At 43.9% G+C, this 57,671-nt stretch carries 47 protein-coding genes (2 of these 47 cut by a window edge); 7 read left to right on the forward strand and 40 right to left on the reverse strand.

Translation table 11 applies throughout. The annotated features are described in order from the left end of the window. Positions 1-569, forward strand: partial view of a response regulator gene (locus tag MHH50_RS17810; protein ID WP_340033211.1) — the 3' end only. Its footprint begins 871 nt before the window's first position; 569 of the gene's 1,440 nt are visible here — the last part of the coding sequence; its start codon lies off the left edge, out of view; it ends in the stop codon at positions 567-569. After that, positions 556-2,334: a histidine kinase gene (locus MHH50_RS17815; RefSeq protein ID WP_036688197.1), complete on the forward strand. Its 1,779-nt coding sequence runs from the start codon at positions 556-558 to the stop codon at positions 2,332-2,334. Before MHH50_RS17810 ends, MHH50_RS17815 begins: the two co-directional genes overlap by 14 nt. Positions 2,335-2,415: 81 nt before the next feature. Here MHH50_RS17815 and MHH50_RS17820 read toward each other — a convergent pair whose 3' ends face one another. The 5 genes from MHH50_RS17820 to MHH50_RS17840 form a co-directional block, all read right to left on the reverse strand. Next, positions 2,416-3,804, reverse strand: a complete 1,389-nt coding sequence (locus tag MHH50_RS17820) for a sulfatase (protein WP_076129730.1) — start codon at positions 3,802-3,804, stop codon at positions 2,416-2,418. A 106-nt stretch (positions 3,805-3,910) separates the two neighbouring features. Beyond that, positions 3,911-4,744: an AraC family transcriptional regulator gene (locus tag MHH50_RS17825; protein WP_076129731.1), complete on the reverse strand. Its 834-nt coding sequence runs from the start codon at positions 4,742-4,744 to the stop codon at positions 3,911-3,913. A 39-nt stretch (positions 4,745-4,783) separates the two neighbouring features. Then, positions 4,784-5,761 carry a formylglycine-generating enzyme family protein gene (locus MHH50_RS17830; protein WP_340033212.1) on the reverse strand — a complete coding sequence of 326 codons (978 nt, stop codon included), beginning with the start codon at positions 5,759-5,761 and terminating at the stop codon, positions 4,784-4,786. A gap of 35 nt (positions 5,762-5,796) precedes the next feature. After that, on the reverse strand, positions 5,797-6,330 hold the full coding sequence (locus MHH50_RS17835; protein WP_076214731.1) for a chromate transporter: 534 nt from the start codon (positions 6,328-6,330) through the stop codon (positions 5,797-5,799). Between the two features lie 11 nt (positions 6,331-6,341). Beyond that, the gene (locus MHH50_RS17840; RefSeq protein ID WP_254857000.1) at positions 6,342-7,004 is read right to left on the reverse strand and encodes a chromate transporter; all 663 of its coding nucleotides are present in this window, start codon (positions 7,002-7,004) and stop codon (positions 6,342-6,344) included. A gap of 186 nt (positions 7,005-7,190) precedes the next feature. On the opposite strand from MHH50_RS17840, the gene MHH50_RS17845 reads away from it, so the two are divergent. Beyond that, entirely contained in the window at positions 7,191-8,390 is a 1,200-nt protein-coding gene (locus tag MHH50_RS17845; protein ID WP_340033213.1) for an ROK family protein, read from the forward strand. Positions 8,391-8,473: 83 nt separating this feature from the next. On the opposite strand, the gene MHH50_RS17850 is transcribed toward MHH50_RS17845, so the two are convergent. The 4 genes from MHH50_RS17850 to tyrS all read right to left on the reverse strand — a co-directional run bounded on the left by MHH50_RS17850 (position 8,474) and on the right by tyrS (position 13,343). Then, positions 8,474-10,032 (reverse strand): IS3 family transposase gene (locus MHH50_RS17850; protein WP_340033214.1). Its coding sequence is split into 2 segments (ribosomal slippage): positions 8,474-9,399 and positions 9,399-10,032, totalling 1,560 coding nucleotides; the frame shifts between segments, so codons are not numbered across the junction. A 94-nt stretch (positions 10,033-10,126) separates the two neighbouring features. Further along, the gene (locus MHH50_RS17855; RefSeq protein WP_340033215.1) at positions 10,127-11,371 is read right to left on the reverse strand and encodes an anaerobic sulfatase maturase; all 1,245 of its coding nucleotides are present in this window, start codon (positions 11,369-11,371) and stop codon (positions 10,127-10,129) included. A gap of 219 nt (positions 11,372-11,590) precedes the next feature. Beyond that, positions 11,591-11,878: a hypothetical protein gene (locus MHH50_RS17860; protein WP_036688213.1), complete on the reverse strand. Its 288-nt coding sequence runs from the start codon at positions 11,876-11,878 to the stop codon at positions 11,591-11,593. Between the two features lie 205 nt (positions 11,879-12,083). After that, positions 12,084-13,343 carry a tyrosine--tRNA ligase gene (gene tyrS, locus MHH50_RS17865; RefSeq protein ID WP_076129736.1) on the reverse strand — a complete coding sequence of 420 codons (1,260 nt, stop codon included), beginning with the start codon at positions 13,341-13,343 and terminating at the stop codon, positions 12,084-12,086. Positions 13,344-13,913: 570 nt separating this feature from the next. On the opposite strand from tyrS, the gene MHH50_RS17870 reads away from it, so the two are divergent. Then, entirely contained in the window at positions 13,914-14,360 is a 447-nt protein-coding gene (locus tag MHH50_RS17870) for an Lrp/AsnC family transcriptional regulator (RefSeq protein ID WP_038571749.1), read from the forward strand. A 77-nt stretch (positions 14,361-14,437) separates the two neighbouring features. Here MHH50_RS17870 and MHH50_RS17875 read toward each other — a convergent pair whose 3' ends face one another. From MHH50_RS17875 to MHH50_RS17900, 6 genes are all read right to left on the reverse strand, one after another. Continuing rightward, positions 14,438-15,988, reverse strand: a complete 1,551-nt coding sequence (locus tag MHH50_RS17875; RefSeq protein ID WP_340033216.1) for an acetamidase/formamidase family protein — start codon at positions 15,986-15,988, stop codon at positions 14,438-14,440. Between the two features lie 240 nt (positions 15,989-16,228). Continuing rightward, positions 16,229-17,041, reverse strand: coding sequence for a DNA alkylation repair protein (locus MHH50_RS17880; protein WP_340033217.1), 813 nt, complete (start codon positions 17,039-17,041; stop codon positions 16,229-16,231). A gap of 108 nt (positions 17,042-17,149) precedes the next feature. Continuing rightward, a complete protein-coding gene (locus MHH50_RS17885) occupies positions 17,150-17,833 on the reverse strand; it encodes a Crp/Fnr family transcriptional regulator (protein WP_248548789.1) in 684 nt (227 codons plus the stop codon). 82 nt (positions 17,834-17,915) lie between these two features. Beyond that, positions 17,916-18,971 carry an LLM class flavin-dependent oxidoreductase gene (locus MHH50_RS17890; RefSeq protein ID WP_038571758.1) on the reverse strand — a complete coding sequence of 352 codons (1,056 nt, stop codon included), beginning with the start codon at positions 18,969-18,971 and terminating at the stop codon, positions 17,916-17,918. Positions 18,972-19,726: 755 nt separating this feature from the next. Next, positions 19,727-20,845, reverse strand: a complete 1,119-nt coding sequence (locus MHH50_RS17895; protein WP_340033218.1) for an acyltransferase family protein — start codon at positions 20,843-20,845, stop codon at positions 19,727-19,729. 27 nt (positions 20,846-20,872) lie between these two features. Further along, a complete protein-coding gene (locus MHH50_RS17900) occupies positions 20,873-21,817 on the reverse strand; it encodes an NAD-dependent epimerase/dehydratase family protein (protein ID WP_340033219.1) in 945 nt (314 codons plus the stop codon). Between the two features lie 101 nt (positions 21,818-21,918). On the opposite strand from MHH50_RS17900, the gene MHH50_RS17905 reads away from it, so the two are divergent. After that, positions 21,919-23,565 carry a glycosyl hydrolase family 28-related protein gene (locus tag MHH50_RS17905; protein ID WP_339187445.1) on the forward strand — a complete coding sequence of 549 codons (1,647 nt, stop codon included), beginning with the start codon at positions 21,919-21,921 and terminating at the stop codon, positions 23,563-23,565. A 6-nt stretch (positions 23,566-23,571) separates the two neighbouring features. Here the strand turns inward: MHH50_RS17905 and MHH50_RS17910 are convergent, their stop codons facing one another. The 13 genes from MHH50_RS17910 to MHH50_RS17970 form a co-directional block, all read right to left on the reverse strand. After that, positions 23,572-24,738: a DegT/DnrJ/EryC1/StrS family aminotransferase gene (locus MHH50_RS17910; protein ID WP_340033220.1), complete on the reverse strand. Its 1,167-nt coding sequence runs from the start codon at positions 24,736-24,738 to the stop codon at positions 23,572-23,574. Then, entirely contained in the window at positions 24,735-25,868 is a 1,134-nt protein-coding gene (locus MHH50_RS17915) for a GNAT family N-acetyltransferase (RefSeq protein WP_340033221.1), read from the reverse strand. Before MHH50_RS17915 ends, MHH50_RS17910 begins: the two co-directional genes overlap by 4 nt. Next, complete coding sequence (locus tag MHH50_RS17920) at positions 25,861-26,658, reverse strand: GNAT family N-acetyltransferase (RefSeq protein ID WP_340033222.1); 798 nt, start codon at positions 26,656-26,658, stop codon at positions 25,861-25,863. Before MHH50_RS17920 ends, MHH50_RS17915 begins: the two co-directional genes overlap by 8 nt. Next, entirely contained in the window at positions 26,655-27,281 is a 627-nt protein-coding gene (locus tag MHH50_RS17925; protein ID WP_076129746.1) for a sugar transferase, read from the reverse strand. Before MHH50_RS17925 ends, MHH50_RS17920 begins: the two co-directional genes overlap by 4 nt. 24 nt (positions 27,282-27,305) lie before the next feature. Next, positions 27,306-28,400: an LCP family protein gene (locus tag MHH50_RS17930; RefSeq protein ID WP_340033223.1), complete on the reverse strand. Its 1,095-nt coding sequence runs from the start codon at positions 28,398-28,400 to the stop codon at positions 27,306-27,308. Between the two features lie 27 nt (positions 28,401-28,427). Beyond that, positions 28,428-30,338 carry a nucleoside-diphosphate sugar epimerase/dehydratase gene (locus tag MHH50_RS17935; protein ID WP_076280229.1) on the reverse strand — a complete coding sequence of 637 codons (1,911 nt, stop codon included), beginning with the start codon at positions 30,336-30,338 and terminating at the stop codon, positions 28,428-28,430. Between the two features lie 82 nt (positions 30,339-30,420). Continuing rightward, positions 30,421-31,731: a glycosyltransferase family 4 protein gene (locus tag MHH50_RS17940; RefSeq protein WP_340033224.1), complete on the reverse strand. Its 1,311-nt coding sequence runs from the start codon at positions 31,729-31,731 to the stop codon at positions 30,421-30,423. Beyond that, positions 31,679-32,905 carry an O-antigen ligase family protein gene (locus MHH50_RS17945; RefSeq protein ID WP_340033225.1) on the reverse strand — a complete coding sequence of 409 codons (1,227 nt, stop codon included), beginning with the start codon at positions 32,903-32,905 and terminating at the stop codon, positions 31,679-31,681. The genes MHH50_RS17940 and MHH50_RS17945 overlap by 53 nt, the downstream gene beginning before the upstream one ends. 84 nt (positions 32,906-32,989) lie before the next feature. Continuing rightward, positions 32,990-34,225: an oligosaccharide flippase family protein gene (locus tag MHH50_RS17950; RefSeq protein ID WP_076281651.1), complete on the reverse strand. Its 1,236-nt coding sequence runs from the start codon at positions 34,223-34,225 to the stop codon at positions 32,990-32,992. Between the two features lie 5 nt (positions 34,226-34,230). Continuing rightward, positions 34,231-34,938, reverse strand: coding sequence for a CpsD/CapB family tyrosine-protein kinase (locus MHH50_RS17955; protein WP_076277771.1), 708 nt, complete (start codon positions 34,936-34,938; stop codon positions 34,231-34,233). After that, positions 34,886-35,644 carry a Wzz/FepE/Etk N-terminal domain-containing protein gene (locus MHH50_RS17960; RefSeq protein ID WP_340033226.1) on the reverse strand — a complete coding sequence of 253 codons (759 nt, stop codon included), beginning with the start codon at positions 35,642-35,644 and terminating at the stop codon, positions 34,886-34,888. The genes MHH50_RS17955 and MHH50_RS17960 overlap by 53 nt, the downstream gene beginning before the upstream one ends. A gap of 251 nt (positions 35,645-35,895) precedes the next feature. Next, the gene (locus tag MHH50_RS17965) at positions 35,896-36,858 is read right to left on the reverse strand and encodes a permease prefix domain 1-containing protein (protein ID WP_340033227.1); all 963 of its coding nucleotides are present in this window, start codon (positions 36,856-36,858) and stop codon (positions 35,896-35,898) included. A 6-nt stretch (positions 36,859-36,864) separates the two neighbouring features. Beyond that, positions 36,865-37,191: a PadR family transcriptional regulator gene (locus MHH50_RS17970; RefSeq protein ID WP_036688249.1), complete on the reverse strand. Its 327-nt coding sequence runs from the start codon at positions 37,189-37,191 to the stop codon at positions 36,865-36,867. Positions 37,192-38,989: 1,798 nt separating this feature from the next. Between MHH50_RS17970 and MHH50_RS17975 the strand changes: the two genes are divergently transcribed. Next, the gene (locus tag MHH50_RS17975) at positions 38,990-39,184 is read left to right on the forward strand and encodes a hypothetical protein (RefSeq protein ID WP_340033229.1); all 195 of its coding nucleotides are present in this window, start codon (positions 38,990-38,992) and stop codon (positions 39,182-39,184) included. A 49-nt stretch (positions 39,185-39,233) separates the two neighbouring features. On the opposite strand, the gene MHH50_RS17980 is transcribed toward MHH50_RS17975, so the two are convergent. Then, positions 39,234-40,019 (reverse strand): SDR family oxidoreductase, encoded by a 786-nt coding sequence (locus tag MHH50_RS17980; RefSeq protein ID WP_340033230.1) that lies wholly within the window; start codon positions 40,017-40,019, stop codon positions 39,234-39,236. A gap of 199 nt (positions 40,020-40,218) precedes the next feature. On the opposite strand from MHH50_RS17980, the gene MHH50_RS17985 reads away from it, so the two are divergent. Continuing rightward, complete coding sequence (locus MHH50_RS17985; protein WP_076129856.1) at positions 40,219-40,872, forward strand: TetR/AcrR family transcriptional regulator; 654 nt, start codon at positions 40,219-40,221, stop codon at positions 40,870-40,872. Between the two features lie 138 nt (positions 40,873-41,010). On the opposite strand, the gene MHH50_RS17990 is transcribed toward MHH50_RS17985, so the two are convergent. The 11 genes from MHH50_RS17990 to MHH50_RS18040 all read right to left on the reverse strand — a co-directional run. Continuing rightward, on the reverse strand, positions 41,011-41,826 hold the full coding sequence (locus MHH50_RS17990) for an ABC transporter permease (protein ID WP_076191054.1): 816 nt from the start codon (positions 41,824-41,826) through the stop codon (positions 41,011-41,013). 2 nt (positions 41,827-41,828) lie between these two features. Then, positions 41,829-42,860: an ATP-binding cassette domain-containing protein gene (locus MHH50_RS17995; RefSeq protein WP_340033231.1), complete on the reverse strand. Its 1,032-nt coding sequence runs from the start codon at positions 42,858-42,860 to the stop codon at positions 41,829-41,831. Between the two features lie 109 nt (positions 42,861-42,969). Next, positions 42,970-43,302 carry a metalloregulator ArsR/SmtB family transcription factor gene (locus MHH50_RS18000; RefSeq protein ID WP_038571799.1) on the reverse strand — a complete coding sequence of 111 codons (333 nt, stop codon included), beginning with the start codon at positions 43,300-43,302 and terminating at the stop codon, positions 42,970-42,972. A 1-nt stretch (position 43,303) separates the two neighbouring features. Beyond that, positions 43,304-43,726, reverse strand: coding sequence for an SRPBCC domain-containing protein (locus MHH50_RS18005; RefSeq protein ID WP_076129854.1), 423 nt, complete (start codon positions 43,724-43,726; stop codon positions 43,304-43,306). 214 nt (positions 43,727-43,940) lie between these two features. Next, positions 43,941-49,460: a discoidin domain-containing protein gene (locus MHH50_RS18010; RefSeq protein WP_340033232.1), complete on the reverse strand. Its 5,520-nt coding sequence runs from the start codon at positions 49,458-49,460 to the stop codon at positions 43,941-43,943. Between the two features lie 31 nt (positions 49,461-49,491). Beyond that, entirely contained in the window at positions 49,492-50,928 is a 1,437-nt protein-coding gene (locus MHH50_RS18015; protein WP_312149779.1) for a glycosyl hydrolase family 28 protein, read from the reverse strand. Positions 50,929-51,032: 104 nt separating this feature from the next. After that, positions 51,033-52,619, reverse strand: coding sequence for an extracellular solute-binding protein (locus MHH50_RS18020; protein WP_340033233.1), 1,587 nt, complete (start codon positions 52,617-52,619; stop codon positions 51,033-51,035). A gap of 88 nt (positions 52,620-52,707) precedes the next feature. Beyond that, on the reverse strand, positions 52,708-53,571 hold the full coding sequence (locus MHH50_RS18025; RefSeq protein WP_076129850.1) for a carbohydrate ABC transporter permease: 864 nt from the start codon (positions 53,569-53,571) through the stop codon (positions 52,708-52,710). 30 nt (positions 53,572-53,601) lie between these two features. Further along, a complete protein-coding gene (locus MHH50_RS18030) occupies positions 53,602-54,576 on the reverse strand; it encodes an ABC transporter permease subunit (RefSeq protein ID WP_076217808.1) in 975 nt (324 codons plus the stop codon). A gap of 195 nt (positions 54,577-54,771) precedes the next feature. Then, positions 54,772-57,003, reverse strand: coding sequence for a helix-turn-helix domain-containing protein (locus MHH50_RS18035; RefSeq protein ID WP_340033234.1), 2,232 nt, complete (start codon positions 57,001-57,003; stop codon positions 54,772-54,774). 224 nt (positions 57,004-57,227) lie between these two features. After that, positions 57,228-57,671 carry the 3' portion of a glycerol-3-phosphate acyltransferase gene (locus MHH50_RS18040; RefSeq protein ID WP_340033235.1) on the reverse strand. Its footprint extends 174 nt past the window's final position, so only the last 444 of its 618 coding nucleotides appear in the window; its start codon lies beyond the right edge, outside the window; it ends in the stop codon at positions 57,228-57,230.

Consider the following 57,671-nt stretch of genomic DNA (forward strand, 5'->3'; position numbering starts at 1 on the left):
TGGAATCGATAAAGAAATTATTCAAAGAGGGAACGTTCACCATTAAAGAAGCCTATTTGCTCTATACATCGATCCTCTACTTATTTCCTCGGGAAGGGACTCGGGTTAGCGGCCGTTTTTTTGAAGGATATGAACAGCTCTATTATCGGTACGGCACGGCTGAAGCTATGATCGATGATCTGATTCTTATGACACTTGATATTTTTATGAACAGAAACGAAACTGATATTTCACGAATCTCAAACCACAAAGTCAAAGAAATCATGTTATACATCCGCAACCATTTCAATCAAGAAATTTCGATCCAGCAATTAGCCAATCAGTTTTTTTTAAGCCCAAATTACTTATGCCAATTATTCAAAAAAGAGGTCGGCGAGACCATCATCGAACATATCAGTCGTTTACGAATTGAATACGCTTGTAAAACGCTGATCGAAACCAACCTTTCCATTTACCAAATCGGTGAGAAATGCGGTTTTCAGGATTATTTCTATTTCACACGAATTTTTAAGCGGCATCTCAAAATGACACCTACACAATATAGGGAACAAAACAATGAAAACATTTAAGAGACTATCCATCCGTACTCAGGTTTTGCTATTCGGGTTATTTATTGTTGCCATTATCCCAATCATCGTTTCACGAGTCTACCAACTATCAAGCGAGACTATCATTAATCAAAATACGCAATACAATACGGAGCTGGTCTCCCTCCTCAAGCAACGGATTTCTGACAACTATGCCAACGTTTCTTCCATGATGATGAATGTGGGTTACGATTCGACCGTCCAAAAGTTCCTAGTCGAGAATGATAAGCTTCGAGTCTACGATCTATCCCAGAAAGTTGAAGGATTGTTGAGCATCGCCCGAAATATGAACACGGATATCTTAGATATTATTGTTATCGGTAGCTCAAACACACGTATTTCCTTAGCAGGAAGAACAAAATATGCTATCGATCTTATGAAAACAGCTGAGGAGGATGGAATCGTTCATTATCGCGGATACAGTCCTCCAGACAAAGTCATCGACAAGAGAAAACTGCTTTTCGGGATGAACATCTTCGCTTCAGGTGACACGTCCCTATATGGTGAAAAAATTGGCTATCTCGCAGTTATTGTAGATATGAAAGCCATTCAAACTGAAATTTCTGAGTATCCCCGATTGGTCGGAACCAGCTTTTTTATGATGGATGATAAAGGCATGATCTACTCTAATAGCAATGAGCCGGAGGATATGCTCCAGCAGTTTCAAACTCGGGCAACTGGAAGGGATGGAGAGTCCATCGTCGAGACGGTTCATGGAAAGAAATATGCAATTCAGTCCTTTAGCTTACCGGAGATCTCTGGAAAAATCATAACTGCTGTTCCTGTCCATAATTTAATGAAAGAACTGGAGAAATTGAAGAAAGTCAGCTACGCTCTTCTAGCCTTAATCTTGCTGGTCGTCTCTATTCCCTATTCTGTACTTATGATGAATCTCTTAAGACCGTTGTCTAGGCTTATGCGCTATATGAATCAATTAAAGGGTGGAAGTCTGGGGATATTGAACAACAAGGTCGATTTAAAGGGCTATGCTGAGATTGAAATCATCTCTCGACAGTTCAACGATATGACCACACGGATCCACGATTTGACGGACCAATTAATCGATGCTTCAACTCAACTTTATCTGACCGATCTGGAAAAGCAGCGGGCGGAATATTCGTATTTACAAAGTCAAATTAATCCGCATTTCTTAAGCAATACTTTAGATACAATCAAGGGCGTTGCGATCGTAAAAGGAAATCGGGATATCTTCGAGATGACTACCGCCTTAAGCACAATGCTCAAGTACAGCATCAAAGGCAAAGAGGAGGTAACTCTTGGAGAAGAGCTGAAAATCGCGGAATCTTGTGTGAGGATTTACCAAGGCCGTTTCCCGGACAAATTTACTTACAAGCTGTTGTGTCCACAGGAATGGTTACACATTCCCGTGCCTAAAATGATCCTTCAACCTATTGTTGAAAATGCGCTTGGTCATGGGCTTGAGGCACAAGGACAAGGAATTCTGCTGATCTCCGTAGAGAAAAACGAAGCGGGGCTGCTTGAAATCGTGGTTGAAGATAATGGTGTAGGTATCGATACAACAAGACTGGAACAACTTACGGAGTTGCTGGCTGGTAAGAATATAGAATCAGGAGATCATATCGGTCTCCTAAATGTCAATAATCGTCTAAATCTTAAGTATGGCGATCCTTGCGGCGTTCTGCTGTACAGTAAGGAGGGTAGCGGGACGAAGACCGTTTTGAGGCTTCCCGGATCTTTAATAGATCCACAAAAAGCGAGAACATAAATAGGGAGGTTGCCCATTCAGGGCAACCTCCCTTTCATATGTCTTTCATTCACCGCATTTATTAGGATATTATTAAGCATCCTATAAGGATGAGCTCAGATACTCTTTGGCATGGTAGGGTCCACCTTCCATAAGTACCGTCCATAATGGATCGATATCACAATCCATGGAGCCCATCATATGATCATGCCATTCATTCAACAGATAGACAGCCTCCATACAAACGTCTTTACGTACTTCGGCAAGATTATGTTGTTCATAAGGATCATGCTTCAAATCAAACAGCATTTCTTGCGGGAATCCATGGTGTCCGTCATGATAGGTACGTATATATAACCAATCCGCAAACCGGACGCTGCGTTGACACACATGCGCGCATTGTGAGATTACGAGATACTCACGCCCTCCCAAATTCCCCTCCAAAATAGCACCTGCATAACTTTCACCATCCCAAGAAGCAGCCGCTTTCAAATTCAAAAGGCTCGCTAATGTAGGTCCTAGATCAAGGTGATAATGTAGCCCCTCCTCCACGATTCCCTTCTTGCCCCCTGGCCAGCGAACAATCATCGGAATACGGCAAGTCGCCTCGTCTGCTGTGCCATGTTCGGAGTAAATTCCTAGTTCACCCAGACTCTCTCCATGATCCGCAGAGATCAAGATAGCCGTATCTTCCATCACGCCAAGTTCTCTCAGCTTAGAAAAAACTTTCCCGAGATGCTCGTCCAGATACTTAACTCCAGCATCATAGTTGTCAAAGATAACACGCAGGTCATCACGGTTCTCTATCTCCTGCTGATGTCTGAAATGCTGCTGATAATGCGATTTCGCGAGCGCATTCATATCTTCAATACTATGCTGCCCCTTCTTATTTCGGTGAAGCTCAAACACTTCTTCCGTGATCCAATCGGGTAAAGGCTCCTTCTCGAACGGATTACCGTAGCTCTCGGGTGTACGATAAGGTGTATGCGGATCCCAGAAATTCAGGTGCAGAAACCAATTTTCGGACTCCCCGTTATCCTCAATCCATTTAAGTGCCACTGGAAGCACCTGCTCTGCCGTCTCATGCCCTCTGCCACCAACATTAAACACTTCTTGGAACCCGGCGTTAAAGGTCCACGCCGAGTGTCGTTCGGAGAAGGTGCTGATCGATGCGGTTTTCATCGCCGCTTGCCTTAATATAGCCGGAAGGCTCTCCATCCCCAGACGGTCATTGAATTCACGTTTGGCTCCTTCTCTACGCATATCAGCTGCGGTTCCGCCATGCCCTACAATCCCATTATGAATGCCAAATCGCCCCGACATTAAAGCGGAACGAGACGGCAGACAAGGAGCATCTGAACAATAGTAGTTGGTAAAGGTGACACCTTCTTTAGCGATTGAATCGATATTCGGGGAGGTATTCCGATGATAGCCATAACATCCCAGATGGTCCGGGCGAAGCGAATCCAAATCCAAATACAAGATTCTCATGAGTTATTCCCTGCCTTTCCTTTTCATCGAAATGGTTACGCTCGATTCGGGCAGCTTAGAATGATCTGCTCATGCTTATAAGAGTAAATGAATATGGAAAACTCCGCTATGGAGTAGCGATGTTTGTTTTTGTAAATTCGATACTTTTCCGGTACTCTGCCGGCCCCTTGCTGTATTCACCACGAAATACCTTGCTGAAGTGTGAAGCATCATAATAACCACATCTCTGGGAGATATGCTCGATTGTATAATCCGTATATTCCAGCATTTGTTTAGCTTGCTGCAGCCGCAATTTTCGCAGCATTTGCATGGGTGTCAGTTTATATATTTTCTGAAATGCCCGGCTAAAATAAACAGGATTCATATGATAGAGCTTGGAAAGCTCCTCTCTACTAATCTCCTGATCAAGCCTCTCCTCCATATATTGCAACGCTTCGTTAAAACGGTCCGTGATAAAGGGATCTCGTGAAGAGCGGCGCCCGCCAAGCTTGGTACTCTCCATAATTTCATAAAGAAGAAAAAATGCCAATGAACCGACCTGAACATTCCTGAAATCATCTTCCTCCTGCAACCACAGGCTCCGCAATTCGTCAAATCTTCGCTCATATTCGCTTCGATCCCGGACCCGAATCACCTTGCCTAAAGGGAATAACTTAAAAAAGTCATCTCCGTCTTTAACTTTAGCGTTAATATTAAACAGATAATGTATCCCATCCGTTTTGGAGATCACATTGAAAGGCTCGTTAGGACGGTGGATCATCACGTCTCCGGCAGAAGCAACATATTCTCCTTCGGAGGATGTCGTCAATACCTCACCTTTTTGGATATAAGAGACGGTATAACAAGACTGGACGTAATCGAACAGGATCCGCTTCTGATATTGAATCTTTAGGACGTCCAGCACGCTGATGTCAAACTGACTATGGATGATAGAGGACAAGGAAGTTCCTCCTTCTTATGTAGTAGTCGTAAAAGTGCTCTAACTTGTATAATCAGCCGCACATCGAAAGCCAATATTTCCGGCAGAGCTGTCTGGAGTATTTTTGCTTCTAGCCGCCACCCGATAACGGTTGCAGTAAGATTTATGGCACAAATACGATCCTCCGCGCATTGATCTTGCGACACCACTTACTGGACCTTTCGGATTCACGGCTTCGGAAGATAAATGATAATCCTTAGTAAACCAATCCGCGCACCATTCCCACACGTTTCCTGACATATTATAAAGACCATAGCCGTTAGGCAGATAGGACCTTACAGGTGCGGTACCTGCAAAACCATCGCTGGCATGATTTTTATCGGGAAACTTTCCCTGCCATATATTACAACGATGTTCTCCGTCTGGTTTTAATTCGTCCCCCCAAGGATACCGTTTCTGAACCAGTCCTCCTCGTGCGGCATACTCCCACTCCGCTTCCGTAGGCAGACGTTTACCAGCCCAACGACAATATGCATCCGCATCATGCCATGATAGGTGGATAGCCGGGTGATCAAGTCGTTCATCTACATGGGAATCCGGACCTTCAGGATGACACCAATCCGCTCCCTCCACCACCCACCACCAAGGGGTTTGTGTGGCTACTTGGGTCACCTTTTTCCCAGTCTCCATGGAAACAAAAGAATGAAACACGTAAGACCATCCAAAACGTTCCGCATCTGTAGCATAGTTTGTTTCCTTGATAAAAGCAGCAAACTGCTTGTTCGTAACCGCCGTTGCATCCATCAAAAAGGAAGATAAGGTAACCTTCCTAGTCGGCCCTTCTCCATCTGCGGGGAACCCTTCCTTATCATCCGTCCCCATAAGAAAAGTGCCTCCAGGGATAAGGATCATGTCCGAGAAATCTTTCACCCCTGTTACTCCTTGAACCGTTGTGTTCTCCTTACAAACATCAATAGATTCTTGTTTCGCGACTTGATTTCGACTAGCTGAACAACAAGCCCGTATATTCTCTGACATGATTTACCTCCAATCTGGGATCGTCCCGGCTCTGTCTAAAAAAAAGCTACCCCAAGAATGCCAGAAGCAACGATAATGGTGAGCGGATGCAGCTTATATTTCATTAAACCATAAAGTGCAGCGAATACAATGATCAACATGCCAAGGGTCTGCCAAGTAATAAAAGCATGTTGCACGCTATTTAAGCCAAAACGAATCGCAGCATAGGCAATCAAGCCTGTAATCACTGGCCGCAAACCATAAAATAACGTTTTAATCCATTGACTGTCCCTCACCCGATAAAAGAAGACGGAAATAACGATGATGATTAAAAATGAGGGCAGAACCATGCCTAATGTTGACACAATCCCTCCTTCGATTCCGGCTATACGATATCCGATCAAGGTTGCACTGTTCGTTGCAACAGGCCCGGGTGACATCCCTGCGATGGAAACTACCTCTTGGAATTCCCCTTCGGATAACCAACCCCCAGCCATGGCTTCATGCTGAATCATCGGAATGATGGCGTACCCTCCTCCAAACGAGAGAAGGCCAATTTTTATAAAAGTGAAAAACAAACTCCAAATCACATCGCTTCCCCCTAGATGTAATACTCCGGATAATTCGATTCTTCATCAGAAGCTTTCAAGGACTCCTTCTCCGTTCGAACTTGGAGCCCTAAGAGCTGTTTAATTTGCAGATATACAAACCCAATACATAAACCAATTGCAATCACGTAAATGGGATTAATTCCGAAAACCAGTAAAACAACCGGTATAACTAACGCCGTAACAGCGGTAGTCTTGTCAATTATAGCGTTCTTGGCCATTCGATATGCAGCTACTAGGATCAAGGCAATAACAGCACCATTTATCCCTTTCATAGCGGCAATGACTTTTGGCTGGTCTGCCAGTTGGGAGTATACGGCGCTAAGCAAACAAACAATGATAAAGGTCGGAATCGTTATCCCTGCGATTGCAGCAATCGCACCCTTCACACCAGCAAGACGATAACCAATGAATGCTGCTGCATTTACACCTACACCCCCAGGTGCAGCACCAGCTAAAGATAGAATTTCATCCATCTCCTCTTCACCCAGCCATTTTCGTTTAGCGGAAATTTCCCGTTCGATCATAGGGATCATCGCATAACCTCCCCCGAAGGTTACAGGACCAATTCGAACAAATACCCAAAACAACTGAAACAATAGACTTATCCTCAGGTCTGTATTCGGTATCATATTTGTTTTCATAGTTGTTCTCATGGAATCCACCCTTATATAATCTGTCGTAATTTCATTATATCACTTTTTCCCAAAATGGAATTAAGTTTTTTGAACGGTAAAATACAACCAAGGGTTTATGAGTTATACTATATTCATGTTAATAAATACAAACTATATAAAAAACGATCTTACAAGTTCATCCTATATATAGCTTGGAGGTATATCGTGGAAAAGCGCTCGACACATATTCCATCACCAAAAAAACTCCTATACGACCGAATCGCCGAACAAGGCACTGTTTCCAAGTTGGATCTTTTACAGACATTTTCGCTTACCAAAAGCACAATGACCCGGATATTAGATGAGATGACGGAAGAAGGCTTGCTGATAGAAAGCGGATTTGGAGAATCTAGCGGAGGCAGAAGACCTATTTTATACCAGATCAATCCTTCCTACGGTTATATAATCGGTTTAGAGATTTCCAGGGTGTATTCTTCCCTTGGTTTATTTGATATGCAAATGAACCCAAAATCAATTGTTCACTGGCGAATGGATCAGGCATTCACACCTGAAAGATTTATAGATCATATCAGTAATCAAATACGTGCTTTCCTTAGGGACCATCAGTTAGTGGACAGTCAAATCATAGGGATAGGAATAGGGGCAGTGGGGCCGCTTGATCGGGAACATGGCTTGATCCTAAAACCGCTGCACTTCCCTTCTTCAGGCTGGAACAATCTGCCGATTTGCAAACTGGTGGAGGAACGGACGGGGTTCAAGGCATGGTTGGACAACGGTGCCAATTCTGCACTGCTTGGGGAACGATGGTCTATCCGTCACGCAAACATCCAGCATATGCTTTATGTACATGCTGGAGCAGGACTCCGCTATGCGATGATGTCGCATGGAAGTATTGTTCATGGCACAATGGATATGGAAGATGCCATTGGTCAAATGATCATCCAGACAGATGGACCCCGATTAAATCATGACGGGAACTACGGGGCTCTGGAAGCATTCGTATCTGTGCAGGCACTAGAACAAAGTGCGCGCTCAGAGGCGAAAATGGACAACGATCTGATCCTCCAAAGATATAAAGTGGCGCCTGAGAAGCTGACTTATGATGTATTGGTACAAGCCTTTAGAGACGGTAATCCACACGCGCGTGAATTATTTACCCAAGCTGCCAGCCACTTCGGGATCGGGCTCGCCAACGTTATCAACCTGTTTCATCCAGAGACCATCATTCTAGGTGGTGCACTCATTCACTCTCACGAGTTGTTTTTCCAAACAGCGGTGGAGGTGGCACAAAGAAACACTTACCGTTATCCTGAATACCAACCTCACTTCTCCCTAGGTATATTAAAAGAAGAAGCTGTGGTGACGGGTGCGGCAATAATGGTGAGAAATCATATGGTTCTATAGTATAACAAAAAGGTTGCTCCCAATCCTTTGCATGAAGTTGAACTGCACCCCGTCAAGTAGACAGCACAAAAAATAAAAGTAGTTTAAGCGGCCTTAGTCCTAAATTCAATGGGACTGAGGCCGTTTAGTTTTGCCTGTAACCGTTCGTTATTGTAAAAGTGAATGTAGGTATCAATATCTGTTTGGAGTTCTTCAAAGGTCTGGTAGGTATGTAAGTAGTACTTCTCACATTTCAATGTTCCCCAGAAGGATTCCATCGGCGAATTGTCAATGCAGCAGCCTACTCGGGACATGCTTTGCTTCAGTTCTGCATCGTCCAGCATCTTTTTAAAATGCAGAGAGGTATACTGAAAACCACGGTCGCTATGGAGTAAGGTTCGGCTCTCCGGTGCTGCCTTCAAAGCTAATTCCAGTGTGTTAAAAACTAGCGAATTATTATTGGAATGACCCAGAACGTAAGCAACAATCGACTTGTCATACAGATCTTTTATTGCACTTAAATACGCCTTCTTGCCGTTTCCGTATTTGAATTCCGTTACATCCGTTACCCATTTTTGGTTTGGAGCTTCAGCCTTAAAATTACGGTTCAGCACATTCTCTGCAACCTGCTGCGGCGTGGAGCCTACATACTTCTTTTTCTTTCTGCGGATGACTGACTGGATGCCTTGGCATCTCATCAGCCGGTACACTCGCTTTGCGTTAATAGATTTATCCATTTGTCTGCGCAAATGCAGGGTCAATTGGCGATACCCAAAGGTTCGTTCCACCTTCTCATACAAGAGGAGCATAGCCTCTGTCAGTTTCTCGTTGTCAGCCTCTCGAGAACTGGGTTTGCGATTCAACCATTTGTAATAACTTGACCGTGAAATCCCTGCGATGTCACACAAAAGCCGAATGGAGCAAGACTGTTCCTGCTGAACGGCCTGAATGGCCAGGTAGATGTTCACCTGGCGAATGGTCCTTAACGCCTCCTCCTTTCGAGTTCCTCTAACTTTTTTAGAAAAGCATTCTCCGCACGCAGGCGTGCATTCTCGTATTCCAGCTTTTGCATCGCGAGTTTGTGGCGATCTGCTTCCGTAAGTTCTTCAGGCGCTTTAGTGCGTCCTCTACCGTCTCGTAACGCCTCTTCACCACCAGCTTCGTACTTCTTTACCCAGCTATATACTTGTTGGTAAGACACGTGAAAATGGCTTGCCGTCTTCGCATAGTCTTCTCTGTTCGAAAGGCAGTACAGCACGATATTTATCCGTTCCTGCCAAGTGGTTACGCGTCCTTTGGTCATAGCTTTAGTTCCTCCTGAATGAGCTGTTAAGCTGTTGCTATGACCATTATACTTCCTAATCCAGTTGGCGAGTTGGGTTGAACTTGCAATCTTATACTTGCAGATGATTTGGTTTTGCGACAATCCTCCCTCGAGATAGTCCTTAACGGCATGGAGTTTAAGTTCTGCAGAATATGTACGATTGTAGCTTCGGACTTCCAGCCCTTCGTATCCATACAATTGATAACGTTGCCGCCACTTCACTAATGAGTTTTTGGATATTCCATACTTCCGGGCCGCAGTTTTCAAACCAATGTCGCCCCGTTCAATTTCTTGGAGAATCGTTAACTTTTCCAGTGCTGTAAACTTCTTTTGTTCCATAAAAATGCTCCCCATACAGCGACAGGTTTTTATTATTTCACCTGTCTACTATATGGGGAGCATATCAAGTTGGGACAACCTTGTCTAGTCTAATCTATAATGCCTGACAGCAATTTTTGAATTTCTTCCCGCTTCCGCAGAAACATGGATCATTTCGACCTGGAAGTGGTTTTGCACTTTTCCTGTACTCCAGCATCCGCTCCGATCTAAGTCGGTTCGCCAGTAATAACATGCGTTCATAGGCGTATGAGTAGAACATTTTGTAGCTGTGGCAGAAATAATCAACCTCAGTCCGATCATTAACATCAAGCCAATTCCGGTTGCGCGGACATCCCCCATTGCAAAAGCTAAGGTACTCACACTTATAGCATGATTCATTCATATTGGGCTTCATTAACAAAAAATCATCATATAATGGGCTGGTTAGCAGCGCTTCCAGGTCAGTTTGGCCGATATTTCCTAGCCTATGCTCTTCATCGATAAAGAAATCGCAAGGGTAGGCATCCCCGTTCGTTTCAAGCACCATCATCTTCGGGCAACATGAGTTGTGAACGCATAACTCTGCCTCACGATGCATGAATACAAGAAGCATATTCTCAAAAATACGAATAGGAAGCTCTGGATACCCACCGTTGTACCAAAGGTCAAATGTACGGCATAAAAAGACTCCGTATTGTTCAGGTGTAATTCGGAAACGTCCCGCTACATCACTTTTCTGAGAAACAAAATCCATGCAGGGGATATACTGAATATTCGGAAAGGTATGTTCTAGATAAAATGCCATCAACTCATCTGGTTTCGTCACGTTATCTTCATGAATCACCGTCAGAATACTATACTCCACACCCTCATTCTGTAAATGACGAATCCCACGCATAACTAGATCATAACTGCCTTTTCCCGAACCCGTTACACGATGAGCATCATGAATAGGCTCTGGGCCATCCAGACTAATCCCAACCAAAAAGTTATACCGTTTAAAAAATTTCGCCCATTTCTCATGGATAAGCGTTCCATTGGTCTGCAGTGCATTATTGATCATCGTATGAGGCGGAGCGTACTTAGCTTGGAATGAAATCACTTGTTCAAAATACGAAAGTCCGGCCAATAATGGCTCCCCACCCTGCCAAGAGAAAGTCGCTATCCCTGATGATCTTTTCATGTACTGAGCGATAAACCGCTCCAGAAGCTCCGTATCCATCACTCGGATCGGTTGCTGAGGATGTCCCCCGGCTGTACTGTAATAGCAATAATCACAGGCTAGATTACAATCCTCTGAGACGGTTTTCCACATGACATGAAGGGTCTTCTGCTTAGAGGTTTGTATACATGCAGTCATACGATTCTGCCCCTCCTATGTAATACTATCTTTGTAAAACCTAATTCCTATTTGTTCAATTAAATCATAGATCTGCAAGTCAACGATGAGTAAAACATCATAGCTGGTCAAATAACTGGGCACAAAAAAACTGCACTCCCCATTGTCCGTTGGGACAAAGCAATAAGGGTGTACAGTTTCTTTGTGGATGAGTCTAACGGTAGTTAGAGACTAGTCTTATTAATTACGGACGTATTCTCTATTCGCTGTTTCTAACATGGATTTCCAATCCGCAAACTTCGTCTCCCTAACAACATGACGATCAAACAGTTCATCAGGTATGTCAGCAACATCTTCTTCTGTCTTTACTTGAAAGTTCCCTTTGGTTACAAACTCATCGAAACTTTTGTAATTGGAATACTTACTCATAAACGCTTCATTAAACAATTTCTCGAAAGAGATGTGATTGGGATCTTCTTGATACGTTTTCTGTCCTTGTAACTCATTCATTAATTCTTCCATGGTCATTGGTTTTTGTCTTCTCAAATTACCACTCCTAATTTTCTGTTATAGTTGTAGAATATCATGTTAATCCATAAATCACACGAATCCTAAGCTTACCATAATTTTGACGATTTCACCTTTCAAATTTCACTTATTATGCAAATAGTCGGCCTCTATACTTAAAATACAACAAAAAACCTTCCTTATTCATAAGGAAGGCTTCTTATTATTAGGACAATTTCACCAGGCTGTAGTTTTTCTTACCCTTACGGATAATGATAAAACGTCCGCCGATGGCTTCGCTGGCTGTAACTTCAAATGCTACATCGCTAACTTTTTCACCGTTCATGGAAATTGCGCCTTTGGTGATGTCTTCACGCGCTTGACGTTTGGATGGCTCAATTCCTAGATCTACCAGCCACTCCACGATATTTTTGGACTCCAATGTCGTTTCGTAGGTCGGCATTTCCTTGAAGCCTTGCTCGATCTCGTCAGCGGTCAGAGATTTAATATCTCCACTGAACAGAGCGGCAGTAATACGTTTAGCCTGCTCCAGCAATTCCTCACCATGCACGAATCTGGTCATTTCTTCAGCCAGTGTTATTTGCGCTTCACGTTTATGCGGTTCGGTCTGCACCTTTTCTGCAAGTGCATCAATTTGTTCTTTAGAGAGGAATGTAAAGTACTTCAGGTATTTCACAACATCACGGTCATCTGTATTCGCCCAGAACTGGTAGAATTCAAAAGCTGTCGTTTTGTTCGGATCCAGCCAAATGGCTCCGCCAGCTGTTTTACCGAATTTTGTACCATCGGCTTTCAGCATAAGCGGGATGGTAAGTCCGAATGCCACCGCTTCAGAACCTTCTTTTTTACGGATCAGATCTAAGCCACTTGTGATGTTCCCCCATTGGTCAGAACCACCGATTTGCAGCTGCACATCTTCATGCTGGAACAGGTGCAGGTAGTCCAGGGATTGCAGGATTTGGTAGGAGAATTCCGTAAAGGAAATTCCGCTGTCCAATCTGCTCGCTACAACATCCTTGGCAAGCATCGAATTGATGCTGAAGTTTTTACCATAGTCACGCAAAAATTCGATAACATTGATTTTATGCGTCCAATCGTAATTGTTCACCATGCGGATTTGATTGTCGCCATCAGTCACGAACAGTTTTTTCATCTGTGCTGTAAGTGCGTCAACGTTGGCTTGGATTTGCTCCAGCGTTTGCAAAGAGCGTTCGGATTGACGTCCACTTGGATCACCAATCGTTCCCGTAGCCCCACCAATAAGAATCACCGGACGATGTCCTGCCAGTTGAAATCTTTTGAGCACCATGAATGGAATCAAGTGGCCAATATGCATACTGTCACCTGTTGGATCTACACCGCAGTACAGGGATACCGATTTTTGATTGGTCAGTTCTCTAAGCCCTTCGGCATCTGTTTGTTGATTGATGGCATCGCGCCATTCTAGTTCGTCGATAATATTCATTGCCTTACACCCCTCAAAATTAGTAGTTATCCTATAAATGAAACATCAGTCCGCCAAGCGGAAACGGTTCGCCCTCCTGATTAGGACGGGACCGTTTCAGCGAGAAATATAAGGAGTATTGATGAAGTGAACCCTATAAATCCTTATATTTAAAAACAAAAAAAATCGTCCCCTTGTCTATTGTAGACATAGGGACGATTGAATAACCGTGTTACCACCCAGATTGCACCCATGAAACGCTTATGCTCAAGCATACCATTGATACCACTCTTGACGAGATATCGTTCGCCATTCCGCTCGGTATTACCCGAGATACTCCAAAGTGTAATTCGCAAGCTTAGTGTGTACCGGGTTTCATCAACCCCCGGCTTTCTGAAACAGGGACTAAGTTACTACTGGGCTCCTTCAACGTATATCGTATATAAGATTACAGCCAGTATAGTGAAATAATTCTTTTATGTCAACTATCTTCAGGAGAGAATGCCGTCACACACTTCTACTGTAAAGCGCTACTAGGCATTTCCACTTTTTTTCTGATACAATTACGAAAAAAGAGGTGAACGAATCCGCATGCTAGATCCTATCGATAACCATATTTTGATGCGGCTGGCCCAAAACAGCAGAATTTCCTATACTGATCTAGCTAAAGAAGTCAGTTTATCAAGTGTCGCGGTGAAAGATCGTATTGATCGGCTAGTCAATCAAGGGATTATTGAACAGTTCTCGATTGTCATCAGTGCTGAAAAGCTAGGAAAGAAAATCTCCGCCTACCTGGAACTTGAAGTAGAACCTGCTCATTTAAATCATATCGTCGATGTATTAAAGGAAAACGAACGCGTAGCTGTATTATACGAAATGACGGGACCATGTATTCTGCATATTCACATCTTGGTAGAGAATCTTGAAGAGATGGAACGGTTTATGCATGAATCAATCTACTGTCTGGATGGACTGGTACGTGTAGAAAACCAAATCTTATTAAAACGCCACAAAAATCAGGACGGATTGAATATATAAGAAAAAGAACCGCCTATAAAGACGGTTCTTTTCTCATATGGATTTTTTTAGGATTATCGAATAATTGCTATTTCGTCCTACTCTGTCTTAGCCAGCTTAGATTTATAAAAGTTCACGAAATATTCGCTGACCACGATCTTCCCGTTCACAACACTTATTGGGGCTGTAAGCTTCACTGTCTCTCCGTTGTAAATCCCCGTTGTCGCTCCAAGCTTCATCTCCAGAACATTGCCATTGTAGCTTAGCGTAACTGTCTTAGTGGCTGGCTGCCAGCCAACCTTTGCTCCAAAGTTCTCAAAGCTGCTCCGTAAAACCACGGGCTTGCGCTCGGAATCGCCGAATTGACCTTTATCAATTAAGGCGTGTACGCCCCAGTTTCCATCCACCACTTGTGTAATTCCAAAATCAGCTGACACAGACATCAGAGAGTACGCTTCATCTTCGCTCAATTCCATTCCAGCCATTAAAAAATCTTTTGTTTTATGAGCGGCATCCTTCATCGCTTTGTCGATGGACGAGTTTTTGAAGATATCCGTCTGAGCACTAGCCCCCAGCTCCTCCAAATAATTGGCGTAGCTGAATCCATGCACAACCCACTCGTTCTCATTTTCAAGTAATGGGAAGTTTAAACCTTTCAGCTTGTTGTTAAGCGATGATTTTTTATGAAGAATGACTTGTATATCCCCAGTGACCGATGTCTCGATCGCAGTTCCGTTAATCTCCGAATCGCCTTGACCGGCATGCGGGTCACCGATCGACAGTAGTGCACCAGCTACGGATACAGGATAATACATCGTCGCACCTTCCGTAATCCGCCAATCATCTACGTTACCGCCGTTGTAAGATGGTGGAACGGAGTCAACAACATCCGCTTCTTTCGGCGCCACACCCATTGTACCAAAGTGGAGACGAACCGGAATTTTCACACCTTTTAGCACATCGAAGTTTTTATCAATCGTATTATGGTCAACGATAACACCCGGGTAGTCAATTGTCGGGTGCACTTGACCATCTGGATCGGTTTGCACAGACCATTTGTAGTTATATACAGCTGTTGCATAATCTGTTCCACCCTCCGTATCCATCTCGTAGATGGTTACTACCTCACGCTTTTTCGGCTCCTCCACCATATCTCCATATAGATAACCCCAGTTCGCTGCGGCATTCACGCCATATGTTTTGCCAGCGTATTGGTCATTCCCATTTGGTCTCAGCTTCATGTCCAGAATCTTAACTTCCAGCACATCTCCTGGTTCAGCACCTTCAACAGCGATGGGACCCGACATAATATGTACGCCTGGCCCGCGGAGCGCTTCGTTCTTCTCCCCCTCAATCCAGTGGAAAATATCCTCTACTCCCGCATCTCCTTTAATCATTCGCTCGTAATCATCCCCTGAGTGATGTGTAATGGCCTCAACCGTTACGATGTCTCCCGAATGCACAGTTAGAGCTGGATCTCCCTTACCTATATTCCCCCATCGAACAGTCTCCGAATTCGCCTTCAGAACATGGGTTTTTGGTTTATACGCATCGTTTGTTGTGTTAGCATACATAACACCAGATAACGAATTCACCCCTAAAAATAGGGATAACGTGACACCTACATTACGAATTATTTGTTTTTTCATACGAAAATCCTCCATTCCTTTAATAAGTGTTAGTTTTTATAACATTTGGTGTTTCTGAGTATAACAGATGACTTGAGGATTAACAATATAAATATTTTCATGAATTTCGGTTTAAATAATAAACACGAAGGAGTCTTTCTCTTGAATTATCCAAGTTAACTCCACAATAAAAAAACGCCAACACTTATTAGCTCATAGTGTTTGGCGTTGGATTATCCAGTCTAAAGTAATGCACTAATTTTATTTTTGATCAGTAATACTTCTTGTTGCCCGGGTTACAATCCGCTTTGTTTCCTTGGTACCTGATAGGTTCAACCATTCATCACAAATTTGCTGTACCCATGCCGGATGGCTTTTGCTAGCATCATTTAACCAATTGCTTACAGAATCCTGAACGTATTTTTCCGGATCAGAGTTAAGCGGTTCTAATAGCGGAAGGGCAATCGCTGGATTTTCTTTGAGCGCTGTAATATGCTTTGCCCATACCCCATGTGGGCGCGTCAATTCGATCGCAAATCTCCTAATATTCGCGTCCTGATCATGAATCCAAGCCTTTAATAATTCAATGGAAGCATCCAGCTCGGCAATGACTGATTCCCTTAAAGCCATCCATGAAATCTCACGCACCCCAAAATGACCATCCGCTGCAAAAGGACGGATTGCTGTTAGTTTTTGAACTAGACTCCATTGATGATTCTGGCCCACGATATAAGCAGCCCAGCAGCGAACACTATCGGATTTATGATGAGCTAACACAGCAAATAGCCGGGAACGTTCCAGCTCTGATTTACAGTCAAATAGAAGCTGCCACTCACGTGAAATCACCGGGATGAGCTTCATGATTTTCTTTTCCGATAACGCATTCAGCCTTTGTAAAATTGGTTTAGCTTCCTGTTCAAAACCTAGCTCATTCAGTACATTTTCCAACAAGACAAGATGATCCACAGCAAGCCATTCCGTTAAATTCACGCTCTGTAAATATCCTTTATTCAGCAGTTCTACAATCTCAACGGGAATTTCAGTAACCTTTCGAGCGCCCTTCCTGTGTTCCATGGAAATCGTCCCTTCACTATGATTTGAAAGCTTAAATCACCTTCATGTCATAGCTAGGATACCGTTGTTTCTAAAAATGAAGCTGTAATCTCGTTTACAACTCGATAGCTATGTTATATTTCTTTCCAAAATCTTGTCTCGCTGGATATAGATAGTTCTGAACCCTGTCTGAATAACCTCCGCTTTCACCAATTCTTGCAATGCCACTGTTACAGCTTCTCTGCTGGCTCCAATTAAATTAGCGATTTCTTGATGCGATAGAGGAACATTAATTTTGTAACAATTATCCTTATGCTCAACCCCATGCTGATCCGCCAGCTTTAAAAGAACGCACAATATTTTATCATGCAGATTTCCGATGGCTAGATTTTGAGTTAACTGACTCATACTTTTTATGCGGTCGCTCAATACTTGCAATAATGACATCATAAACCTAGGCCGGTGAGAGATGAATTCTTCAAACCTTGCAGGATCAATTGTGCAGATATGGCTTTCCTCAATCGTTTCAATATAATGTTCCTTCGTTCCAAAAGAAATCATACCCATTTCACCAAAAACATTACCCTCACTGAGGATATCCGATGTAAATTGCTTACCGTTTGCGTTTAATTGGTATAAGCGAACCTTCCCTTTTTTCACAAAAAACAGCCCTTCAGAAAAGGTTGACGGTATTTGGATATATGTATTTTTGGGGACTACTGTTATTCGCGTTAATTCTTCCATTTCAATAAGATCTTCCAGTCCTAACGATTGAAGCAAATTGAATTGAGATAAATAATGATTTTTTTCCATTGCCCCTCCTGTATAAAACGCTATTCATTTCTTCAGTATACCTTACAAAAAAAGCCACGTCCTAAGGACGCAGCTTACTAAATTAGCGGTTACTTGCTTCCCAGCGCGCTACTTCTTCCCGCACACGTGGGGCCACTTCGGTGCCCAGCAGTCTAATCGCCTGCATAACATCCTCATGAGGCATCGTGCCGTGCGGCACATGTAAAAAGAATCGCGTAATTCCCACATGCTTGCGCAGATGAATGATTTTATTAGCGACAGTTTCTGGATCACCTACGTAAAGGGCGCCATCTAAGCTACACGCTGCATCATAATCTGCACGATGGTACGGAGGTGTTCCTTTTTCCTTCGCCCGCACATTGGTCCGGGCATGCGTTGAAGGAAAAAATTTCTCCAGCGCTAACTGATTAGTCTCCGCTATGAACCCGTGTGAATGCGAAGCGATTGGAAATTTTGAAATATCATGCCCGGCTTCAGCTGCTGCTTTTTTGTAAAGCTGTACATGTGACGCATAATCCAGTGGTAGAACATTCCCTATAATCGCTAAAACAAAAGGCAAACCTAGTGATCCTGTGCGGATCGCAGACTCTGGACTTCCTGCACTCCCGATCCAAATCGGTAAAGGATCTTGAACCGGACGCGGGTAAATCCCCAAATTTTCTATAGCTGCTCGGTGTTTGCCTTTCCAGGTCACTTTTTCTGACTTTTGGATGGCTAATAACAATTCCAGCTTCTCATTAAACAGTTCTTCGTAATCCTTCAGATCATATCCGAATAGAGGAAAAGACTCTGTAAACGAACCCCGGCCGATCATAATCTCCGCACGTCCGTTCGAAATTCCGTCCAGCGTTGCAAAGTCCTGAAACACACGCACCGGATCGGCTGAAGACAGAATCATTACAGCACTGCTCAACCGGATCTTAGTAGTCAACGAAGCAGCCGCAGCCAGTACAACCGCAGGTGAAGACGCCGCATAATCATGCCGATGATGCTCACCTACTCCGTATACATCTAATCCCACCTCTTCGGCAAGTACAATTTCCTCCACTACTTCACGTAGTCGTTCTGCATGACTTATTGTCTCACCCGTTTGGACATCAGGTGTGGTCTCGACAAATGTGCTTACTCCAAGTTCCACTATTCATTTCCTCCTAATATTCTGCACGATGCATTATTCTCTGGATGTAAAAAACCATAAAGGGACTACCTAATTATACTAACTAATTTAGGTTCCTTCGACTATAATCGAAGTTCATCTAATTAGATCCCCCTCACTATAGATCGGACTGAGGAGCCGTTAATTTAATAATTTCATTCATTTTGCTAAATTATCGGACTTAGATGCAGCTATTCGTGCAAAGTAGCTTCCATAATGTGTGTTTTTATGGAAATAAGCGCAATACAGTCCGAAACTATCGCAAAATGAACTAAAAAGTGAAAATAGCTGCAATACGGTCCGAACAAACAAGACCTCGTGTGAACTGACCATAATACAACAATTATACTGGGACTTTACCGCCTATGTGCCAGAGTGCAGCTAAGGCGTGGTAACGACGAAGTTTGTTTAATTGCATTTTGTGCAACTATATACGCTTTGAAGGTAGCCTTTGTGGATTTAGTTGCACTCTGTACACTTAAATACGAGCACTTGCCTCAATATGGCGGGATTCTAGAATAATAGTTGTAAAATATGCAATTAAACTGCCCTAAAGCTGCGAGCATAAGAGCTTAAATGTACTTTTTACAACTATTTTGCTTTTTTAATGAGAATTGTGAGGGTGCTGCTAGTGAGATGTAATCGCGATGTAATAGCGAAGTAATCGCAATAATACAAAAACAAAAAAGACCACTAATCACCTAAACACAGACGATTAGCGGCCGGTCAAATCCAAGCTAGTTTGCATTCCCAATATTCGGAGTTATCGGCTTATCCAGCGATTTCGGTGGTTTGCTTGGGTTTATCCCAACGCCGATCCGACCGAATACATACGCTCCGCCAGGAATTCGATTCGCTAAATTCATTATAAGTGCCGAGCCTACCACACAACCGACAAATTGCAGCAGAACACTAAATAGTCCAAGGTTTTGCAACCCAAATGAAGCTGGAAGCTTAACGAATATAGCCAATAGCAAAGGATGAAGCAAGTATATGCCAAAAGAATATCTGCTGCTCCATTCCAGTACACGTGGCACTTTCTTCATTTTCGATGCCAAGGAGAAGAGCAGCAAAATCATGCTTAAGGCGAATAGAAGCATATCAATTCTTTTGGAGCTATGCGCCGTTATCCAGCCTTGACTATTCACGAACAGCACTAGCGCACCTGTCAGAACCGGGAGCGTGTATACGGCTATGCGGAACTTTTTTAATTTTTCCCGGAACCACAGCTCATTTCGTCCCAAGTAATAGGCTACTGTAAAGTAAAAAATCCAACCAGGTGCGAAAATCCAGTACATTTTATCCCAGAAATAATGGGCGGCTGCCGTATCTGCGGGCGTAGTAAAGTTGAAGAAACCCAAATAGATAACGTTAATAAGGAACGATACGATTAGAATATTGCGGGGGTTAAGCCGCTTCGCATACGTCTGAAACCAGAGGAATAAAGCATAAAACTGAAAGATAATCAGTATAAAATAGCCATGGAAATCTCCAATCAGCAAATGACGCCAGAGGTAATACCAAAAAGCCTGCAGCAAAGGAATGCCGTCACTACTCGACAGCTCCAATCCTTTTAGTCCTGCATACAAGGTCCCGAAAAAAAAGTAAGGCAATAAAATATACTTGATTCTTTTCTCCCAAAATCTCGCTGGAATTTCATTGGGATAGGCAAATGACAACACGAATTGGGAGATAAATACGAATACAGGTGTGCCAAACGTTAGCAGTAAACCCACCGACTCTACCCAAGATGTATTTCCATCGTCATAAACCCGATAAAGAGCATGCAGCAGGGCTATACTTAAGCAGGCTACACTACGAAGAACGAACATTTCCGAGTTCATTTTGCGTTCCATGCGGAGTGCCCCTTTCAATGGGTGCTTTTAATGATCTACTGCGCTTCCTACACTTAAGCGGTCAGTAATTGTTTTTTCCAGCCCGGTATGAAAGTTATGGTTAGGGAACCAAGACAATAATTCCTGGGCTTTTTGATTGTTTAAATAGCTATGGAGAATATCCCCCGGACGAGGATCCGCATAGGTTGTCAGGAAATCCCGACCCGTGATGTCCCCTAACATCCGAACCATCGTATTTATCGAGGTTGGTATTCCGCAGCTAATATTCATCGTCTCATTATTCACCCTGCCTTCGGTCTGAACCGCGTCAACGAACGCTTGCGCCACATCCTCCACATAGACGAAATCTCTAGTCTGCTCACCGTCCCCATAGATTACGAGATCCTTCCCTTGCTTTATACGATCCAGAAAAACAGAAACAACGCCAGCTTCTCCATGCGAACTTTGCCTTGGCCCATATACATTAGCGAGACGCAGAATCGTATATTTCAGCCCATGTAAGCTGGCAAACATCCGAATATATGACTCTGGTACACTTTTGGATACACCATAGCAGGACTCGGGATTTAAGGGATGCTGCTCATCAATGCTCAAATATTCCGGGTTCCCATAAACCGCTGCCGACGAGGCATAAACTAGCTTTTGAACCTGATGGATCTCGCACATGCGCAGTACATTCAGCGTGCCAACAATATTCACATTCGCATCAAATAACGGGTTCCGCTGTGATTCTCTGACGTCGATCTGTGCAGCCAGATGAATGACTGCATTTGGCTTTTCAAGGTTAAACACCTCATGCAAAGTCTCATCCCGAATATCGTACTTATACAGAACCGCAGCAGGATTCATATAAGTCAGACCGGAGGCTCCGGATACATTATCTACAATCACAGTTTCTATGCCCTTTTTTATTAGCCGATCAACCACATGGGATCCAATAAAGCCTAACCCCCCAGTTACCAATACCTTCAAAATAAAAAACTCCTTTCGCCCGCTAAGAGTGATCTTTGTACCGTGCATTCCCCGAAAAATTCACATAAAATACAAAATCAAAGGATAAAGGAGTGAAGTATATGGCTACTGCCCCTATTCCAGACAGCTCGGTGACTACGTCCATCCTTTCTGATGGTGCGGTCACATCTATTAAATTAGACCCTGAGACTAACGGTTATGTGAACGTCCGATCGTACGGCGCTGTAGGAAACGGTATCAAGGACGATACAGTAGCGATTCAAAATGCTATCAATGCGGGAAACGCCAAAAACAAAGTAGTAATCTTTCCTCCAGGTGTATATAAGGTATCTTCGGGACGCATGCGTAACCCCTCCGTCCTCGACTGGTGGTGTCTTCGAATTCCGTCCAAAACGAATTTAAGCTTTGAAGCCGGCTCCAAACTTGTGCTTGCCCCGAACCCACCCTCAGACACTAGGGTTCTAGTAATCTTAAATGCCTCAAATATCACAATCGCGGGCACCCTTGAAATTGATGGAAGTGCATCGACTGTTAAAACAGCCGTCAACGATCAGCTTCACGGCTTGTTCATTTCTTCTTCGCAAAATATAACGATAGAGTCAGTGTACTCTCACGATTGCTATGGGGATAATATCTTCATTGGGGGGACAGAAGAAATCCCCTCCGTTAATGTGCACATCGGATATGCACGCTGTGAGACTGCTGGACGAAAGAACTTTGTGGTCCATTTTGTAGACCAGCTTCATGTCAACAGAGCGGTTCTGAATAATAGCCGCGGTGGCGCGCCTGGTTTTACTGGTGCTAACTCTCTCGATCTTGAACCCGATGTCTTTAAAGGAACGCGCAGCTTTTATCAGCGATTCGACTCCTTGACAACCATAGGTTTCGGTAACGACCTATCAGCAGGGCTTACAGATGCTATCGCTAGACTCTGGACACTCGACATCGGTTCACTAGATATGCGTGTAAGCGGATCGGTAAGTCCAGCCTTACTGTCCTATGGACTGACGCTGAAAATCAATCATTTGGCTATCCGTTCCACCGATCATAAAGCTAACTTCGGTCTACAGACGATCTATTCACAATTTATTGATATCGCTAGCGCCAAGTTCGATGGCATCGGGGGCCCTGCGATCTATGCAGCGTTTAATGCTGCCGGAGGTAAACCAAGGTTGCACATCGGTTCTTTAGGAATGTACGGTTCGGGTTCCACCTTAGCAAGTGGTGTCCGAATCGACGGAGGAGATCTTTATGTGGGGACGATAGATGCACAGGATTTAACGGGCAATACCTTGCATTTATTCACAACGGAGTCTGACGCGATGGCTACTGTCGACAATATGATCGTCCGCAATAGCGGAACCAATCAGGTAGTGCTAGTCTCTTCTTACGGTGCAGCTAAACCGTCTCTGCGCCTCAATAATGTAGCGGTGTTTGATACCCGAGCAGTGAAGGTAAAGCGAATTCTAGAATTCGAAACACTAATCGGCATGCAAGGCACATCACTAGGAACCTTGTATAATCCATATTCGCTCCCTGAATGGTTCTCGACCTACGGTAACTTCAAACGGGCCATTCGCCTCACTGGCGGGGCAGTGTTGCCCGCGGTGTTCATAGTAGAGGGTTCGCCCGAGGGAGTCGTAACCGCCCCAGTTGGCAGTCTGGCCATGCGAACGGATGGCACGGCACAAGCCACTTTGTATGTGAAGGAAAGCGGATCAGCAGCCAGCGGATGGAAGGCTAAATAAGATGAATCAACGGTATTGGTTACATGTCTCTATCGCATAAACGACACGTTCCAAATCCTCATCCGATAAAGAGCTTCCAGAAGGCAGGCAGACACCTGTTGAAAATAATTTATCCGATACACTGTATTCCTCACTGTAAGGATAGTAGTAATTGCTCTCGAACAAGGGTTGTAAATGCAGCGGTTTCCATACAGGTCTAGCTTCGATATTGTGCTGTTCCAGACATGACAGGAGTTGTTGTGAAGAGAACCCCGCCACTTCTTCATCGATGGTCAGCGCACTCAACCAGTGCGTGCTGCGACAATTGCGCGCTTCCGGCATAAAATGAAGACCCGGTATGGAACCTAAACGTTCCCTATATCGCCGGCCAATAGATCTGCGACGCTCTACTCGCTCTTCAAGCAGTTCTAATTGACCGCGTCCTATGGCTGCCAACAGGTTGCTTAACCGATAGTTGTATCCCATTTCGGAATGTTGATAATGAGGGGCAGTGTCTCGGGCTTGCGTAGACCAGAAGCGCGCTTGATCTAAGGCTTCGGTATCGTCGGATACGAGCATGCCCCCACCTGACGTCGTAATAATCTTATTTCCGTTGAAAGAATAGATTCCGAATTGGCCCCAGGTTCCGCTGGCCTTGCCTTGGTAGAAAGCGCCCAGTGATTCGGCAGCATCCTCAATCAAGGTAATTCCATATTGGTTAGCTATTTCTACAATGGGCGCCATGTCTGCACTTTGTCCGTATAAATTGACGACAACAGCCGCTTTTGGCAGCAGCCCTTTGTCATTCAAAACTTGGCAGGCCCGCTGAAAAGCTAGCGGACACATGTTCCAGGTCTCAGGCTCTGAATCGACAAATACGGGGGTGGCCCCCAAATATAAAATAGGATTGGCGCTAGCAACGAACGTGAGCGTAGAACAGATCACGTAATCTCCTTGTGTGACACCGGCTAGACGAAGTGCGAGATGAATCGCCGCCGTGCCAGAGCTTAACGCTAGTGCACCCTTTGATCCTGTGTAGGCGGCCATCTCCCGCTCGAACGCATCAACTTGCGGACCAATAGGAGCAATCCAACCAGAGTGTATCGCCTCCTCCATGTAGACCTGCTCACGTCCACTAATATGCGGCGGGGATAACAAGATTCGTGGCAGAATGCTCGTTTGACGAATGCTCATGCGAAGCTCCTTTCTCCATTTGGCCCGATTTCTTCAGATGGAATACATATCATATCGAGATCTGGATGCCGATAGAGCGGAAAGTAATTTCCTGATATTCTGGTGTCACAAAAGGATATGATCCGCTCATACAACTCTGGGAAAAAAATTCGTTTACCTAAGTAATAGTCAAGGGGTTCCAGTTGTGTCGCGAATCTATGCTTGAATTGAAATAAGTCGTCATTCCCCTTATATCCCCCGCCAAGATGAAAGCGTTCAAAGCCATTTTCCATCCCCCACTTGGCTGCTGCGTGTATTAGCAATTTGGTAGGTGACCACTGCAGATAGGCGCGATCCCAACCACATAGGTGATAATGCATCCACGGTCGTTCATGTAACACGATGCTGGTCGCCACCGTTTTTTCCCCATCCATAGCTTCGAATAGCTCTACTCTCCCCTCAAGTAGATGACTAGTATCTTCTATAAATTTTTTGGGAAAATAATAAAAAGAATCCGCCTGTAAATCGTTTAGTGTTCCGTAATACAATTCACTGAAGGACTCAATACGATCCTTCAGATTCGAATTTCGAATCGTAAAGGGTGCGGACTTTAATTTATGAATATTCCGTTTATGATTGCTGCCATAATGCCGGATGAGCTCTGACTCCGAACCCACAGTCAAATCAATATAAATTGTATTCCTATTCCATTCGGTGGTCAGACCGCCTTGATATTCCGTAGCGTTGCCAATCAAAGGATGAAATCTTACAAACTCGGTCATGATCTTTTTCTCTCTACAGTAATCCGTGAACGTTTCACTGAATTGCCGGTACAGCTCACTTCGTTCGGCTCCCGGAGGGAGATTCGATATCGGTCCCCCGTATCCATAGGGTGTACTAATGTCGTACCAATCGCCTTCAAGCCCCAGTTGGATTACGGCAGGAAGATGTGTTATGGAGCGAAGTAAGTAAGGATAAACTATGAGCTGGTCTCCCTGCTTAAAAACAAACAGCTCTGCCTGCTGATGCTCTCCATCCTCAAACAGCCGAAAAAACGCTGAGGAGAAATAGATATCCTTCGTCTCTAACTGGTTCAAATAGGCATCCCATTCCGCTGAACTAGAGCTGCCTAACACGATGAAGTTACTCATACAACACCTCTTGATTCTCCAATATTTTGATCATACGTATACTTTCAGTGCTTAAGATTAGCCCGGGGTCTCGCTCACGCAAATAAGCATCTGAAGAAAGCAACAATAGCCTTTTCTCCCGGTCTAAATCCATTAATACGTCTGTCAAAAGATTGCAGCCACTCCACCCTCCACTTTGCAGTTGGATACGATAATACTGTTCACCTAACCGGCCCACAACTGAAGTCTCTTCCTTCGTTCTAATCTTAAGAGAAGAGAATCCATACTTTTGATGATGTGCCTCTGCCATCGGATAATCATCTATGATGTACGCCAATGCTTCTCTATCCCTATCAATCGATGGAGCCAAATCTCTTACATACCAGTAAGTCCGGCCTTCCTCTGCAAAACCAAGCCGCAAATACCAAGCATGAGCTTGCTCATTCCACGAAAATACATCAAGTGCCAGCTTCGAAATGCCATCCTTTTGGGCCAACGTCTCCCCGTACGCCATAAGCTTGCCGCCGATGCCGTCTTTTCGATAAGCTGCGTCCACATTCAAGTTATTCAGAACCAGCATCTGCTCCATTCTTCGCCATTCAGCGAATCCAATAAGATGATCTTCAGAATAGGCACCAATCAGCAGTGTTGCTGAATGGCTTCCGCATTTACATGCTGCTTTCAAATATTCGGGATAACCGCCACAGGCGAATATGGTTTGATTGTAGACCGACTCTGGCAAGTTGCTCTGTAAGAGCCGGCATGCAAGGTGAATATCATCTTCCTGAAGCGGACTAAACCGCAAATTCATGCCGACCCCTCCTTTTGGTTCATTCTGTACTCATCGAGCGGCAGACTATGCTCACCCGGATTGGCCACAACGTCATCTTGGCGGATCACCTTCAGCACAGTTTTGCATAAGATCAACGCATCTAATCTAAAGCTCAGCTTCTCAACATAGGTAACGTCATAGGAGAGCCGCTGTTTCCACTCCGAAGTATTACGTCCAGATACCTGCGCCAATCCCGTTATTCCGGGTCTTACAGTAAATCGCAGCCGCTCCCGTTCAGAGTAATGCGGGCTGTAACGGATGAGCAAAGGTCTTGGTCCGATCAGACTCATTTCTCCCTTCACAACATTTACTAATTGCGGGAGCTCATCCAGACTCAGCTTTCGAATCAATCCGCCGAATTTGATATAACGCCGAGCATCCGATAACGGCTGGCCCTGCGCATCATACATTTCAGCCATGGTTCGGAACTTGTAGATGTAGAAGGGTCTTTCTCCCATTCCCGGCCGTTGCTGCTTGAACAAAATAGGACTTCCCAGCTTTATCCGAAGCAGCAACGCCACCACAGCCATGACCGGACTAAACACACCTAACATAACGATCGCTCCCACCAAATCGAAGCCCCGCTTCATATGGCGATACATGGTAGTCTTTCCCCCGCCTTTCTCTTATTCCGTAAAAAGACGTTCTGTAAGTGACTTTACCTCTTCCGGATTTGCACTCCAATAATACACTTTGGTTCGGACGAGCGGATCTAGAGCAGAGCTGTTATGGCCAGGAATCTGTTCGTAAGCAAAATCTGCGGAATCCATTCCTTTGAATAGCCAAGCTAAGCTCATCAAATCACTGTCACTAAAACTCGTATCAATAATGTCTTTCTTTTCACGCAGTAGCAGTCCCGCTAGATCAGGAATATGCTCCGGACTTAATAGCTTTTTGGCTACAGCCCGAACGATATTGAATTGCTCCCGTTGGCGGCTAAAGTCACCCTCCGGAGTCGAGTAGCGCTCCCTTGCTAAATAAAGCGTGTGGGCACCATCCAGATGCTGCTCACCTTTCTTGATGGTGATCTCCGGAGTGATGGTCACATCCTGATCAATCAGCATATCGATCCCGCCGATCGAATCTATGAAATCACGAACACCGGAGAAGTTCGTCTTGATGTAGTAATGAATAGGAATATTCATAAAATCACTAACGGCTTGAATCAGTGTCAGCGTACCCTGCTGATTCCCACCCTTTGTTTCACCAACGATATGTGCATGATTGATCTTGGTATAACCGATGTTCTGCACATAAACCCGCGTGTCCCGCGGCACAGATACGATATTCACCTTCCGTTGATCCGGCATCACATGGGCAACCATGATCGTATCTGCCCGCGAGCTTTCTCCGCCCCAAGTGTCTGTTCCAATTAGCACTACATTAAAGGATGAGCTTTTCTTGTCTGTTGGAGATGTCACCGCAGTTGGAGTCTGTGTAGACGTTGTAAGGGTAAGCTCATCCGTTTGCGCTTGTGGGGCTGGTGTGCTGAGCGATTGCACCATCGTTTCATTGTCCGTAACCACATTAGAGCTAGGGATCGTCATGGGGTTAAGAATCGCCTTATTAAAACGATGCTCTGGATTCAATATCCCTCCAATCCAGATCCCCCCAACTACAACCACAACAAGAATAACAATCAGGCTGTATCGTCCCACCCGCCGCATGCGTGAACGTTTACCAGTAATTGCCTTGTCGCGCTTGCCCCATAATCTTGTCATCCATGAATGCTTAGTCGACTTCATAGGTCAGATTCCCGCATGAACTTCGGATTTAATGCGTTCAAGATCATGTGTGCCCACCTGCGGTTCTTCCTGAAAACCCGAATAGCTTGGAATTAGCTGCTTTAGCAGTTTTTTGATCTGATGACTGCTTGGCATCAGTTCATACCGTTTGCACAGGTTCTCCAGAACCCCCAACACCAAATTCAGTTCAGATCTGGAGACACTTTGCGGGCGGCTAATCATAATACGGTAGTTGTTAGTGACCAATAACCCTTCTTCTTCAGTCAAAAGCTCCTCAAACAATTTTTCTCCAGGACGAATGCCAGTGACCACAATGGGAATATCTTTGTCAGGCTCGAGACCCGACAAGCGGATTAAATCCCTCGCTAGATCGTATATACGAACTGGCTTACCCATATCCAGCACAAACACTTCTCCCCCTTGTGCCAGCACACTTGCTTGAATAACCAACTGTACCGCTTCGGGTATCGTCATGAAGTAACGCACCATATCCATATGTGTAACCGTCACCGGGCCGCCGTTTTCGATTTGTCTTTTGAATAACGGAATGACACTGCCCCGACTGCCCAGCACATTACCAAAACGTACAGCAGCAAAAACCGTCTTACTTAAGGAATTCTGATCATTAATGATCATTTCCGCAGCTCGTTTCGTGGCCCCCATAACACTGGTAGGATTAACCGCCTTATCCGATGAGATGAGGATGAACCGTTTAGCGCCATATTTAGCACTCGCTTCCGCTACATTCCTTGTGCCGATCACATTATTTTTAACTGCCTCTACTGGATTCATCTCCATAAGAGGAACATGCTTGTGAGCAGCGGCATGATACACAATGGAGGGGCGGAACTTTTGAAAAACGTTATCGATCCGCGATACATCCTGAATGTCCGCTATAATGGGATGAATGATCTGATCGGGATATAACTGCCGCAACTCTTGTTCAATAAGATAAATGCTATTTTCTCCATGCCCCAAAAGCAGCATTTCCTTCGGACGATACGCAGCCAATTGCCGGCATAATTCCGAACCAATTGAACCGCCTGCACCCGTGATGAGAATACACTCGCTTCCCAGATTCTCACGAATCTCTTCCGTATTAATTTCTACGGGACTTCTCCCCAGCAAATCATTTACGGATACTTCACGGATCATGTTAATGGCCATTTTCCCGTCCAAAATATCGGTCATACTAGGCATTAACTTGATCTGAGCTTTGGTAGATTTGCAGATTTCGATGATCTCCAGTAATTCCTTTTGAGGAGCCGTAGGCAAAGCGATGATAATGAACGAAATGTCCAGCTCCTCGACTGCCTGGGGAATGAAGTTACGGTTACCGACTATCGGCAACCCCATAAGCTCCAGCTTGCGCTTTGAGATATCATCATCTATGAAGGCAACTGGGTTCATGAATTTAAATCTTGAATGCTTGATATCTTTGGTAACGAGGATGCCTGCTTTCCCTGCCCCAACGATTAGCAGATTGCCTTCGGATGAACCCTTTGTTCCCAGTGTTTCGAATCTATCGTTGATGAGGCGGTTAACTAAACGTAAGCCGGCAATGCCGAGAAATACGTAACCCGCTGCAAAATAAATCGAAATCGGCAATCGATAGGAAGGGACGAATACATGCGCAGATACATTGACAGCGACCACTCCGCAAAGTGTTAAAGCACTCACTTTTAGCAGCTGCAATAACTCACCTATACCGGTGTATCGCCAAATATTGTTATACACCTTGAATCCAAACGAGAACGCTGCGTACACCATTATGTGAATGAGTATCGCCCACGGAAGCATCCACATGTACTGCTCAGGGATTTGAAAATCAAACCGAAGTAAAAACACAAGCCACACTGAAGCCGCTATAATTCCTGCATCCAACATGACTAAACGTACGATCCGCATTTTCATCACTTCTTTCTCCCTAATTAACTAATTATTCGTTTATTCGTTTATTCGTTTATTCGTTTGTTGTCGTATATGCGAGAATGAATTATCTATCTGCTGTCAGACCCGTTTGTACTTCAGACGGAAATGGCTTTATCCCTGGTTCTTTCAGCGCTTCTATATAAATCGAGTCCATTTCACGAAGCACCGCTGGCAATCCATAGCGAATAATCCTGTCCTTGTTCGCCTTACCCATTGCTGCGGTCAAAGCTGCGTCCGCTCGCAGTTGAACCAGTGCTTTTGCCGTAGCGGCAATATCATCCACTGGAACCAACATGCCCGTTGACTCATGCTCAATCAAATCGCGAATGCCCCGAATATGTGTGCCGATCACGGGTTTGCCTGCTGCCATCGCCTCCATAATCGCCCGGGGTAACCCCTCACGATAGGACACAAGTGCCGCAACATCACACGCTTGTAGCAAATCCGGTATATCTCTTCGGAACCCCAGAAAATGCACTTGATCCCTAACCTCTAACCGAATAGCAAGTTCTATAAGGGTTTGCTCGAAAGGACCTGTACCTGCGAATGCTAGATGAATATCGCTTGCTTGATCACCCAAATGATGTAGTGCTTCGATCAACTGTTTTTGGTTCTTGTTAGCATTTAACTCAGCGACGCAGAGAACAACGAATGAAGGATTATCATTGTCACTCTTAGGTAAATCAAATAGCTGGTAACGACTTTCCCCCATCATTTTTGCAATTTCATTATCCCCCTCACCGCTACCGTATACCTGAAGATCAAGCCCGACTCCGCTCACATAAGTTACTTTTTTTCGGACAGGGAATTTCTGAGCACGCTCATAATCTTCACTATTAATGGTGATCAGTACATCCGTCCAACGTGCCATCAAATACTCCAACGGATAATAAAGCATCCAATTCAGAAAAGGAGCACCTTTAAAAAAATGAAAACCATGAGCTGTATACAATACGCTAGGGACACCTGCTCTATGGGCTGCAATCCGTCCGAGAATCGAAGCCACTGGTGTATGTACATGGACGAACTGAAATTTTTCCGCTTGGAAGCTTTTCGTTAAGATCCGCAGAGCCGTCCAATTCTTCAACTGTAAAGGACTTCGTTGTATAGGTACGTCGTGACATACAATTCCCCGCTGTTCCAAGCGCTGTCTGGCTTCGCCCGGCTGAGCGTAAGCATGGACTTCACACCCTTTTTGCAGCAATAACCCCATGTAAGGTAAATGAAAACTCTCGAAATGCCCATATATGGAGGCTACAAAAGCAACCTTTGCTTGTAAGCCACCCTCAGCTGGAATACTCCCGATGTCCTTACTTGAGCTTTTATTGAGGTTGCTCTGCTCGTTGTCGAAGCTTGCGCCCAGTTGACCGTTCAACGTGTTGGGTTCGATAGGGCATCTCTCCTTTCAGGTTTTTGTCTGTTAACCGGATGCAAGCTCCGTTCATCGCCATCATGAACCACCAATACCGCTGGAATAACGCCTCAATACCCATCGATAACCCAATCATCGCCGCATGGGACAACAGCAATGCCATAATAATTGGCCTATTAATGGGATCTGCTGCACGATAAGAACGGATACCCACAATGAAGAACCAAATCATAAATCCTCCATATACAATCAAGCCCAATAAGCCGAATTCAGTCAAAAACCATATTGGCGTGTTGTGGATAATAATGCGCAGTTCGTAATTATAGGAACCAAGCCCAATGCCTAATAATGGACTTTGTGCGATCCAATCCACCGCTTTGTCAATGATGTCAAGACGCGACTGGATCTGGGAAGGTCTGCTGGACATAGACTCCAGCACATTTAGATAAGCGGTGCCTTTATACAGCAGCAGAGCTATAAAAGCCACACCAAACCCCATTCCGATCTTGAGCAGTCTGGAAGGTTTGGTAATCAAAAGTGTAAGTAATACAAGGAAGAGACCAATCCATGACGAGCGCGAGAAAGTCATCATAATGCCCCCGGCTAAGCTTATCGTCGCTAGTATGCTGACCCATCCCCGCAGCAGCTTTATCTTCTCCCCACTCGTCATGATATGAATGGCAAAAGCCGTCACCAGCAATCCCCCGTATGCATTGGGATCAATTAACATGCCGGACAACCGCCCGTCTTGCACCATAAACGGAACCTTTACTCCGCTGAAAAAAGCGAATAGGGCAACACCATTTAAGAGCAGCACACTGATCAGGAAAAATCGGAGCATCTTATATAACCGTTCCCAGCTATCTACGGCTTGCACAAGCATGATGTAGGTCAACAATAGGAGTATGAATCCAATATCTTTTTGCAGTAAGGCGTATTGGGTTATGAAGCCGTTGCGCCAAATGGATACAAAGGAAGCTAGAACAAAAATGAACAACATGCCCCAATGCCATGAACTGAATATCCTCCGGTCCAATTTGAGATGGAATCCAGCGGCAAACAAACCTAACATTAAGAAGAGATCCGACGGGGCGATACGGAAGGCTCCACCAAAATCAAACTGTGCCGGAAGGCATATGATATACCCCATGACCGCAAACAGAAATAAATTATGCATGGTGTAGGGCTTCCCTACAACAGATACAGATGTCATACAAGTTCCTACTTTCCTACTTTCCTACTTTCCTATAAAACAAAGAACTTATGCTGCCGCTTCCGACTGTTCCCGATTTCTTACCTTTCCGATGACACGATACAGCACAACTACACTGCCAATCATCTGTACAAATAACGACGAACTAGCTCCCATCGCAGCACCTACTACCCCGTAATGAGGTACGAAGATCAGACAACATAAGCCATTAGTGAATGCTGTGCACAGAAACAATGGAATCTGGGCTTTGTACCTTCCGGTAGCCGTTATGGCGTACCACAGGTAGGATGAAATAAATACCAGCATGGTGGACGCCAGCAGCCAATGAAACAACCCTAACTCTCCTGCCACGTCTGAACTGAATAATAAGGTTAACAGCTTGTGTCCAAACAACCACCCTATCAAACAAGCGACCGCACTAAAACCCAAACCCATCGCTATCATTCGGCTGAGTAAAGTGACAAACTCCTTGTGTCTCCCGGCTGAATGCCACCTGGCAAGACGTGGTGTTATGGCTTCACCAAGTGCGGTGACGACAACATTACAGGCAACAATCATATATGAGAGTGAAGCATAAATACCTAAGTCATGCTCCCCTTTAAAATAGGAAATCGCGTATAATGGGATATTCGTATTTAACGACATCAACGCCAACACCACGCCTAGCGGTGAACTGACGATCAGTAAACTCCATAGGCTTCTTTTGTTGAAGAGTGGCCTGAGAGAAGTGTATATTCTCGCTTTACGAGCATCATATCCAATCGTTATCGCTAACCATCCGATAATCATGACTAACAAGGCAAGAATAAGGCTCTGTGTAGGGATAAATACGAGGATGAAGATTAGAATGGAGAATAACCCTTTTGCCATTCTGGAGATTGAGATTTGATCTAATCTCTCCTCCTTTTGAACGATGCCTAATAAAATATCACTGATTGATTCAACGATTCTATACAGACCGATGAAGAAAATAACCAATGCTGTATTCCAATCCAAACCACTCATTATGCAAAAACCTGCGGTAATCGTAAACGCAAGGGCGGTTGTTATCAGCCGTAAGCCCAGAAAGTCTCCAAAACTGTATTTCCCCGATGAATCAACGATTAATACGGAACGAAGATGTAGATGCGACAGCATAAAGATCGGAGCAGTAACTGCAAGCCCTAGCGAATATTGCCCCACGATTGCCGATGACCCGAATTTATTCAGCAGGATCACAATCACAAACTGAGCACCAGCGTAAGTGATATTCCCGAGCAAATAACGAAGAGAAGCAAATGACATAGACGTCAGACCATTCCTGAAGAAGAGGCCCACTCGGCAAAATCTTCACCACGAATCTTGGAACGCCTGCTCTTTTTCCGATAATTCAATACGGCTCCCAGTAAATGTGCTCCCTGCTGCTCTAACAAGTGCTTGGCAGAACTCGTGTGCTTTAAGAGCACTTTTCCGGATTTCACAACTAGCAATACCCCCTCAGTCATCGTTGCCAAAATAAGGGCATCCGAAAATGGCATTAATACAGAAGATGAGTCGATGACAATCGTATCAAAACGCACGCTCAGCTCTGCAAACAATCGCTTCATTCCTTCAGAGCCTAGTAATTCAGCGGGATTTGGTGAAATCGGACCAGAGGTCAATACAGACAAACCTTCTGCTTCCTCAATAGAAATAATGCAATCCTCTAAGCGGGTATGATCCACTAAGATACTGCTAAGCCCGATCCAATTAGGCAGATCAAATGCCTTATGCACCGTTGGCGTACGTAGATCCCCATCAATGAGTAGAACTGTCTTACCAGCTTCCGCCATGGCAATCGCCAGGTTTATCGCTACCGTTGATTTCCCTTCATCCGGAAGCGAGCTTGTGACTAATAAAGAGCGGATCTCTCCACCAACGCGGGTATAACGAATATTGGAGCGTATGCTTCGGAATTGATCTCCGTTAGATGACTTCGGTTGTTCCAGGCAATATAATTTTGGCGTTTTCTTCTTCATAACTTGTGGCTCCTTCTGCTGATTTGGTTTTCGCTTTATTCCGCCGTTTACGTGGCTTCAATTTGCCCACGGTTCCCAGAAGCGGAAGCTGCAAATCAAGCTGAATATCTTTGGCACTTCTCACGGGTTTCTCCATCAATTCCCGGAGGATAGAGATTGCGATCCCGGTAATCAGCGCCAATCCGAAGGCAACAGCCATATTGAAGACCGGCTTAGGTGAGATAGGATCAGAAGAAACCTTGGCACGGTCGAGAAATACAACATTCTCCACTCCCATAATCGATTGAATATTCGCATTAAAGGCCTCTCCGAAGCCATTCGCGATATCTGTTGCCCGTTGAGCTTTTGAATTGGTCACAATTACCGTTGTTACGAGTGATTCACTATTGGTTCTTGTCTTCACATTTTTGAGTAACTCTTCCGCTGTCATTTTTAGCTGCAGCGTTCTGACAACCTCTTCCGCTATCCTGCTGCTTCGAATGATCTCCCCGTAAGTGGTTACCAGCTTTTGTCCGGCCATAATGTCATTAATTGCTTTCTGCTGCCTGTCCCCTTGAATAAGTATAGAAGCTGTCGCCTCGTATTTCGGCTGTAAAACATAATAGCTAACACTACCAGCGAGCCCGACTGCAGCAATACATAATACAATAATGAACAGCAGCCTACGTTTTACTAGTTTCAAAATGCTGCCCAGTTCGAATTCCATCGATCATTTCTCCTAACTAGTTAATGTATTGTCGCCTCTTTAACAAGATTATTGTTGTATATTCATATTCTCTTTCTCTCAACATATGTCCAAGTCCGTACTTAAAATTTAAATGTCAAAATATTAAAGGGCTCATTTAGCTCACCTGTTAAAATCCAACAAAAAAAGGCATTCTTCCAGCAAAATCAACTGGTAGAATACCTTACATATAAACTATCTAGTTCAGGAATGTACAAGTGCAGTTAACACCATCAGGAGATATCTTTACGTTTCAGAACATGATGAACATTGCTTAACATGCCGGATAGAACTCCAGCAATTGGGAATACTGCCCAATTGACGTCCCAGCGCCCATAGACAAAACCCGTGAACAGAAAAATCGCCGTCGCCAAAGGCCATAATACAGCCCCAACAACTCCAACAAATCGGTTCTCTTCCTGCTTCTCTGTAGTGATATTCGGCTCCTCCAGCAACTTCGTATAAGTACCCTGGATATTCCCGTAATAGATGAACAAAAACACCGCCACAGCTGCAATAAACAGAAAAGCAGCGACTCCATAGGGAGCATAGTCATCGTTGACATAGCTAGTGGTAAAGATAAAAGCCGGCGACAGTACGCATAGGCAGACTCCTGTAATCAGAGAAAGACGGTAAGTCGGAGCATAAAGACTTTGGCTGCGTTGAAGCGCCATTTTTAGAGCATAAGGCAGCTGAAAGCCTTGCTCCAGACTCTTAAAGCGATCCAGCTTCATTCCGCTGTGTATAAACATCCCGACCGCGATAGCGACCAGCACGAACATTCCGACCAGCCCCAGCATCGAACCTTTATCACTCATAACAGCCTTATTTTCAAATATTGTATCCAGGGTGATCAAAAACGCCACTCCGCATGCGCAGAGAAAAACGCCGATCCCCGTCCATAATCCAGCGCTTCGTCTGGCCGCCGCATAAGCGTAAACCTCTTCTTCCGTCAGCACCGGAATAGCCTGTTCTGGCGCAACTGGATCGATGCCAAGCTCCGCTGTCAGCTCTTCAATATTGCCGAATTCCGATATGACGATACCAATCGCCTCATTCTCCGACTTGCCAGCAAGCTTCAGCTCCAGGTACTTCTCCTCCATCCCTGATAGCAGCTCTTGCTTCAGATGTTCTAGTTCCGGAGTCTTTGGCAGACCCGCAAACATATTATCCAGATATACTATGATCGTCTCCATGCTCTATCACCACTCCTTGATAAATTGGTTTACAACTTGCTGTGTAACCTTCCATTCCTCACATTTTTCTCGGTAATAGGCGAGACCCAAAGAGGTAATCCGGTAATACGTACGCCGCTTGCCAAGACTCTCATCCAGATAAAAGGATTCTATATATCCGTTTTTCTCCAGTCGGGTGAAGGCAGAATATAACGTTGTCTCCTTCATGACATATTTCTCCTGCGTTAACTGCCTGATATTTTTGGAAATCTCGTACCCGTAAGATTCCCCGTCCAGCAGCATGTATAGGATCATCGTATCATTGTAGCCGCGTATAACATCACTGCTGATCAAAAATATCCCCCCATGATTACTTCATCTGTCGTAGTAGTTGCAGTATAACACAATTACTACGACAGATGAAGTAGTTAATGGAAAAATAGGCCAACATAATTTGAGGACCGATCCTTCCTTGATTAAATCACAATTGCTGTCTGCGCATGAGGTAGCTTCCAATACGGGGTTAGGTATACGAAGGTGCAGGCCAGTAGTGTTTGCGGGGACGATGGTGTTTACTAGTAGGCTGTTTGCATAGACGGTGACGTTTACCTACTCTTAGTTTGGCGGATGAGGTACTATCGGACTCAGTTGGCGTTATTCGAGGCATTTTACTACTTTTCAGGTTCTATCGGACCCCAATGCACCTATTGGCGCACAAAACATCATATTTAGGGCACTTTCTAGGGAATAGCTGCACTGGAGTCCGAAACTGCGCTGGAACAGGGAAAAACATACTAATAACGTCATTGGGGTCCGTTTGCCTTGCTTGCCCCAATATCTATTGAAGCAACAAACCAACGCTGGTTTGTTTTCCTTTTTATTGAACCTTAATACAATAAGGTTGACTGCAAGAACATAGGTGTTTACTTCCCCTTACTTTGGCGGACGAGCTACTATCGGACTCAGTTGACCTTATTCGCAGAAATCCCCCACTTTTCTGATCCTATCGGACCCCAATGCACCTATTGGCGCACAAAACATCATATTTAGGGCCCTTTCTAGGGAATAGCTGCACTGGAGTCCGAAACTGCGCTGGAACTGCGAAAAACATACTAATAACGCAATTGGGGTCCGTTAGCCTTCCTTGCCCCATTATCTATTGAAGCAACAAACCAACGCTGGTTTGTTTTCCTTTTTATTGAACCTTAATACAATAAGGTTGACTGCAAGAACATAGGTGTTTACTTCCCCTTACTTTGCCGGACGAGCTACTATCGGACTCAGTTGACCTTATTCGCAGAAATTCCCCATTTTGCTGATCCTATCGGACTCCAATGCACCTATTGGCGCACAAATCACCATATTCGAACCTACTTCTAGGGAATAGCTGCACTGGAGTCCGAAACTACGCTAGAACTGCGAAAAACATACTAATAACGCCATTGGGGTCCGTTAGCCTTCCTTGCCCCATTATCTATTGAAGCAACAAACCAACGCTGGTTTGTTTTCCTTTTTATTGAACCTTAATACAATAAGGCTGACTGCAAGAACATAGGTGTTTACTTCCCCTTACTTTGCCGGACGAGCTACTATCGGACTCAGTTGACCTTATTCGCAGAAATTCCCCATTTTGCTGATCCTATCGGACCCCAATGCACCTATTGGCGCACAAAACATCATATTTAGGGCACTTTCTAGGGAATAGCTGCACTGGAGTCCGATACTGTGCTAGAACTGCGAAAAACATACTAATAACGTCATTGGGGTCCGTTAGCCTTCCTTGCCCCATTATCTATTGAAGCAACAAACCAACGCTGGTTTGTTTTCCTTTTTATTGAACCTTAATACAATAAGGTTGACTGCAAGAACATAGGTGTTTACTTCCCCTTACTTTGCCGGACGAGCTACTATCGGACTCAGTTGACCTTATTCGCAGAAATTCCCCACTTTTCTGATCCTATCGGACTCCAATGCACCTATTGGCGCACAAATCACCATATTCGAGCCCACTTCTAGGGAATAGCTGCACTGGAGTCCGAAACTACGCTAGAACTGCGAAAAACATGCTAATAACATCATCTGGGTCCGTACCACAATGGATAATTATGAGTCGGCGGTGTGATTGAGATTTAGATGTCGATTGTTGATATTGATGTTGGTGATGTTGACGATGTTGATAGTGATGTTGGATGATGTTGATGTTGATGTTGATGTTGATTTTGTTGATGTTGATTTTGTTGATGTAAATTCAAGCGAACGGAGTCAAAGTCAGCAAGTCAAAACACAAAACAGCGGTTCTCCCATAATGGGGAGAACCGCTGTTTTGTTGTTTTTTTATAATCAATAAAATAGTTAATCATTGCTAAGGAATACACCAACTTGAATACGTTGACCTATTAATGTCGTGTACGGAGCATGCGTCCAACAAAATAAAGCATTTGTTTACGTGTGAAAAAACGTGACATTTGAGCAGAAATATAGTTTGTAAATCCTGGGACAGCAAATACTTTTTTAGCCTGAAGCGACCGAAGAGCCACTTGAACGACATTTTCTGGCGTGTCTCGTTTGCCTACCGAAGCCTCATCGGCTCCCACGACATTAAAAAATTCTGTTTCCGTAGACCCCGGACATAACGCAAGAAATTGTACGCCCCGTTTCCGATTTTCCTCCCATAGCGCTTGAGTAAATGATAATACAAAAGCTTTTGTCGCTCCATATACAGCCATATTAGGGAGAGGTTGAAATGCAGCTGTTGATGCAACGTTTATAATCACTCCACTTTTTCTATTTAACATCTCTGGCAAAAACAAATGGGTCAGATCTACAACCGCCAAAACATTTAGCATCACTTCTTCATGTTGTCTCGAACCAGATAGTTGTTCAAAAAGCCCATGCGTAGCAAAACCTGCATTATTAATAAGAATATCAACGTTCAATCCACGTTCTACACATTGTTGATAGAGCCTGTCAGGGGAACCTTCTTGAGATAAATCAGCAACTAGAACCTCCGCTTGAATTTGAAATTCTCGTTTTAATTTTTCCGCTATAGCAATCAGTTTATCTTCAGAACGGGCGACTAAAATTAAGTGACTTCCTTTGGCTGCAAGTTCTCGAGCAAACGCTTCACCTATACCCGAAGAAGCTCCGGTAATCAACGTCCATTTATTTTGAATTGTAATCATTGCTATCCTCTCTCCCTTTAACGACCATTTAGAAACAGTGTTTCAATAAGAATCATTGTATCCAAGTGAGGTTGTGTTGTCAAATAAAGTTCTACACATTTAATTATTGGCTATTTCTCTTCTACATCAGTAAAATAAGGGTTAGAAATAACGGCTATCTAAAAAAAGCTAAAGTAAAGTTCTAAGGAAGTGAAACTACATGCAAAAATCGTCCAAAATATCTTCTATAGATGCTGAATCCGTTACAACCTACCCAAAAGCAAAGCAACGGCATGCGGAAATATTAAGACTGAACATTATCGAAGCCGCTGCGGCCATTATGCATGAATCCGGACCCGAAGGTGTAACCATCCGTAAGGTTGCTGAAAAAATGGAATGTCCCACAAAAATCATTTATAACTTGTTTGGAAACAAGGAAGGTTTAGCGAAGGAGCTTTTTCTGCAAGGGTGTAAATTGTTGGCTGCTGCCTTTCAAGCGGTTCCAAAACAAGACAATCTAAATTTATATCTTCGCGAGCTTGGACAAGCTTATTGGGATTTCTCACGGAATCATACTAGCTATTATATGGTTATGTTCGGAGGAGCCTTTAGCGAATTCAAACCGGAGGAGGAAAGCTTACATGCTATCTTTACGGCACTACAACAAGTGATAGCCCTTATTACAGAAGCCATCGAACAAGGATTTATTAACGAAAAAGACCCTCTGCTTGTTGTGAACCTGGTGTGGGCGTCATTGCATGGCGTCATTCATCTGCATTTAGGGGGACATATTCAAAACGAGGAAACGGCTAAAATATTGTATGATAGATCGGTTTCCAATTTAATTCATACTTTCTTTAAAAAAGATTATTAATTCTAAAAAGGCCTCTTTGCAAGTCCCTACTCAACAAATTCAAGCCGTAATCTTGGGATATCCTTAGATCACGGCTTTTTTAACATGCTAAAAAAACACAAAAAAAACGGCATTTCTGCCGCTTCTTCATCTCTCTAATTATGTCCGGCGCATATATGCACGCACAGTGATAGGTGCAAAAACCGCAACAATCACAGCGGCTCCGATAAGTGAAATAGCGAAATCCCAACCTACGGTTCCAGAGTTAGCAAGCTCACGGACAGCTGACACAAGATGCGAGATTGGATTGACTTTGACAAACCATTGCAGCCAGTTAGGCATCGTATCTACAGGCACGAAGGCGTTGGATAGAAACGTGAGTGGGAACAACACAATCATTGATATCCCCTGTACGCTGGAAGCGGTTCGGGCAATCACACCAAAGAAAGCGAAAATCCAGCTAATCGACCAGGAGCAGACAATAACCAAAAGCGCAGCAATTGCGACATGCTCCAGACCGCCATCAGGTCGGTAACCCATAATATAACCCATGACAAAAGTAAGCACAGTAGCGATCGTATATCGAATCGTATCTGCCAACAAAGCTCCGGCTAATGGGGCTATTCGGGCAATCGGCAATGACTTAAAGCGGTCAAACACCCCTTTATCCATGTCTTCCCGCAGTTGGACACCAGTGACGATGGAGGTCGTGATTACAGTCTGCACTAGAATACCAGGAATAATAACGGGCAAATAGCTCACTACATCTCCTGATATGGCTCCACCAAAAATATAAGTAAACATTAGTGTGAAAATAATTGGCTGCAGCGTTACGTCGAACAATTGCTCGGGTGTGCGACGGATTTTCAATATCCCGCGATAAGCCATCGTTAACGAGTTACGAACAGATTGTTTGAAGCTCGTATGGTTTTTCAATTGTCGGGTCGCACCTGGACTAATAATAGAAGTTCTCATACTCATGCTCTTGCTGCCTCCTTATTCATTGATTCTTGTGATGCTTGGGATGCCTCATCCGTAACTCCATGGCCAGTGATCGTCAAAAACACTTCATCAAGCGTCGGTTTCTGCACACTCATCTCTGCGAGTGGAATCCCCGCTTCGCGGAGTGCAATAAGCAAATCAGTGACTAAATCAGCGTTCGCCATCGGTGCAGTAATTTTTCCAGCCTCATTCGGCACAATAGACTGGATATGCAGCACATGTTCCACAATCCGGCGCGCTTGAGCGATATCTTTAAGATTTTGGACTTTTAAGTGCAGCGAGGTAGTGCCCACTGAAGCTTTTAGCTCATCCACGATGCCTTCTGCAACGACATGGCCATGATCAATAACTGCAATGCGGTCTGCAAGCTGATCGGCCTCTTCAAGATACTGTGTAGTTAACAGCACTGTTGATCCTGTGTTCACCAACCGACGAATGGTATCCCACATTTGCGAACGTGTCCGTGGGTCCAGACCTGTTGTTGGTTCATCTAAAAAGATAAGGGGTGGCTGGGCAATCAGACTTGCTGCAAGATCCAGACGTCGGCGCATACCGCCAGAGAAATTTCGAAGCGGCCGTTTCGCCGCCTCCGTCAGACCAAACTCTTCTAACAACTCCGCTGCTTTTTGCCGCGCCTCTGCCCGCCCTAACCCTAAAAGACGTGAAAAGATAATCAGATTCTCTGTAGCACTAAGTGACTCATCTACAGAAGCATATTGTCCTGTAACCCCTATCAATTGCCGAACAATCTGCGACTCCTTTACCACATCATGCCCGAAGATTCGCGCCGCCCCCGCATCCGGACGAAGTAACGTAGCCAGCATCCGAATTACCGTCGTCTTTCCTGCCCCATTGGGACCAAGAACGCCGTAAATCGTGCCTGCCTTAACGTTCAGATTTACTCCATCAACTGCGCGATTGTCACCAAACGTTTTGACGAGCCCACGCGCTTCGACGGCCCAATCTCCAGGGTTGGGCTCAATTATTTTTTTGCGTTCATTTACCATTACAATTCCTCCAACGTTTTAGTTTGTATTGTGATGGTAACTCCCTTTTATAAACTGAATTTAAACAACACAAAAAACCGGGGAGCGCGATCTCACGCCACCCGGTTTATCACTTCTCATCTGAGTCAGCCTCAACATATTCTTTAAGCGCAAACAATTTATTAGCCCAGTAACCTTCAAAAAAGGCAAGCCAATCTTGCAGCTCCAGCAAAGGTTCTGGCTGAAGCTTATACCGGGTCTCCCGTCCGACTTTCTGACTGCTAACAAGCTGCGCATCGGACAATACCTGTAAATGCTTATTAACAGCGGTTCGGCTGATCGGGTAGCAATCCGTAATAGATGCTATAGACATTTCCTTATTAGCGAGCAGCTTTAGCAGACTGCGTCGGGTAGGATCTGCTATCGCTTGAAATACATCATGTCCTGCTTCAGCAACCGGCATATTAAGCCTCGATATAAGCAGGAAGTTTTTCTTGGACGATTTTTTCCCAGCCGCTATTCATAAAACCGCGTACGATTGGATGTGGTTGTCCAAATTCAGTAACTTTTTCAGGGTCCCATCCAGAATGAATCAAGGTAAATTCCGTTTTCCCTTCGATTTCTTTCAGTTCAAAAGCAAGATGCCAATCCTTCCCCCAATTAAAACCAACACGATTCGGAGGATCAACTTCAGTTACTTTACAAGGAGAATCTCCGAATTGTCCAGCATGCAGGATGAATTCATGCCCAACAACAGGCTCAAATGTACTAGGCATCCACCAGGCTGCCATTCCTTCTGCCGTGGCAACAGCTTTCCAAACCTTTTCTATTGGCGCATTTAGTAAAATCGTTTGACGAATTTCTTGTAAGGGTTCTTGAGTTTGCATAATAAATAGCCTCCAGCATTCATTTAATATAACACCTTTTGGGTTCGCTTTTCATTATAACACCTTTAGGTGTTATGTCAATTTACAGATTTCCCTAATTCTCCGTTCGTTATTCAACGTCTCAATCCCTCAATAATATCCATTAACTGCTATAAAAAAGCCCATCCCTCGGTCATCCCGAAGAAAGGGCCTTCCTATTACATCAGCTCTATGGTCAGTTTCTTGGCTTGACAGTTACTGTGATTTTCTCGCTAGATGTCTCGCCTGATGCATTGACTAATACCGCGTAGTATTCATATACACCTGGTGTCTTATCTTTAAGTTTCGTAACTGTCATCTGAGCCGCAGGGGTAGCCGTGCTTAGTGTCTGTGTGTCGACTACTTCTCCATTCTCATACAAACGGTACTCAGTACCATTGGTTCCCCACCACATATTCATCACAACGTCGTAAGTTCCATCCCCACTCCAGTTGTCGTGGGATACTATAGGCTTGCCCGGCGCTGCATCTGTAACAGTAAGGATTAGCGGATCGCAGGCAGTCGAACCGAAGCTGTTGACTAGCTCGCACGTGTACGTGTAGGTTCCATTTGATTTGCCCACAATATCCGTACTCATGGCTTGTGCATTCGGTGAGCTGTCCGTCAGCATCTGGGTACTGATCAGTACATCGTTTTCATAGAGCTTAAACTCGGTACCGTTGTTCCCCCACCAAAGATTCATCGTGACGGCATAGCTGCCATCTCGAAGCCCGGTGTCGTGCCCATTATTGTCAGATAACACTGGCTTTCCAGGGGCTCCACCAGCAAGCGGAGTTGTACTCTGGAGCCATTGTGACCAACGGACTAGAACCTCTGCCTGCTCAGAAGTGAACACCTGATTGCTCTGGAGATTCACTTCACTATTAAAAGCTTCCAGCAAGCTGTGAACTTCTGCGCCAGCATGCTGCTGAGCTTTTTCTTTGGCGTTAGCCAGCTGCTGCTTAAGTGAATTGGTTACGTTTTCTAAATCTGGAGCACCCGTCTCAGCTGCAAAATTTTCGGTTAATGCCGACAAGCTGTCAAATGTCGCATATACACTATACGAATGCTCTGCCAGCCCGACATTGCCCGCCGCATCCTCGGCTTTCGCAGTTACACTATGAGTTCCCGCTTCCAGCGTATACGCTTTAACATCTGCGAGCGTTGAATCACATGGCGAATAAGTGATGCCTGATACAGTATCAGCTGCACTACAGGTGATGTTTAATGTCTGCTCTATGGTATAGGAACTCTCTCCTTTAATTACCACCTGTGGTGCGGTCCGATCAATCTTCATCACAGCAGTCTTCTGCGGCTGTTCCACATTACCCTCTCTATCAACGCTCCAATAAACTAACTTATGTGTTCCTTCATTGGACAAAATAACTGAATTCCCGGTTTGCTGCTCGCCATCGTTTACTGTGAAATAGGTTGCCGCAACACCAGAGCCTGCATCTGTAGCTGTGAAGCTTACCAACGTATCCTTGTTGGTCCAACCTTGTGGCGCATCATCCGTTGTCACCGGAGCTGTTGAGTCCGCCCCTTTCACTACGCCATAAAAACGTAATTCCGCCATGTTTCCAAACCAATTACTACTATTATAGATCCGGATATAACGATAGGCTTCTGCGTTACTAATACTTAAGGTCTGCCAATCCATCGTTTTTCCTGCAGGAGAGGAGATTGTCGTCCAGCTTGTATGATCATTCGAACCCTGAACCACAGTCCCATTGATTCGTGTAAAATAATTATCTTGCCTGGAAAGCACCTCTGCCTTGGACAGTTGGACCCTATTCCCTTCTTTAAAATCAAACGTTATAAATCCTCCATATCCACTACCATTTACCCGAAAATCCGTAATTGTGCCTGCATTTCCATCGAATAATGATCCCGCAACATTCCTGAGATCGGTGGGTGTTCTCCCACTGGAATCACTTAAATTAGTAATCGCAAGCACATTACTAATCAACTCGGTCTCATCGGGAATGTACAGAGAGGAACCATCTGTAGTTGATGTTTTATCCGGCCCCTCGATTCCCTCCTTTGACTTGTATTTAATACTAAAGTTCACAGGTCCAGGTTGTGCGTTATTGCCCATGACCGCTTCAGCCGTCCAATTGATCTTATCGACAGTAGCAACGGTTGCGACTTGATCCTGAATATTGACATTCACTTGGTTAATTGCATCGCTTGCTTTAAAAGACAATTTCACCGTGTCCCCAGGCACAATTCGTTTCTGGATACTTTGGTCGGAGCTAATGGACACCGCATCAAGCTTTGAATTGATTGTAACATCACCATACAAACGTAGTTCAGCCATGTTTCCATACCAGTTGTTTCCATTGGTGATGCGGATATAACGATAGGGTTCTGTGCTGTTAATCGTCAACGTCTGCCATTCCGGCGTATTTCCTGCTACATTAGAGATCGTGATCCACGTCACATTGTCATTGGAGCCTTGCACCACTGTTCCATTAATTCTGCCCGCATAATTATCTTGCCTTCCGATTACTTCTACCCTAGACAGCAATGCCTGGCCGCCTTCTTTAAAGTCAAAGGTTAGATATGCACCATAACCACTGCCATTTAAACGAAAATCAGTGATGGAACCTAAATGATTATCAAATAAAACTTTTGCTGTTGCCAAAAGATCAGCCGGATTTCTTCCACTGGAATCGATTAGGTTTGCTATCTCAAGCACATTAGCGACAAGTCCCGTCTGATCTGCAATGAATAAAGTAGAACCATCTGTTGTAAAAATAGTCTCTACTGCATCCGCTCCAGCTGCCGTTTTATAATTGATCTTAAATTTCACAATACCTGATGGAACATATTCATTCACCACAAGCTTAGCTGTCCAGTTGATATTGTCCACAGAACTGACTGCAACAGATTGACCCTGTATATGGGCCGTGGCATTATGGATCATTTCTGTAGACTTAAAGGATACTTGAATCGTATCCCCTGGTATAATTCGATTTCTTAAGCTTTGATCCGAGTGAATGGACACGGACTCTAATTGATTTACTGTCTCATACCGCTGGCCAAAGATTCTAAATTCAGCAATTTCCAGCATAGTACTCGAAGGCTTTATCATTTCCATTTTCAAAAATCGGAATTTTTCATGCTCCAGGCCTGCTTGAACCTCAAGTCTCTGCATCTCTTCAGTAACTGTTGTCAAGCCGGGGGTTAAGCGGGTCCAATTTTCTTTGTCATTCGATCCGAACATTGCAACGCCGCCAATTCTCTCCGGAAAACTAGCTCTTACCTGAAGCTCAAAGCTTTCTGCTGATATTTGAAAATCCGGTCCTAAATCCATGTAATGCGCCCGATCCTGCGCTGTATAATACCCCACAAAACTATCATTTGTGTTGTCCAGCAGGTTCGGGACAGCGTTACCAAAGGTTGAGCTAACAAACAAATTCGTAAAATTAACACTTCCATCTTTCATTAATGGCGTCAATTCTTTAAGACTTTGCACTGCGAGATTCAGGTCAAATAACTTTTGATAGAAGACCTCGTCAGTGGCAGTAGTAATTACATCCATTACCTCAGCGTGCACTTGCTTATAGTAAGCTAACGTTGCCGAAATGTAAGGCACATCAACATGATAAGGAGAAATGACGGCGTTGACGGCAGATTGCCGATCATTCGCTACTACAACACTAACATCCTTGGCTGTAACCGAAGTTCCATCTGCGGCACTCACTACAAAGGAGTAGGTTCCCGCATGTGCTCCAGACCAAGAGAAAACACCTGAAGTCTCATTGAACACTGCACCCTCAGGTAACTGATCCGCTTGATAGGTAACAACATCCGTTGCACCTGCGTCTGTCGCAGAGAAATCAAATTGAATTGCAGCTGTAGATCCCTCATAGGTAAACAAAGATACTGGTGCCTTTCCTGATGTAAATACTGGAGGGGTAAGCTGTGCCCCAGCTTTTAAATTAATATGGTCAATATCGACTGTTGTTCCATTTCCTTTTACATTAAAATAGACAAGATCGCTGAAGCCTTGGAACTCATTGAACTCATACTGAATATACCTCCATTGCCCCTTTGTATCAGGCAGCGTAACGGTATCGCCAAACACCTCCATGGTTGCTATGCCATTAGTCCGAATCTTAAAAGCAATGATTCGTTCGCCACTGCTTGCACCCACAAAAGCAATTTTACTGCCCTCATCTGTAGCGGTAATTTCAACGTAAGTAGTGTCTCCTTCTTGTTTTGTGGTGGAGTGACCATCAAGCTTCGTGTACCGGTCTTCTAGTTCTCTCAAATCTGGATTCGTTATCACCTTCGGCAAATTGAGCGTACCCTCGCCCTCTGCTTCTTTAGGAATGTACAGCCAATAATCCCCGCCTCCATCCGGAGACTCCCAATAGAAAGGCAATCGCTTAGCAAACATCTCGCTAAAATAAGGAGCTTCAACCTCCATATTTATTCCAGCTGTATATTTATAATAATAATAAAGGTCATAGACATTACCGCCAATTCTCCCCCTGTAACCGCCAGCCAAGTGTTTATAGATAATCGTTGGATTTCCATTTACATCTGTATGTGCCGCCACTGGAATCCATGGTGTATCATGGCCAATCATATACTGAGCAAAGTAGTCGGCAGCTTTTAAAATCCGTTGATCTAGAAATTCATACGGACCCACCGCATTTGGCGCACTAGAAACAGTCCCCTCTACCGGATCTACCTTTGTTTCCTGAGCCAATAATAAACGTGATAAAATCTCTACATTCGTTATATCCCCAGCGCCATGCGCCTGATCTCTGCCCATTTCAACATGCTGAACTACGGGTGGATTAACTTTTTCCCCTGTTACAATATTTGTATCAACCCATCTGAATAAAGCTTTTATCGCGCCATTTTGCCCCTGATCGACAGCGGTTTTATTGACGGTAAACCATTCAACTCCCTCATTGTACCTCTCTTTATTTCCTGTAAAAATATAACCTGACATAGCTCCAAGCAGCGGATAAAGATGCTGGTTCATAAAACGATCATTTGTGTGTTGGAACGTTTCAATAACCGGATTAATAAGATTATTCGTAAAATCAGCGACATCTTTTTCCGTCCATTTCAGCTCTTCAGTTTGAGCACTTGTGTACCTTAAGATTTCCGCCGCAGTAACCATTCGATTAAGTGGAATTCCTGTATGAATATGTGCATCATTAAAATACACGTATTTCTCAGGGTCCATCTGTGACCAAATCCGGATAATATGCATGGCATTGGCTCTGTAAACCTCATCACCCGATATTACATACAATAGAGCTTGTGTATAAGCCTTCAAACCATCCGCTATAAATCTTGAATTAAAGCCCTGGCTATTAAAAGCATCGCTCGCTGGTTTCAACGGATCCGCACCACTTTGATTGTTGGAAGTGACCGTCCTTGAAGCTGCCGGAGAGAGAAGCATCTGATTATAGTAAGTGATCCAGGGTTCTTTTTGCGCCCGTACCTGTGTCCTAATATTCTCAAGAATTTCCTTAGTCAGGCCAACACCCGGATGTTTGAATCCGCTTTCATCTATAACCTCATTAATGGTAGGTTGGTAATCCGTAATTATCGACAGCTCTGTCGATTCTACTGCGGCTCCTTCTGCCGATAAAGGCACTAGCGTTACCAACAAACTTAAGGAAACTGTGATCCTAACAATACGTTTAAGCGATTTTCCAAAGAGTAGCTCTTTAAATGAATTCATTGTTCTCCTCCATTCATTTACATCCTCTGATTTAATGCAAATAAAAACCGCTGGCAAATTCATTCACTACAAAATGTTTGTTATTCAGGTCGACAATAACCTCTCCATTAATCTGAAGATTATAAAAATAAATATCCTTCACACCTCTTTCCTCGTCATAGCCGAATATACGGGAAGGATTGATATTCTTCCCATTGTAGGTGATATCGCTAAACTCTATATTTTCGATACATCGTCCTGGCACCGGATTATAGGTTTTATTCCACACCACGCGGACATCAAACAGCTGCCCCAGTTCAAAATCCTCCACCCGGATATTTTTGAAAGTAACCTTACGAACGGTATTGTTGTCCCCTGCACAGATTGCCATAACCCCCCAATAATTTTCCTGCGGCTCGTGATGCTCAAGCACATCGATATTTTCAAACCAAATATTTTCTATAAAATCGCCATTATGTTGGTGATCACCATGAATACCGACATGCATGGCATGAGCAACGTCCGCCCAGAGTATGGAATCTTTAACCGTGATATGGCGTGAGTCTCCATAATACTCTCCACGGCTGCCGTAAATGGCAATGCAATCATCAGAAGTTCTCAAGAACACATCTTTAATATCCACATTTGAGCTAGCCATCATATCAATTCCATCACACCAGCCGCGTGTACTGAAAGCTTTGAAGTTATGAATGCGGATATGCTTAGACGCTCCGATATATATACTGTAATGCGGAGGATCAAGCGTGATGATCCCTTCGATCTCAATCTGTTCAGAATGCTGGATTTGAACGCCTCTTAAATAAGTGGTTTTCTCCATATCCGCTAAATACAGAACACCTCTGCCGCGAACAACAACATTCTCAGCATGGTCAATCATTATGGATCCGCAAAGGAGCGCGCCTCCGGCAATATAAACTGTGGTCCCAGAAGGGATATGCAGCATTGGATTCTCGAATTGATGAAGCCCGGGCATAAAATATATCGTCTGACGCTCCCCATTAGCCCTTTCTGACAAATGCTGAGCTTGTTCTGCGATAGCCGCAAATTGATGTATTCCTGGTTGGACAAGCACTACATTATCATCGTCAAGTTTAGGTGGGGCTGTCTCCAAGGGGTTGGCAAAAAGATGCAAGTTACTAAAACGTTCTCCATTGATTTCAATGGAAAGCTTACACGGGTGCTCCAATGTGAACAAAAGGGTATTCTCTTCGATTTGAATGGGGATATGGGTTGCCAGAGGGCGAATAACCGCTTGTTCAATCTGCCGGTTATTACAACGAACAGAGACCTCCACCGTGCCTTCCATATCAAAATAAACCATCGATGTCGATCGAACCTGATGCATATCCACCTTTGCTTCAAAAACAAACAGTGCTTGCCATACCCCACCAGGCTCTCGTACACTCACTGTAAAATCGTCTTTCCCAAGGGCTTCATTCGGCTGCTCATAAATAATTAATTCGCTCATTTCTACCTCCGTTATCTTAGAATCAACTCACTTAAGGGTTTAATAAATAGGCTGGAGCAAGCTTTTGCTCCAGCCTATCATCCAGTACTAATCAGCGAACCCTGCTATTTACGATCTGCCAGCACTTTATTTACCTCATCCGTTACTTCCTGACCTCCGGCCTTTAGCCAGCTATCCTTGAAATTATCAAAATCTTTACCCGTGTTCGCTTCTCCTGTAACTGCTTTGATAACAAACGTATCTTGCAACGTCTTCAGATTGCCCCAATACTTGGGTTTGCTTGTTAATACCGCTGGTCCCAGTACATCTAGCAATGGTGTAACACCTGGAGTGATCTTGTCTCTCAAATCTAGCAATTCTTGTTTTACCGTATGTTTTTCCATTGAAGTGTCTGTGGAGCTAAGTGGATTATAGAAATTACCTGCTCCCATCTTCGGAGCACTAACCTCTTCATCCGCTTTTGGAATGGCAAGGTCCCCTTCCATATCATAGCTCACACCCAATTGACCGAAACCTGTCAGCAGAAAACCTTCGGAATCCGTAGACACATATTCGAGAATTTCCATAATCTTATGACGTTTCTTCTCATCCTTTTCGAGTTGAACACCGAACAATACCGGTGCTTGTCTTGCACCATACGCGAAAGAATAAGCAACGCCATCTGGGGCTGTAAACGGCTTGCCAGGCACGAATATTTGACCTTTCTCTAGACCAGGTTTTGCGACAAACCCAGATTCTTTATAAAAATTTCCCCACTTCCCGTTATCAACCATACCCACTTTTTGATCAGCAAATTTAATATTGATTTCGTTATTATCACTAGTTATGAATTCAGGATCAATCAGACCTGCTTTGTACCATTTGCTCAATAACGCCAATGCTGATCGCGTCTCTTCTGCAATGCCTCCATAAACTACGTTCCCGGAAGCATCCTTCTTGAACTGATAAGGGGAAACAGCAAATGCTGAGAATACACTTGTGAACAATTGCTCTGGAAGCTTGCCGCGGCCGATTAAGCCGTAAGTATCCTTCTTCCCATTTTTGTCCGGATCTTCATTAACAAATTTGGTGAGTACATCCTCAAGCTCTTCCAGGGTCTTTGGAGGTTCTGAGTAGCCAATATTTTTCAGCCAGGCTTCATTATAGCCCGGAATAAATCCATCAAGACCACCTGGCCAAATTTTCGGGATCCCCCAGTTTTTTTCGTTGTATAAGCCTACGCCCCATGCCCCGGAATCAACCGAATCCAATGCTGCTGCATATTTCGGCATCAGGGATTCAATTTCAGCCTTATCAATCGTCGCAATAATCCCTTGATCTGCCCATTGCACCATATCCGTTTCGTTTGCATCGACCGGGAAGATATCAGGAATATCTCCAGAAGCTAGAAGCACTGAAAATTGTTCTTTCCAAGTTCCACGTTCCAATTTAATATTTTTGATTTTTACATTAAATTTCTTCTCGAGCTCGGTTTGCACATAGTTACCGTCTTCTTCTGGCGTATTAAAGTTGTTCGCCCAAATAATTTCAATCGGAGCTTCAGCTGCTGATGCCCCCCCTTGACCTTGATTCGTCGCCTTCGTTTCGTTAGTGCTATTATTCGCCGCATTCCCGCCGCAACCACTCATGACAAGTGAAGCCGATAGGGCTATCGCAGCAATTTCCAACCATTTCTTGGATGTATGCCTCATATTCTTTTATTTCCTCCCTTTTTTTTGTTCATCTATATATTTAGACAGCCCGCGGATATAGCGGACTGTTTAAACCGTTCTAAGCCTTCTAACCCTTAAGTGATCCAACCATAATTCCTTTGACGAAGAAACGTTGCAGGAATGGATAGATCATTAATATAGGCAGCGCTGTAAACATAATAATAGCCGCTTTGACCATTTCAGGAGCCTGCTCATTGGTAGGAAGTGGTAACATCGGATCTCCTTCGGCTGAAATAACAAGCCGTCTTAAGAAAAGCTGCAGTACAATCTTTGATTGATCCTGCATATACAACATTGCATCAAACCAAGCGTTCCAGTGCCCTACTGCAGTCCATAGGGCTAATGTTGCTAGAACAGGCTTCGACAGCGGAATAACAATCGTAAATAAGATCCGCATATCATTAGCCCCATCTATTTTAGCTGAATCCTCCAGTTCCTCCGGTATACCCATAAAGAAATTTCGCAGGAGCAGAAGATTAAACGTGCTGAGCAGGCCGGGGACAATATAAACCCATAACGAATTTATAAGTCCCAGACTTTTGATTAGCAGATAGGTAGGGATAAGCCCGCCGCCAAAAAACATCGTTACGACAATGAACATTGTATAAAATCCCCGGTGCGGCAAATATTTACGAGATAGCGGATATGCTCCCAGTGACAGAAACACGAGTGTCAGAACTGTTCCTACAACTGTGCGGAAAACCGTATTCCCCATCGTTTGCCAGACCGTATCTGTTGTCAGTACACGCTTCCAAGCAAAGAAGGAAACTTCTTTGGGATAGAAATGAATTCCCGGCCGTAGTGCTTCCGCAGGGGTGCTAAACGATATAGAGAGCACATGCAAGAAGGGATAAATCATCGTAATACAAAGAATGATTACAAATAGGATTAGAAAGACTTGGAATACTTTTTCACCAGTGGATAGCTTCAATTGTAGTTACTCCTTCCTTACATTCATTCATTAATAAAGACCTTCCTGCCCCATTTTTTTCGTTATGAAGTTAGCAAATAACACCAGGATAAGACCCACCACATTTTTAAATAATCCAACAGCCGTCGTTAGACTGAACTGAAAGTTTTGCAGACCTATCCGGTACACATAAGTATCTAACGTATCCGCCACCCCATATACAGCTGGTGAATAAAGTGTTAAGACTTGATCGAAGCCAGCATCCAGCACACTCCCTACCCGAAGAATAAGCAGAATAGCAATCACCGGCAGGATCGAAGGAATGGTGATAAATAACGTTTGTTTCCAGCGATTGGCTCCGTCCAGAACTGCAGCTTCGTACATTTGGGAATCGATGCTTGCTAATGCTGCTAAGTATATAATCGTTCCCCAGCCGATTTCCTTCCATATTCCTGACATAACGAGCGTAAAGCGGAAATATTTCTCGCTGCCTAAAAAGTAAATGGGATCAAAGCCGAGCCACTGAATAATATAATTGACCACACCGGAATTCGGAGATAACAAAGCGATCAATATCCCCCCAATAACGATCCAGGATAAGAAATGGGGTAAATAGGATATCGTCTGTGCAACCTTCTTGAAGAAGGAAAACCTAAGTTCGTTAAATAACAGAGCCAATATGATCGGTGCAGGAAAACCAAAAATGATATGGTAAAAACTGATAATAAGCGTGTTCTTAATGATTTTCAAAAAGTCGGGTGAAGCTGTGAACAAATATTCAAAATGCTTTAAGCCGACCCAAGGACTTCCCCAAATTCCATCACGAATAAAATAATCTTTAAAAGCCAGTTGAATGCCATACATCGGGCCATAAGCAAATACGGTATACCAGATGATCACGGGAGCTAGTAATAAGAATAAATATTTGTTTTTTTTGTATTGGCGCCAAGTATGTGTCCACCTCGAGACTTTCGGCTTAAGATTCTCTCCCTGTTTTTGAATGCCAGCAGTGCTTGCCGGGTTCATAGTTGTTTTCTCCTTCCGAATACGATTTTGCGTTAAGACTGTGTCTGAACACCCCTTACGTTAGGGCATTGTAAGCGCTTTTTCTATTGTAAATTCATTAAAATCAGTAAATTATCTTCGTATTGGGGCTATAATTTTTCGAACAAAAGAAAAGACAATCGCGAGACGATTGCCTTTTCCACATGGATTGGAGAATTATGCACTTGAATGGTTCGAATGGTTTGCATTGCCTGCGTTCCTATACTGGACCGGTGTAACTCCGTAACGTGTTTTGAATTTGTTGTGAAAATATTGCGGGTTACGATAACCCACCTGAGCAGAAATCTCAGCCACCGACAGCTGCTTTTTTTCTCTTAATAAATCAGCCGCCTTCTCCAACCGCACTCGGGTTACATATTCAGTGAACGATTCATTCATAACGGTTCCGAACAAGGTAGAAATATACGATGGCGCCAACGAAGCAACCTCAGATAATTTATTTAGCGATAAATCCTCTTGAATATTATCATCGATAAAGATTTTTAATTTATGAATGATCTCTGTATGTGCGTGATTTCCTGACTCTTGAATATAAGCTGTAATTTGTGCCGATAAATCACGAATGGAATCAAGGGTTTCGGCCAACGTCTCCTTTTTGAACTCATCGAACAGACTGGAAGGCGAAACGATTTGTTGCAGATCAAGCTCAATAATGGTCTGATACAGGACCGTAACCAACTGAAGCAGGCCTAACTCAACTGTCTCCAATTGGACATCACCTTTCTCCATGACCCTTTGGAAATCGTCCATAAACCTGTTCATCGTAACGTCATTGCCCGCCTTTAAGGCATTTTTATAAAGATCAAAAGAGAATAAGTGTGGCGTAACATCGTTAAGCGGGATATGTGAATACCGCGCAATAGCTTCCGAACCATAGATAAACCGATATCGATAGGCATGTAAGGCATTTTGATACGAAAAGGGTATTTCTTCAGGTGCCTGAACCTTCGATCCAAGCGCTGCTCCAAAGTGTAGTTGCTCAGGCAACACATTTTTTATAAGCTCCAGTTCCTTCAATAATAAAAGCTCCAGCTCTTCGTGATCCTTATTCAACTCACTGAAATAGATAAGCGCCGCTTCCTGGGTATTTAAGCTGATAAATTTATAAAAGCTATAGGCAGCATGCTGTTCATAAAAAGCCCTGAATTCCTCGCAATCTCCCTTAGTTATACGAATATAGCTAGTCATGTAATGACATTGCAAAGGTAAATAATCGTAGTAATCCGAGCCAACGCCTGCACCTAATACCAGATTTTTTAGATCATTCACTTTAGCTTTAGATTCTAAGGTTTCGATTTTTTGACCTAGCTTTGAGATTGTACTACCAATAATAGCGAATTCATTTTGCGAATAGTTTACGGTGCCTGGATGATAAAAGCTGCGAACATTGTTAACAAGCTTCTTCATCGGAACATATACACGTTTGGAAATCAAATAAGCGAATAGAAGCCCAATTAACAATACCAGGATACAGCTGACAAATATTTGGCTCTTCAGCTGCTTTGATGAGGATACAAATGAATTCATAGGCCGTATTAATACGTATTTCCATTGATTATTCGAGGTTTGGTCATTTTTAAAAGACAACACATATTTGTCGCGTTTATTATAATGAATTTCCTTATTATTCCCTGCTGACTCCATCCATTGCTTAGCAGTCTTAAGCCCCTCTTCGACGTTCGAGCCCGTATGGATAATAGGGCTGACCTTTTCATCAAAAGCATATAGCTTTTCCATCGGCGAGCTCATCGTGCTGGAAATCATTTTATTGATGTATTCTAAGCTAACGTCAATGTACATGGTGCCTGTTGATGTTTTTGATAAAGCACCATAGGGAAGGGCGATTGCGTAAGTCAACACCTCTTCTTCATCCGATAACGTTCTATATGTCCAGCGGTTTAAGGCTGGTGTCACTGAAGTTTTCAAGAAGGAAGCATCTGGAGAATTGTCCAGCTTCGAATAAAATTGGCTGTTATCGATGATATAATTTCCTTTCTCGAAGTATGTAGATATTTTGTAAACGCCTTCATTAGTAAGCTTGAAAATTTCGAGATCCTTGCGAAAAGCTAATATTCTGCTCGTATTGCCTTCCCATTCACTATCCAGTAAATAATTCAGCATAGATTGATTTTCTAACGACAAGGTAGACACTGCTCGGTTGCGGATACTGTTTTCGTATTTTTGCAGCAGCGTATTCTCCACAAAATCACTTGAAGTCATCAGTCGTTGCTTACTGTCTCTGGCAATCTCATCCACCATTAAGCGATTAGCCTGAACATACAGATAACTGCCCACAAGTCCGATTAAAACAACGGCTAATAATGTGAATGAAAAAATCAGATGGGTAAACCATGTGCCTCCATTTCTTACTCTGCCGCCGATCTTCATCACAAGCCCCCCTTTAGTTCATAACCCTATCTCTGTAACTTTCTAAATTGAAAGCATTTATAATTAAAGATACTAAAATACACCAACTTTAGCTATTATAAAATCTTCTGTTTAAAGATAACGCATCTTATAAAACCGAAAAAAAACAGGCTTCCCCGAAATTATTCGCTGGAAACCTGTTTATTAACCTATACAAAACATCTATCGCGACAAAGAAAGTAACTTCAATGCCCCCGCTCCCTTTTTGAATATGCCTTCACCCATGCAATCCATTCTAACCTGTGCGTATACATAAGGATCACAAAGCTCCCAAACCATACCCACAGGATAAGAGCAGACCACTTATTGATGCACAAATAAACACAAAGGAGCAGCATTCCGCTAACCACTTGCACACCATCCGAGACAGGTGAATTTCCTCTGCTTTTGTATCCGCTGCCGAGCACTTTCAACACTGCCAGGATAACTGCTAACGCTAAAGAGGCCTTGAATCCTGTCAACGCGCTCCATACCCCAAAGGTTACGGCAATCGCCTTCCCTCCTTTTCCTTTAAGAAATGGAGAGAAGGCATGACCGGCAATAGGAGCTAAGGCTAGCGGAATAATGAAATAACCCTGACTATAATGACTTTCCATTACCCATAAAAGAGGCAGATATCCTTTTAAAAA

It is taken from the genome of Paenibacillus sp. FSL H3-0302 (genome assembly GCF_037982245.1).
Lineage (GTDB): Bacteria > Bacillota > Bacilli > Paenibacillales > Paenibacillaceae > Paenibacillus_AQ > Paenibacillus_AQ odorifer.

Coding starts and splice junctions, on each gene's coding strand:
- MHH50_RS17965 (WP_340033227.1), bottom strand. CDS start 36,858: ATGGAGACGATCATAGTATATCTGGATAATATGTTTGCGGGTCTGCCA.
- MHH50_RS17860 (WP_036688213.1), bottom strand. CDS start 11,878: ATGACCATGGAAGAATTAATGAATGAGTTACAAGGACAGAAAACGTAT.
- MHH50_RS17980 (WP_340033230.1), bottom strand. CDS start 40,019: ATGATTACAATTCAAAATAAATGGACGTTGATTACCGGAGCTTCTTCG.
- MHH50_RS18005 (WP_076129854.1), bottom strand. CDS start 43,726: ATGCAAACTCAAGAACCCTTACAAGAAATTCGTCAAACGATTTTACTA.
- MHH50_RS17920 (WP_340033222.1), bottom strand. CDS start 26,658: ATGAATTTGCGGTTTAGTCCGCTTCAGGAAGATGATATTCACCTTGCA.
- MHH50_RS17905 (WP_339187445.1), top strand. CDS start 21,919: ATGGCTACTGCCCCTATTCCAGACAGCTCGGTGACTACGTCCATCCTT.
- MHH50_RS18030 (WP_076217808.1), bottom strand. CDS start 54,576: ATGAACCCGGCAAGCACTGCTGGCATTCAAAAACAGGGAGAGAATCTT.
- MHH50_RS18000 (WP_038571799.1), bottom strand. CDS start 43,302: ATGCCGGTTGCTGAAGCAGGACATGATGTATTTCAAGCGATAGCAGAT.
- MHH50_RS17855 (WP_340033215.1), bottom strand. CDS start 11,371: ATGACTGCATGTATACAAACCTCTAAGCAGAAGACCCTTCATGTCATG.
- MHH50_RS17985 (WP_076129856.1), top strand. CDS start 40,219: ATGCAAAAATCGTCCAAAATATCTTCTATAGATGCTGAATCCGTTACA.
- MHH50_RS17960 (WP_340033226.1), bottom strand. CDS start 35,644: ATGGAATTCGAACTGGGCAGCATTTTGAAACTAGTAAAACGTAGGCTG.
- MHH50_RS17815 (WP_036688197.1), top strand. CDS start 556: ATGAAAACATTTAAGAGACTATCCATCCGTACTCAGGTTTTGCTATTC.
- MHH50_RS17885 (WP_248548789.1), bottom strand. CDS start 17,833: ATGGAAAAAAATCATTATTTATCTCAATTCAATTTGCTTCAATCGTTA.
- MHH50_RS18020 (WP_340033233.1), bottom strand. CDS start 52,619: ATGAGGCATACATCCAAGAAATGGTTGGAAATTGCTGCGATAGCCCTA.
- MHH50_RS17895 (WP_340033218.1), bottom strand. CDS start 20,845: ATGGAACGCAAAATGAACTCGGAAATGTTCGTTCTTCGTAGTGTAGCC.
- MHH50_RS17975 (WP_340033229.1), top strand. CDS start 38,990: ATGTTGGTGATGTTGACGATGTTGATAGTGATGTTGGATGATGTTGAT.
- MHH50_RS17930 (WP_340033223.1), bottom strand. CDS start 28,400: ATGACAAGATTATGGGGCAAGCGCGACAAGGCAATTACTGGTAAACGT.
- MHH50_RS17950 (WP_076281651.1), bottom strand. CDS start 34,225: ATGTCATTTGCTTCTCTTCGTTATTTGCTCGGGAATATCACTTACGCT.
- MHH50_RS18010 (WP_340033232.1), bottom strand. CDS start 49,460: ATGAATTCATTTAAAGAGCTACTCTTTGGAAAATCGCTTAAACGTATT.
- MHH50_RS17945 (WP_340033225.1), bottom strand. CDS start 32,905: ATGCATAATTTATTTCTGTTTGCGGTCATGGGGTATATCATATGCCTT.
- MHH50_RS18035 (WP_340033234.1), bottom strand. CDS start 57,003: ATGAAGATCGGCGGCAGAGTAAGAAATGGAGGCACATGGTTTACCCAT.
- MHH50_RS17995 (WP_340033231.1), bottom strand. CDS start 42,860: ATGGTAAATGAACGCAAAAAAATAATTGAGCCCAACCCTGGAGATTGG.
- MHH50_RS17935 (WP_076280229.1), bottom strand. CDS start 30,338: ATGAAAATGCGGATCGTACGTTTAGTCATGTTGGATGCAGGAATTATA.
- MHH50_RS17820 (WP_076129730.1), bottom strand. CDS start 3,804: ATGAGAATCTTGTATTTGGATTTGGATTCGCTTCGCCCGGACCATCTG.
- MHH50_RS17925 (WP_076129746.1), bottom strand. CDS start 27,281: ATGTATCGCCATATGAAGCGGGGCTTCGATTTGGTGGGAGCGATCGTT.
- MHH50_RS17830 (WP_340033212.1), bottom strand. CDS start 5,761: ATGTCAGAGAATATACGGGCTTGTTGTTCAGCTAGTCGAAATCAAGTC.
- MHH50_RS17880 (WP_340033217.1), bottom strand. CDS start 17,041: ATGGAACACAGGAAGGGCGCTCGAAAGGTTACTGAAATTCCCGTTGAG.
- MHH50_RS17910 (WP_340033220.1), bottom strand. CDS start 24,738: ATGAGCATTCGTCAAACGAGCATTCTGCCACGAATCTTGTTATCCCCG.
- MHH50_RS17875 (WP_340033216.1), bottom strand. CDS start 15,988: ATGAAAAAACAAATAATTCGTAATGTAGGTGTCACGTTATCCCTATTT.
- MHH50_RS17870 (WP_038571749.1), top strand. CDS start 13,914: ATGCTAGATCCTATCGATAACCATATTTTGATGCGGCTGGCCCAAAAC.
- MHH50_RS18015 (WP_312149779.1), bottom strand. CDS start 50,928: ATGAGCGAATTAATTATTTATGAGCAGCCGAATGAAGCCCTTGGGAAA.
- MHH50_RS17840 (WP_254857000.1), bottom strand. CDS start 7,004: ATGAGAACAACTATGAAAACAAATATGATACCGAATACAGACCTGAGG.
- MHH50_RS17955 (WP_076277771.1), bottom strand. CDS start 34,938: ATGAAGAAGAAAACGCCAAAATTATATTGCCTGGAACAACCGAAGTCA.
- MHH50_RS17915 (WP_340033221.1), bottom strand. CDS start 25,868: ATGAGTAACTTCATCGTGTTAGGCAGCTCTAGTTCAGCGGAATGGGAT.
- tyrS (WP_076129736.1), bottom strand. CDS start 13,343: ATGAATATTATCGACGAACTAGAATGGCGCGATGCCATCAATCAACAA.
- MHH50_RS17990 (WP_076191054.1), bottom strand. CDS start 41,826: ATGAGAACTTCTATTATTAGTCCAGGTGCGACCCGACAATTGAAAAAC.